Origin of the sequence: Mycolicibacter senuensis (assembly GCF_002101885.1) — a bacterium.
Lineage (GTDB): Bacteria > Actinomycetota > Actinomycetes > Mycobacteriales > Mycobacteriaceae > Mycobacterium > Mycobacterium senuense.
In genome coordinates this window covers 115344-171560 of the sequence record NZ_LQPS01000025.1, presented here as the reverse complement: position 1 = coordinate 171560, position 56217 = coordinate 115344, and the positions used below count along the sequence as shown (strand labels likewise).

The window sequence follows — 56217 nt, the reverse complement described above, 5'->3', positions numbered from 1 at the left end:
GTCCGGTGGAGAACCCGCCCAATGCGGCGCTGAACCCACTGATCACACCCCCGCCGGTGGCCCGTCCCGCGCCCATGCCCCAGCCTGCCGCCCCGGAGCCGGCGGAGATCGGCGACCGGGGCGCGGTGCCGTGGTACCGCCGACCGGCTCCGGTGGTCATCCTGGCCGCGCTGGTCGCGATGCTGCTGGGCACCGTGGCCGTGCTGGTATTGCGGCAGGCCGCCGACGAGGAGCCGGATTCCAGGGTGCTGACGCCGGTGTCGACGACCCGGCCCACGACCACCGTCGAGCTGCCGCCGGCGTTCGCGCCCCACCCCCAACCGGCCCCGCCGGCCTTCCCACACCTTCCCGAGGCACCGGCAATCCCGCCGGGCCCGGAACCCGCCGAGGCCCCGGCCGTCCCGTAGCGTTACGCCGCCCTTTTGGACAGCACCACCAGCGCCAGCGGAAGCTGCACCTGCTGCGGGTTGCTTGCCAGCGCGGCGGCGACACCGGCTTGTAAGCGCTGCACGAAGTCGCCCGCCCGCGGGTCACCGGCACCGCCGGCCAGCGCGGCGGCCAGCGTCGGAAAGACGGCGGCGCTGGTGAACTCGGCCCACTGGGTGCCCAGCGCACTCGCGTCGGCGTCGAGCAGGTAGCGGTCCCAGAACCGGTCCTCGGCGTCGAACACCTCGAGTCGGTCGATCGTCAGTGCTTCGAACCGCCCGGCCGGGGCGAACGGCGCGCGAAGTTCCTTCTCGCTGCGGCCGAGCACCGGAATCGTCATCCGAGCCACCTCATCGCGGCTCAGAAAGCCGTCGCGCACCAGTTCATCGAGCACCGCGACGATGGCGTCCAAAACGGGCTGGTAGCCGGACCGGCCCTGCGCGTCCACGCCCGCGGTCAACACCAGCAGTTTGCCGCCCGGCGCCAGTTCCCGCCCGCGGAAGGCCAGGAAGTCGTGCCAGTCCTGGGCGGCCCGGCGGGTGTACACCTGCCGGGCGTCGGCGTCGTCGCTGTGGTCGACATGGACGTGGTCATCGAATTCGGGCAGTTCTTCGGCGGGTCGGCGCAGCCACATCGTCGCCCACGAAGTCCAGCCCAGGTTGACGCTCTGCGACGGCAGGATCTGGGCGTAGAACGACCGGCCTATCGCCGAGGGGAAGCTGGCCGCGTCCTTGCGGGTGTAGCTGTCCGGATCGTGGGCAAGCGTGCTGAACAGCGCGGTGAAGTCGTTGTCGGGTAGGTCGGTGTGCGCCACCAGCACGGCATGATCCGGCCGGGTGCGCCGGCGGAAGGCCGCGATGGCGGCGCCGATCGGCAGCAGCGAGTTGTAGCCGGTCGCCGCGCCGTAGTCGGCGACCACGATCGGCCGTGGAGCGGGCGGTAGCGGGACCGCCGCCGCCAGTTGTTCGAACACGGCGGTGGCATGGGCCAGCCCAGCAGCCTGTAATCGCCGTGAGGGGGTCCCGGCAGGCTCCGGACGGACGACGATGCTCGACTCCCGCATGTGCACCTCCCACCGTTGCGGGCTTCTGCGGACACCACCCCGACGGTAGCGGGTGCGCCACTGTCGGTGATCACCGTGGCACACTGCCCAGGTGAGCGGCGCGCGGGCGATCCGACGGGTTCCGGTCGTGGTCTCGGCGGTCCTGATGATCGTCGGCGTCATCGGGTTCATCGTTGCGCTCATCGTCAACGTTTTCGTGCTGGACCGCTACAACGCCTACGGCGAGGTGCCGATCCCGGGGACGGGCACCGTCCACCTTCCGGCGGGCGAGGTGACGGTGAGTCTGCACATCCGGGTCATCTCCAGCCCCAGCGGCGGTGGTATGCCCGTGCCGCCGTTGAGCCTGGGGGTGGTGGCACCGGCCGGGGCGGCCGATCCGGAGTTCACCGAGAGTGTCGGGATCACCACGACGGTCAACAACGACTCCCGGCGGCGATTGTGGCGGATGCGCGTGGCGGCCGCCGGGGACTACCAGATCACCACCGAGGGCGACGTCGGCGGATTCATCGCCCCGCGGCTGGCCTTCGGCAGGTCCGGTGGCCACGGCTCGCTTCACTGGGTGTTCGCGGCGGTGTTCGGGCTCGGCACGCTGGGTTTGATCGGGGCGCGATTCTGGGCGATCCGCGGCGGCCGCCGGCGGCCCACGGCGGGCGCGGCGTACGCCCCCGACGGCGAGGGCATCCGTATCGAACAGCTCAAAACGATTACGGCATTGCGTGATTGCGGGGCGTTGACGCCGGCGGAGTTCGAGGCCGAGAAGCGGCGAATCCTCGACGAACGCTGACGCTCAGTGGCCGTGCTGGATGGGCCGCTTCCTCCGCACGGCTCGTTCCTCGCCGTGCGTCGTCAGTGGCCGCGCGCCACCCAGTCGTCGTAGTTGACCAGTTCGTCGCCGATGCGGGTGTTGTCGCCGTGGCCGGTGTAGACGACGGTGTCGGCCGGCAGTTTGCCGAGCTGTTCGGAGATCGACGCCAGGATCGTCGGGAAGTCCGAGAACGAGCGTCCCGTTGCCCCCGGCCCGCCGGAGAACAGCGTGTCGCCGCTGAACACCGCGCCCAGTTCCGGTGCGTACCAGCACACCGATCCCGGCGAGTGGCCCGGGGTGTGCAGGGCCCGCAGCTCGGTGCCGGCCACCCGCAGCGTCTGGTCGTCCGACAGCGGCCGAAACTGCTTGTCCGGATGCGTCATCTGCCACAGCATCTCGTCGGAGGGGTGCAGCAATACCGGGGCGTCGAAGGTTTCGCCGAGTTCCGGCGCCACGGTGATGTGGTCGTTGTGGCCGTGCGTGCACACCACCGCGACCACCTTGCGCCCGCGGACGCCTTCGATGATCGGCGCGGCGGTGTGGGCGGCGTCGAAGACCACCACCTCTGAGTCGTCGCCGACGATCCAGATGTTGTTGTCGACTTCCCAACTGCCGCCATCGAGTTCGAAGGTGCCGCTGGTGACGACCCGCTGAATCGCGCTCACAACATCACCACCGAGCGCAGCACCTTACCGTCGTGCATCTTCCCGAAGGCCTCCTCGATATCGCCGAGGCCGATGCGTTCGGTGACGAACTTCTCCAGTGGCAGCCGGCCCTGTAGGTACAGGCTGATCAGGGTGGGAAAGTCGCGTTCGGGCAGGCAGTCGCCGTACCAGGATGACTTCAGCGACCCGCCGTGGGAGAAGAAGTCGATCAGCGGCATGTCCAGCCGCATGTCCGGGGTCGGAACTCCCACCAGCACAACGGTGCCGGCCAGATCGCGGGCGTAGAACGCCTGCTTCCAGGTCTCCGGGCGCCCGACGGCGTCGATCACCACGTCCGCGCCGAAACCGTCGGTGAGCTCCTGGATGATCTCGACCGGGTCCTGGGTGCGGGCGTTGATGGTGTCGGTCGCGCCGAAGTCGCGGGCCCAGTCCAGTTTGGTGTCGTCGGTGTCGACGGCGATGATCCGGCGGGCGCCGACCAGCGCCGCACCGGCGATCGCGGCGTCGCCCACGCCGCCGCAGCCGATCACCGCGACGGTGTCGTCGCGGCTGACGCCGCCGGTGTTGATCGCCGCACCCACACCGGCCATCACCCCGCAGCCCAACAGTCCGGCCACCGCCGGGTCGGCGTCCGAATCGACCTTGGTGCACTGGCCCTCGTGGACCAGGGTCTTGTCGGCGAACGCCCCGATGCCCAGCGCCGGGGTCAGCTCGGTGCCGTCGGCCAACGTCATCGGCTTCGAGGCGTTGAAGGTGTCGAAGCACAAGTGTGGGCGACCGCGCTTGCAGGCCCGGCACTGCCCGCACACCGCGCGCCAGTTCAGCACCACGAAGTCGCCCGGCTCGACCGCGGTCACCGCCGAGCCCACCGCCTCGACGGTGCCGGCGGCCTCGTGGCCCAGCAGGAACGGATAGCTGTCGTTGATACCGCCGTCCCGGTAGGTCAGGTCGGTGTGGCACACCCCGCAGGCGGTGACGGCGACGACGACGTCGTTGGCGCCGGGGTCGGGGATGACGATGTCGGTCATTTCGACCGGTTTGCCCTTTTCGCGGGAGATCACGCCGCGCACTGTCTGACTCATGGTGCCAACCCTATGTTGCGGCTGGGGATGTTGCGGCTGGGGCGCCCGGCGCCGGCACCGTGGCTTGCCCGGTCACGGCCGGGGTGGGGGTGTCGGCACGCAGGAAACTTCCGGTGCGTTGCGTCCCGAGCATGGCGGTCGGTCGCCCGTCGAGGACCACCGCGCGGCCCGAGATGAACACCGCGGTGACGGCCTCGTCGTTACGGTTGACCATGCGCGACATGCCGCCGTAGGCCGCGAAGGTCTCCTCGACGTAGGCGTCCAACTTGTCGTCGAGGTGGGCGGGGTCGATCACCACGACGTCGGCGCGATCACCCACCCGCAGGTGGCCGGCGTCGATGCGGTACCAGTCGGCCAGTTCACCGGTCAGCCGGTGCACCGCCTGCTCGATCGACAGGAACGGCTGCCCGGCCTGCTGGGCGTCGAGGACGTGGCGCAGCAGCCGCAGGCCCATGTTGTAGAACGCCATGTTGCGCAGGTGTGCGCCGGCGTCGGAGAAGCCCATCTGAACGCCCGGCTCGCGGGCGATCTTGCGGAGCATGTCGGGCCGGTGGTTGGAGATGGTGGTGTGCCAGCGCAGCGCGGTTCCGTGTTCCAGCACCAGGTCGAGGAAGGCGTCGACGGGATGCACCCCGCCGCGGTCCACCCCGACCTGTCCGAAGGACTTGCCGACCACCGACGCGTCGGGGCATTCCACGATCTCGGCGTCGAAGAAGTCGCGGTGCCAGACCCGGGGGCCGTACTTGTTCTGGTAGTCCTTGCGGAAGCGCCGACGGTAGGCCTCGTCGCGCATCAGCTCGTCGCGCTCGACCGATTCCCGCAGGTGCAGCGCCTCGGCGCCGGAGCCGAACTCCTCGAAGATCACCAGGTCGATGCCGTCGGCGTAGACCTCGAACGGCACCGGCAGGTGCTGCCAGCGGAAGTCGGCGCCCAGCTTGTTCAGCATCCGCGAGGCTTTGACCATCGCCGGCACCGCAAGCGGGTTGCTCTTGACGTCGGCGGCGGCCAGCAGGCTGGTTTTGAGTGGCCGGCGGAAGATCCCCAGCGCCTGGGCCAGCTGCGAGACCACATCGAACGGGTTCTTGACGTCCGGGCCGGCCTGCAGGATCCGTCCGCTGCGGCGCAGCATCGACTTGAGCCGGCGTAGTTCTCTGGGCTTGGCGTACGTCGACGGCAGGGTGCGCGACCGGCAGACGTCGCCGTCCATCTTGTCGAAAAGCAGCTGCTGGGAAGACATCCCGACAAATCCGGCCTGCAATGCCTCGTCGAGCATCTGCTCCATCCGGGCCTGCTCGGCCGCGGTGGGCCGGGCGTCGGCGCGGGTGGCGCGGTCCAGGCCCATGGTTGCGGCGCGCATATCGGAATGTCCGATGAATGCGGTCACGTTCGGCCCGAGCGGCAGCCGCTCCAGGCCGGCGATGTAGTCCGCACAACTCGACCAGTCTTTGTGCTTGTCGATGGTGTCGACCACGTACTGGCGCGGGATCGCCTCCACCCGGCCGAACAGGTCGCCGGCGTCCTGGCCGTCGACGTGGATGGTCGACAGCGAACACGATCCGACCAGCACCGTGGTGACACCGTGGCGGACCGACTCCGACAGCGACGGGGCGACCAGCACCTCGACGTCGTAGTGGGTGTGGATGTCGAGCAGTCCCGGCAGCACCCATTTGCCGGCGGCGTCGATCACCTGGGCACAGCCCGTTTCATCGAGCGGTTCGGCGGAGATCGCGGCGACGTGGCCGTCGCGGATACCGATGTTGCGGATCGCCGACGGCGCGCCGGTGCCGTCGAACCACCGGCCGCCACGAATCACGGTGTCAAAGCTCACGGGATGTTCCTTCCGCTCGATGCCTGTTCAGCATGGCCTGCCCCGCCGGCGAAGTCTTGACATCTGCGGACATTTCTTTGATATTTGCGGACATGTCGGTGGTCCGCGGCACCGCGCTGTCCGGTTACCCGGAGCTGGTCGCCGAACTCGGCGGGGATCCGGCGGCGCTACTGGCGGCGGCCGGGGTGCCGTCCGGGGCGGCCGGGACCCACGAGGTCTTCGTGCCGTACCGCGCGGTGATCCTCGCCGTAGAGGACGCCGCGAACGCGACGGCAACGCCGGATTTCGGGCGACGGCTGGCGCTGCGCCAGGACATCGGCATCTTCGGCCCGCTCGGCGTGGCCGCGCGCACCGCCGCGACGGTCGGCGGCGGGTTCTCGATCGTGGAGCGGTTCATGTCCGCCTACAGCCCGGCGATCTCGGCGCGCATCATTCCGGGAGGGAAGAACAGCGAATCGTTCTACGCCTTCGACGTCCTGCTTGAGCGCTCGCCGCCGCACCCGCAGACCACCGAGCTGTCGCTCGGGGTGTCGCTGGGGATCATGCGGATGATGTTCGACGCCCCGTATGCGCCGCTGTCGGTGCATCTCCCGCACCGGGCGCTCACCCCGGTGCGTGACTATGTGGCCTACTTCGGCTGCCGCCCCTACTTCGCGCGACCGGTCGCGGGTTTCACCTTCCGCACCGCCGACCTGGACCGTCCGCTGCACCGTGACGACCAGGCGCACCAGGCCATGGTGCATTACCTGCGCGCGGTGACCGACGAGACGCCGGGCGTCGCCGCGTCGGTGCGCGTCATGGCCCGCCAGCTGTTGCCCACCGGGACGGTGAGCCTGGAACTGATCGCCGATGAGCTCGGCCTGCACCCCAAGGCGCTGCACCGGCGGCTGGCCGCCGAGCAAACCACGTTCGCCGCCCTGGTCGACGGGGTGCGCCGGGATGCCGCGGACCGCTATCTGCGCGAGACCGACATCAGCCTGTCGCATCTGGCCCGCGAGCTCGGGTACGCCGAGCAGAGCGTGCTCAGCCGCTCCTGCCGGCGCTGGTTCGGGTGCAGCGCGAGTAGCTACCGCAAGGCGGTCCGAGGCTAGGCTGGCGGCCGATGTCTGAAGCCCTCGCCGCCCTCGATGACTGGCCCGTGGACAACGCGGCTGCCGCGGTGATCGGCCCGCAGGGCGTGCTGGCCGGTCACGGCGATGCCACGCGGTCGTTCTATCTGGCGTCGGTGACCAAGCCGTTGGTGGCGCGCGCGGTGCAGGTCGCGGTCGAGGAGGGCGCCGTCGAACTGGACACCCCGGCCGGGCCGCCCGGCGCCACGGTGCGACATCTGCTCGCGCATGCCTCCGGGCTCGCTGCGGACTCCGACCGGGTGCTGGCCAAGCCCGGCACCCGCCGGGTGTACTCCAACCACGGCTTCGCGGTGCTGGCCGAGGCGGTCGAGCGGGCGTCCGGGATCGAGTTCGGCCGCTACCTGACCGAGGCGGTGTTCGAACCGCTGGGCATGTCGGCCAGCCGGCTGGACGGCGGTGCCGCGGCGGCCGGATTCGGGGTCACCTCGACGGTGGCCGACCTGGCTGCCTTCGCCGGCGACCTGCTGGCGCCAGTCACCGTGTCGCCGCAGTTGCACGCCGAGGCCATCACCGTGCAGTTCCCCGGGCTGGACGGCGTGCTGCCCGGCTACGGGCGGCAGCGGCCGAACGACTGGGGGCTCGGATTCGAGATCCGCGACGGCAAATCGCCGCACTGGACCGGCGGGACCAACTCGGCGCGGACATACGGTCATTTCGGCCAGTCAGGCACGCTGATCTGGGCTGATCCGGTGATCGAGCGGGTATTGGTGGTGCTCACCGACCGCGACTTCGGCGACTGGGTGACGCCGCTGTGGCCGGCCTTGGCCGAGGCGGTCGTGTCGGAGTACGGCGGGGACTAGCCAACAGGCGTCTCACAAGGCACAATAGACACATACGACTCTAAATAAACAGCAGCATCAGCACTGTTTCGCACGGTCCGCCAGGTCGTTGGGGAAGACGTCCCTCGTGGATCCGAAGGAGCAACTGATGCGCGCGACGAATCAATTCGCCGACGTGACCAGCGGCGTGGTGTACATCCACGCGTCGCCCGCGGCGGTGTGCCCGCACGTCGAGTGGACGCTGACCTCGACGTTGAGTGCCCAGGCCAAGCTCAACTGGACGCCACAGCCGGCCATGCCCGGGCAACTGCGCGCGGTGGTCAACTGGGTCGGGCCGGTCGGGACCGGTGCTCGGCTGGCCGGCGCGCTGCGCTCCTGGTCGGTGTTGCGGTTCGAGGTCACCGAGGACCCGAGCGCGGGCGTCGACGGCCACCGATTCAGCCACACCCCGCAACTGGGGCTGTGGAGCGGATCGATGAGCGCCAACGGTGACGTGATGGTCGGGGAGAACCGCCTGCGGACCATGATGGCGGCCGGCGCCGACGCGCTGGCCGCCGAGTTGGAGACGGTACTGGGCACCGCCTGGGACGAGGCCCTGGAAGCCTTCCGCGACGGCGGCGACGGCGCGGAGGTGTCCTGGCTCAGCCGCGGGGTCGGCTGAGCACCGGCGCGAGCGTGCGCAGACGCGGCGAGTTTCCCGCCGTGTCGATCGCGGACACGCCCGCTCGTGGTCAGCCGGCGGGGCGCAGGATCTGCAGCGCGCCCGGCACCGCCGTCACCGTGACCGGCAGTGGCGCGACGAAGTCCCCGTCGGCGTAGGCGTTGATACCCGGGCATTCCACCCGGACCGAGGCCGCCCGCCGGGTGCTCACCTCGTCGAGATCCACGTGAGTGCCCTTGAACACGGTGGGGAACAGCCGGATCAGCTTGGTCCGCGACCCCGAATGCACCATCGTGACGTCGAGCAGGCCGTCGGCGTGATCGGCGCCGGGACAGATCAGCATCCCGCCGCCGTAACTGCGGGTGTTGCCGAACGCCGCGAGCGTCAGCGCGATGTCCTGCGGCTCGTCGTCGTCGAAGGTCAGCCGGAACGGCAGCAGCCGCAGCTTGGACATCTCGGCGACCATGGCCAGGTTGTAGCGCATCCGGCCGTGCGGCCAGCGCATCCGGTTGACCCGATCGCTGACCAGTGAGTCGAATCCGGCCGCCATCACGGTGCCGAACCAGAAAGGGCTGCCGCCGTCCGGGGCGATCTGGCCCAGGTCGACGGTCTCGGTGACGCCGTCGACGACGACGTCGGCGGCCGCCTCGGGATCGCCGGTGGGCAAACCGTATTCGCGGGCGTGATCGTTGCCGGTGCCGGCCGGGATGATTCCCAGCGGCACCGCGCCGAGGGCCAAATCCTGCAGCGCCAGCGAGATGACCCCGTCGCCGCCGGCCACCACCACGGCGTCGGTGCCGGCCGCCAGCGCCTCGTCGAGCAGCTGCCGGGCATGCCGGGGATCGGAGCCGACGATGTGGTTGACGTCCACGCCGCGCTGCTGGAAGCGGGCGAGTGCCCGCTCGGCCGCGTGCCGGGCGTTGCCGTGCCCGGCCGCCGGATTGGTCAGCAGCGTGACCCGCCCGATCCGGCGTGTCATGGGATCAGCTTGCCGGGGTTGAGGATTCCGGCCGGATCCAGCGTGGCCTTGACCGCGCGGAGCACCTGCACACCGAGCTCGCCCACCTCGTCGGCCATCCAGGGCCGGTGGTCGGCGCCGACGGCATGGTGGTGGGTGATGGTGCCACCGTTGCGCATGATCGCTTCGCTGGCAGCAGTTTTCGCCGCCATCCACTGGTCGATCGGGTTGCCGCGCTGCCCGGCGACGACGGTGAAGTACAGCGACGCGCCGGTGGGATAGACGTGGGAGATGTGGCACAGCACCAAGGCGGGCGTGCCACTGTCGGCCAGTGCCGTGGTCAGTGCGTCGGTGACGGCGGCCTTGAGGGTGCTGAGGTTGGACCAGTCGGTGGCGGTCTCCAGCGTTTCGCACAACGCCCCCGCCGCCAGCAGCGAATCCCGCAGGTATGGCGCGGAGAAGCGGCCGTGTTCCCAGGCCCGGGCGGGCTGCTCGCCCAGCGAGGTGCCGCCACGGGCGGTCAGCAGTGCCCGGGTTTCGGCATGCCGGCTCTCGGTGTGCTCGGCGGTTCCCTCGAACAGGGTGATCGCCAGGCAGCCGCCGGTGATCTGCTGCTCGCCGATCTGTTCGGTGGTCGCCAGGTTCACCCCGGTCTCGGCCTCGTCGGAGAGCCGGACGACGGTGGGGCCGGTGCCGGTCTGGGTGATCGCCCGCAGCGCGGCGGCGCCGGTGGCGAAGTCGGGGAACGACCACGCCTCATAACGGGTGGTCGCCGGCACCGGATGCACCCGGACCCGGACCCGGGTGATGACGCCGAACACGCCCTCGGAGCCGATCAGCAACTGGCGCAGGTCCGGTCCGGCGGCCGACGCCGGGGCGCGCCCCAAGTCCAGTAACCCGGCCGGGGAGATGATCCGCAGCCCGCGGACCATGTCGTCGAACCGGCCGTAGCCGGCCGAATCCTGACCCGAGGAACGGGTGGCTGCAAAACCGCCGAGGGTGGCGAACTGGAAACTCTGCGGAAAATGGCCGAGCGAGAAACCGCGCTCACCCAGCAATCGTTCGGCCTCCGGTCCGGTGACCCCGGCGCCGAGCTCCGCCTCACCGGAGATCTCGTCGAGGCCGAGTAGCTCGTCGAAGCGCCGCAGGTCCAGCGAGACCACCGCCGCGAAGCCGCCACGGATCGGGTCGAGCCCACCGACGACGCTGGTGCCGCCGCCGAACGGGACCACCGCGATGCCCTGCCGGCTGCAGTACTCCAGGATCGCGGCGACCTCATCATCGGTGCCGGGCAGCAGCACCGCGTCCGGCGCATCCTGAACGCCGGAGCCGTTGCGCCGCAGCAGGTCCAGCGTCGACTTGCCCCCGGCGCGCAACAGTCGCCCGGCCTGATCGACGCGGCAGAACTCCTCGCCGACGATGGCCGCCAGTGCCCGGCGGTCGGTGTCGGCAAGCGCCGATGGCCGCAGTTCCACCTGATCGGGATCGGCCGCGACGTCGTCGGTCCCGTCGATGTCGAGTGCGGCCTTCAACAACTGGCGGATGCCGTCGGACAGTGGTTTGGCGGCGTCCGGGTCGCCCCAGGCGTTCCACTTCATCGGGGGAGTGAGGACATCCTGGGCATCGGACGGAGTCATGCGTTACAGTATTACATATGCTGTCAACTAGTAATGACGAGCAGCTCGACGTCGGGGACCGGATCCTCGACGCCGCCGCGAGCTGTCTGCTCGCGCTGGGGGTCGACCGGGTGACCTTGGCGGCGATCGCGCGCCGAGCCGGAGTCAGCCGCCCCACGGTGTACCGGCGGTGGCCCGACAGCCGCTCGGTGATCGCCGCGCTGCTGACCGCCCGGGTCACCGACGCCTGGACCGAAGCGACCGGGCCGGGAGCCGGACGGGAGGCGCTGGTGAGGCGGATCGTGGCGGTGGCCGCACGGCTACGGCGGGACGAGGTGGTGATGCAGGTGCTGCATCACGCACCGGACCTGGCGATGGTCTACATCACCGAACGGATGGGGACCAGCCAACAGCGGCTGATCGACCTGGTGGCCGCCGAACTCGGCGCCGCCCAACTCGGCGGCGGCGTACGGTCGGGGGATCCGCGCGGGCTCGCCGCGATGTGCCTGCTGATCACCCAGTCGGCGATCCAGTCGGCGCAGATCGTCGCGCCGATCCTGGACGAGGACGCTCTGGGCGCCGAACTGACCTACACCCTGAACAGGTACCTGTCGTGATACTCGAGACCGCCGCCCTCAACGCCGCCCGCCGCACCCGGGACCTGACCGCGCTGGCCGACGGGGCCGGCGTCGACGTCGTCGTGATCGGTGGCGGTATCACCGGTGCCGGCATCGCACTGGATGCCGCCACCCGCGGTTTGCGGGTGGTGCTGGCCGAGAAGCACGACCTGGCGTTCGGCACCAGCCGGTGGAGCTCCAAACTGGTGCACGGCGGGTTGCGGTACCTGGCGACGGGCAACGTGGGCATCGCGCGGCGAAGCGCGATCGAACGCGGAATCCTGATGACGCGCAACGCTCCTCACCTGGTTCGGGCGATGCCGCAGCTGGTGCCGCTGCTGGGCGCGATGCGCCGCCGCGATCGTGCCCTGGTGCGCGCCGGGTTCCTCGCCGGCGATGCGCTGCGCCGGCTCGCCGGCACCCCGGCGACGGTGCTGCCCCGTTCGCAACGGATCTCGCCCGAAGCCACGGTCGGCCTGGCGCCGACCGTGCGCCGCGACGGACTGGACGGCGGGCTGCTGGCCTACGACGGGCAGTTGATCGATGATGCGCGCCTCGTCACCGCGGTGGCCCGCACCGCCGCCCAGCACGGCGCAACGATCCTCAACTATGTGGCCGCCTCCCGGGCCACCGGGGATTCGGTCCGGCTGACCGACCAGCTCACCGGGGAGTCGGTCGACGTCGCCGCGCGGGCCGTCATCAACGCGACCGGGGTATGGGCCGCCGACATCGACCCGGCATTGCGGCTGCGGCCGAGCCGGGGCACCCACCTGGTGTTCGACGCGGCGGCGTTCGGCAACCCGACGGCCGCGCTGACCGTACCGATCCCGGGTGAGCTGAACCGGTTCGTCTTCGCCATGCCCGAACAGCTCGGCCGGGTCTACCTGGGACTCACCGATGAAGAGGCGCCCGGCCCGATTCCCGATGTGCCGCAACCGTCCTCGGCGGAGGTGTCGTTCCTGCTGGACACCGTCAACACCGCGCTGGGGACCGCGCTCGGCGCTGGCGACGTGATCGGCTGCTATGCGGGCCTGCGGCCGCTGATCGACGCCGGGGCGGGCCACACCGCCGACGTCTCGCGCAACCATGCCGTCGTCGAATCGGGGACGGGGGTGCTCAGCGTGATCGGCGGCAAGCTGACCGAGTACCGGCACATGGCCCAAGACGTGCTGGATCGCGCGGTACGGCTGCGGGCGCTGTCGGCCGCGCCCTGCCGCACCCGTGACCTGCCACTGGTGGGCGCGCCGGACAACCCGGGGGCACAGGCCCCGCTGTCGGTCGAACTCCCCGAATCGCTGGTGCTGCGGTATGGCGCGGAGGCCGCCAATGTGCTGGCCGCTGCCACCTGCCGGCGGCCCGCGGACCCGGTGGCCGACGGGATCGACGTGATCCGCGCGGAGTTCGAGTACGCGGTCAGCCACGAAGGGGCGCTGACCGTCGAGGACATCGTGGATCGCCGGACCCGGATCGGGCTGGTGGCCGCCGACCGGGAGCGGGTCGTGGCGGTGGCGCAGGAGTTCGTCGCGGCCGCCGATTGACGACGACGCTCGCCGAAGCGCAGTGCGGCGCCGGTGAAGGTGACGTAGAACGAGACCAGCGCGAAGGGCGGAATCGGCCGCGACCAGCTATCCGGGCATCGGGACCCTTCGGTTGCTGCTCCCTGACCGGCCGGGAGATTCTTCGCACCATGAGCCGGTTGCTCGCTTGCGGGCTTCACGGTTGTGACCGCGCAATACCACCACGTTGGCGGACCGCCGCATCACGTGCCTCCGGGAGCGGCCAGCGTGTTGAGTCGGTTCATCGGTCGCTCAATCCCATTAATCGAAGATATATTTGCCGCCTTTGCCGAAGGCGATGAGCGGTCGAGTACACATGCCGTGATAACAGCGCTGTGAGATGAAAAATGCTGGCGCACAGCTGATTAGTGCCGAATCACCGTCCGCCCAGGGATCGTCGGCGCAACGGCTTTCGCGTAAGCCTTGCGGACTGATGCGGAATACTGTTTAATCTCGATTCAACACATGAACTACGTCACACTGCGGCAGCGGCAGGACCGACCGACGGCTGGGGGGACTGGCTTGTACTCTCCGAATCTCGCGACACACGCACCTTCGAGGTGGGCGGAGACCGCCGGCGCCGCGTACCTCGGCCACTGGCAGAGCGTGGGAGCGACCGCACCCCGATCAGATTCGGCTGAGGCGCGGTGTTGTGATGCGTAGCATTGAGGTTCCCGTGGCCGTAGGTCAGCCGGTGCGTGCACTCGGCGAGTTTTTCGCGATGGCGCTCGACACGGTGACCCAGCTGTTCCGGCCGCCGTTCGCGTGGCGTGAGTTCTTGCTGCAGTCGTGGTTCGTCGCGCGAGTCTCACTGGTTCCCACCATGGTGTTGTCGATCCCGTTCACCGTCCTGGCGGTGTTCATGTTCAACATCTTGTTGAGCGAGATCGGGGCCGCAGACTTCTCCGGTACCGGCGCCGCTCTGAGTGCTGTACTCCAGATCGGCCCTGTCGTCACGGTTTTGGTGGTTGCCGGCGCAGGCGCCACCGCGATGTGCGCGGATCTGGGGGCGCGCACCATCCGAGAGGAACTCGACGCGCTACGGGTCATGGGCATCGACCCGATTCGGGCGCTAGTGGTGCCGCGGGTGTTGGCCGCTACCCTGGTCGCCCTGTTGTTGTCGCCACTCGTGGTGTTGGTGGGGCTGTCCGGAGGCTTCGTCTTCTCGGTCTACTTTCAGCACGTCACGCCCGGTGCCTTCGTAGCAGGCCTGACATTGATCACCGGGCTCAGCGATGTCGTCGTCTGCTTGGTCAAGGCCACGTTGTTCGGCCTGACGGCCGGTCTGATCGCTTGTTACAAGGGCACGTCGGTCGGAGGTGGTCCTGCCGGTGTGGGCAACGCGGTGAATGAGACGGTGGTGTTCTCGTTCATGGCGCTGTTCGTCATCAATACCGTGGTGACCGCCATCGGGTTCCGGGTGACGCCATGAACCGCTCGGCAGGCCTCGGGACTTCGGACTTCGGCCGTACCCTGGGTCGATGGGCATCGGGCTGGGACCGACTCGGCGCTCAGATCCAATTCCACGTCAAGACACTGACTTCGATCCGAGAGGTCTTCCTGTACTACCGCGTCGAGTTGGTGCGGCAGGTGGCACAGATGAGCCTGGGGGTGGGCGCCCTGGCGATGATCGGGGGCACCGTCGCGGTGGTCGGCATCCTGACACTCTCCACCGGCGCACTCATCGCGGCGCAGGGCTTCAGCCAGCTGGGACAGATCGGGGTGGAAGCCCTGACCGGATTCGCGTCGGCCTACTTCAACGTGCGGATCCTCGCACCGCTGACCGCTGAATTCGCCTTGGCAGCAACCATCGGTGCCGGCGCAACGGCTCAACTCGGGGCGATGCGGATCAATGAAGAAATCGATGCCCTCGAGGTCATCGGAGTCCGCGCCATCTCATACCTGGCCTCCACACGAGTCCTGGCCGGACTGATCGTGGTCATCCCCTTCTACTGCGTGGCCGTGCTGATGACCTTCTTCTCCGCACGTTTCGGCACCACCGTGATCTACGGTCAGTCCTCGGGCGTCTACGACCACTACTTTCATACGTTCTTGAATCGAACGGACTTGATCTGGTCGTTCATCCAGGTCGCGGTCGCAAGCATCACGATCATGATCATTCACACCTACTACGGATTCACCGCCTCGGGTGGTCCGGCCGGAGTCGGTGAGGCCGTGGGCCGGGCCACGCGCGCCTCGGTGTTGGCGGCGGTTCTGGTGACGGTGGCGATCACATTGGCTGTCTACGGCCAATCCGGCAACTTCCACCTGGCGGGATAGCAATGAAAGCCAGGAGAACCGACTCGTGGATCCACCCCCGGTTGTGGGCGGTGATCTTCATCATCTTCGTGGTCCTGGCGGCGTGGCTGGTCGGGCAGTGCTTCAACCGATCGTTCCAAAGCTATGTCCCGGTGACGATGATCTCCGACCGCGCGGGTCTGGTCATGGAGACCGGCGCTCAGGTGAAAATGCGTGGAGTTCAGGTCGGACGTGTCGGCCGGATCGTCGGTGGCTCACAGCCGGTCAGCCTGAAGCTCGAATTCGACCCGCAGCTTGTCCGTCGCATCCCGAGCAACGTCGGGGTTCGGATCTCGGCCACCACCGCCTTCGGTGCGAAGTTCGTCGAACTGGTCGATCCGGACCGCCCCAGCCCGGTGCCGCTGACGGCCGGCTCGGTACTGACGTCGGAGAACGTCACGACCGAGGTCAACACCGTCTTCCAGAATCTGGTCGGCGTGATCAAGCAGGTCGACCCGGTCGAACTGAACGCGGTGCTGTCCGCCGTTGCCGACGGCGTGGGCGGACAGGGGGAGCGAATCGGCCAAGCCACCACCGGGGCGTACCAGACATTGGTCGCACTCAATGCGCGCCGCCACACCGTCCAGGCAGATTGGCGAGCATTGAAGGGCTTCTCCGACACGTACAACGCTGCGGCAGAAGACATCTTGAGAACGCTGTCAGCGGCCAGCACAACCGGTGCGACGATCGCCGACAATGCGGCGGACCTGGATGACCTGCTGCTCAACCTGGTCGGTTTCGCACACAGCGGTATCGACCTGATCGGGCCGAACCGGGACAACCTGGTCCGGTCGGTCAACGCCCTCGAGCCCACCACCAGCCTGTTGCTCAAGTACGACCCGCAACTCACCTGCACACTGCTCGGGGCCAAGACGACGCTGGATGACTACGGGTTGGCCGACTACATGGGCGGCGCGAACGGTTCGTCGCTGATTGTGGATGTCGCGTTGCTGCTCGGCGACGAGATCTACCGGTACCCCGACAACCTGCCGATCACCGCGGCCAAGGGCGGCCCGGGAGGCAAGCCGGGATGCGGCTCGCTGCCTGATGTCGCCAAGAACTTCCCGGTCCGCCATCTGGTCACCAACACCGGCTGGGGAACCGGCCTTGACCTGCGCCCCAACCCGGGCATCGGGCAGCACTGTTTCGCGGACTGGTTCCGTGTCACCCGCGCAGTGCCACTGCCTCCGGCAGTCCGGCAGTGCCTGCCGGGGCCGGCGGTGGGGCCTCAGCCCGAGCTGGGCTTCGGCACGCCTCCGTACGGGGCGCCGCAGTACGGGCCCGGTGGGGTGCCGCTGTTCCCCGGCGTGCCCCCGGCGCCGCCACCGGAGCCCTGACCCGCGAACCCGTCGTCATGGACCAACAAGACAGCTGGAGAGGGCACGATCACCGTGAAAGCCAACTTGAGGCACACCGTGTGGCGCCTCGGCGCCTTCGTGGTTGTCACCATGCTGGGGATGTTCGCGCTGCTGACCATATTCGGGCAGTTCCGGTTCGACTCCGCGCGCAACTACACGGCGGAATTCGTCGACGTGACCGGATTGGCCAACGGAAACTTCGTGCGGATCGCAGGGGTCGAGGTCGGCAAGGTCAAACGTATTGCGCTGAAGGACAACGGGAACGTCGAGGTGGCGTTCAGCGCGGACGACTCGGTGGTCTTGACCGAGGGCAGCAGGGCGGTGATCCGGTGGGGGGACGTGATCGGTGGCCGCTATCTGTCCATCGAGCAGGGGGTGGGCGGCACGCGGACCCTGGGCCCGGGCGGCAACATCCCGGTCGACCGGACCGAACCGGCGCTGGACCTGGACGTGCTGATCGGCGGCTTTCGCCCGTTGTTTCGCGCGCTGGACCCTGAACAGGTCAACGCATTGGCCGGCCAGTTGATTGCGGCCTTCCAGGGCCAGGGCGTCACCATCGGATCCTTTCTGAGCCAGACCGCGGCGCTGACGAACACCCTGGCCGACCGCGACCTGCTGATCGGCCAGGTCATCGGCAACCTGAACACCGTGCTCGGATCGCTGGGCGATCGCAGCGATAAATTCGCGACGACGGTCGAGTCACTGTCTGGGCTGATGAAGGGGTTGGCCGACCGCAAGCAAGACATCAGCAATGGTGTTGCCTACGTCAATGCGGCGACGGCGTCGCTCGCCGATCTGTTTCAGCAGGCCCGACCGCCCTTACAGAAAGCGGTGCAGGAGACCGATCGCACCGCGTCGACCGTGCTCGCCGACCAAGGTTACGTCGACCATGTGCTCGAGAATCTGCCCACCGCACTGCGCATCCTGAATCGTCAAGCGCTCTACGGTGATTACTTCACCTTCTACTTCTGCGAAGTGGCGCTCAAGCTCAACGGCAAGGGCGGTCAGCCGATGTATGTCAAGGTCGCCGAGCAGACCTCGGGAAGGTGCACGCCGAAGTGAGAACCTTCCGGGAACGCAACCTCGCGGCGATCGGAATCGTCGGATCGGTGCTCACCGCTGTCGTAACCCTCGGTGCCTGGTACTACGACGAGCTTCCGGTCATCTCCTCGGGGACGTCCTACTCGGCGTATTTCGCCGAGGCCGGCGGCCTGACCCCGGGCGCCGAGGTCCAGGTTGCCGGGATGCGGGTCGGCAGCGTCAACAGCGTCACCCTCGACGGCGATCGAGTACTGGTGAAGTTCAAAGTCGCCGACGACGTGCGGCTCGGTGACCGGACCGAGGCGGCGGTCAAGACGAAGAGCCTGCTGGGCACCAAGATGCTGGGCGTCACCCCGCGCGGCGACGGGCGGTTGTCCCAGACCATCCCACTGGAACGCACCACGCCGGCCTATCAGCTGCCCGATGCGCTCGGAGATCTGACGGCGACCATCAGCGGGCTCGACACCGAGCAGCTGTCGGATTCACTGCGGGTGCTGGCTCAGACGTTCCATGACACCCCACCGGACCTCAAGATCGCCACCGCCGGGGTGGCGCGGCTGTCCAGCGTCCTGAACAAACGGGACGCCCAGCTGCGGGAACTTCTGTCCAACGCGCGCAATGTGACGGGCGTGTTGGCTGAGCGCAGTGATCAGATCGTCCGCCTGGTCCATGACACCAATGATCTGCTGGGCCAGCTCAACAGCGAAAGTGCTGCGCTGGACCAGATCTCCGGCAACATCTCTCGAGTCAGCAAACAGCTCAGCGGGTTTGTGGAGGACAACACGCAGACCCTCAGACCGGCACTGGAGAAGCTGAACGGGGTGCTGGCCACCGTCGAGAATCGGAAGGCGGAGGTGCAGGAGTACCTGAAGCGGCTCAGCTGGTACGTCATCGGGCTGGGGGAGTCCCTATCGTCGGGACCGTTCTTCAAGGCCTATGTCGCTAATCTGGTCCCCGGACAGTTCATCCAGCCCTACATCGACTCGGCGTTCTCCGACCTGGGCCTGGATCCGAACGTACTGCTGCCGTCCGAGCTGACCGACCCGCCGACCGGCCAGCCCGGCACGCCGCCGTTGCCGGTGCCCTATCCGCGCACCGGGCAGGGCGGGCCGCCCCGGGTGTACCTCCCGGATGCCATCACCGGAAACCCCGGCGATCAACCGTGCGCGCTGCCCGGCACGGGCTGTTACCCCTATCGGGAGCCGCCCCCGGCGCCGGCGCCGGGAGGGCCTCCGCCCGGGCCGCCGGCACAGTCGCCGCCCGGTCAACAGTCCACGGCCGAACCCGCCCCGAGACCGGTGTTCGTTCCGGCTCCGGGTGAAGTACCCGCCTCCGCACCGGGTGAGGGCCGATGATGACGTCCCGAAAACTTCGCATGGGATTGGCCGCCGTCCTGGTGGCCGTGCTCGCAGCCGGTGTGTACACCGTGGGCGCGTTGGGCAGTCGACTCGGTCGGACACACGTAACCGCCTACTTCGAGAACAGCAACGGAATCTTCGTCGGCGACGAGGTCCGCATCCTCGGTGTCCGGGTCGGGCGCATCGACAGCATCGAGGCGCAACCCGAGCGGGTGAAGGTTCGCTTCTGGTTCGACGACAAGTACCGGGTGCCGGCCGACGCCAAGGCGGCGGTCCTGTCACCGTCACTGGTCACCGCGCGTGCGATTCAGCTGACCCCGGTCTATGCGGGCGGTCCGGTGCTGGCGGACAACGCGGTGATCCCTCGTGAGCGCACCGCCGTCCCGGTCGAGTGGGACGACTTCCGCGACCAGCTGCAGAACCTCACTGAGATGTTGCAGCCGACCGAGGCCGGGGGAGTGAGCACCTTGGGGCAGGTCGTCCAGACCGCAGCCGACAACCTCCGCGGTGAGGGCGCCAACATCCGCACCGCCATCATCGAGTTATCCCAGGCGATTTCGGCGCTGGGCGATCACAGCGGCGACATCTTCAGCACCGTGAAGAATCTGTCGATCCTGGTTACGGCGCTTCGGGACAGCGACACGGTACTGCGCAAGCTGAACCAGAATCTGGCATCCGCCACCGCGGCGTTGGCCAACAACCCGAACGAGGTGGCCAACGCGGTCAGCGACCTCAACAGCGCGGTGACGCAGGTCAGGACGTTTGTCGCGGACAACCGCGAAACACTGGGCACCACCTCGGCCAAGTTGGCATCGGTGTCGCAGACGCTGGTGGACAGCCTCGACGATCTCAAACAGACCCTGCACGTGCTGCCGACTGCGGCACAGAATTTCGTCAACATCTATCAACCTGCCCAAGGAACGCTGACCGGAGCGCTGTCGACCAACAACCTCAGCGATCCGCTCTCCTTCGTATGTGGCGCGATACAGGCCGCATCGCGCCAGAACGCGGAGCAATCGGCGAAACTGTGTGTGCAGTACCTGGCGCCGATCGTCAAGAACCGCCAGTACAACTTCTTCCCGTTGGGTGAGAACCTGTTCGTCGGGGCCAGCGCCCGCCCCAACGAGGTCACCTACAGCGAGGACTGGCTGCGGCCGGATCACGTTCCCGAACAAGCGGATCCGGCGCCGCAGGGCGAGGCCTCGCCGCAGGATGCCGCCATGCTGCCGCCGGAACTGACCGAAGTGACCATTGCGCAGCCGACGGATCCGCAGGCCGGTCTGGCCGGCCTGATGATGCCGAGCGGAGCGGGATCATGAGCCGGTGGTGGCGAGGGGTGGCTTCGACGGTGTTCGCGCTCATCGCCGTGGTCGCACTGTCGGGGTGCGGATGGCGGGGGCTCAACTCACTGCCGATGCCGGGGACTGAGGGAAGAGCCCCCGGCTCCTTCACGATTCGGGCGCAACTGCCCGAGGTCAACAGGCTCGAACCCAACTCGCGGGTGCGTGTCGGTGACGTCACCGTGGGCAGCGTGACCAAGGTCGAGCGGCAGGGCTGGCATGCGTTGTTGACCATGCGGCTCAACCCCGATGTCGACCTGCCGGCAAACGCCACGGTCGCACTGGGCCAGACCAGCCTGCTGGGTTCGCTGCATATCGAGTTGGCGGCTCCCACCGATGTCACACCGGAGGGAAAGCTGCGTGAGGGTTCGCTGATCCCGCTTTCCGCCGCGGTCAGTTACCCGACAACGGACCAAACGCTGGCCGCGGTCTCGATGTTGCTCAACGGGGGCGGCATCGGGCGGATCCAGGAGATCACCCGGGCGTTCAGCACCGCCTTCGCCGGGCGCGAAAAAGAGCTGCGCGGTCTGATCGATCAGCTGGACGAGTTCATCGTCCATGCCAACGAGCAAAGCGATGACATCATCGCGGCGACGGACAGCCTGAACAATCTGGCCGGCAAGTTCGCCGAGCAGAAGCCGGTGGTCGACGAGGCGCTCGAGACCTTTCCCAAGGCGTTGTCCGTGCTCAGAGACGAACGCCGACAACTGGCGGATGCCGCCGACCGGCTAGGGAAGTTCGGCGCGCTGGCCGCGGACGTGACGAACCAGACCAAGCGGGCGTTGGTGCAAGAACTCAACGATATCGGTCCGGTACTGGAATCACTGGCCAACGCCGGTCCGGCGCTGACCCGGGCGCTGGGCTTGTACCCGACGTATCCGTTTGCCACCGAAACCATCCCCAACTGGTTCCGCGGTGACGCCGCCAACCTCACCGCCGTGATCGATTTGACGCTGAGCCGGTTGGACGCGTCCTTCTTCACCGGGACCAAATGGGAGTGCGACCTCACCGAGCTGGAAATGCAGTGGGGCCGCACTATCGGGCAGTTTCCGAGCCCCTGCACCGCCGGTGGCCCTTTCAATCCGGGCAATCCGCTGGTGATTCCCTACCACGTCGATCAGGGGCCCTGACATGTTGAACAAACGCATCATGGCCCAGTTGGCCGTCTTCATCGCGATCAGTCTGATCGGTGGCTCGATCATGGCCTTCCGATACATGGAGCTGCCCAACCTGCTGCTGGGGGTCGGGCGCTACGAGGTGACCGTGCAGCTGCCCAAGACCGGTGGGTTGTACAAGAACAGCAATGTCACCTACCGCGGTGTCGAAGTCGGTCGCGTCGAGAACGTCGCCATGACCGACACCGGAGTCTCCGCGGTGCTGGCCCTGAAATCCGGTGTCCGGATTCCGGCAGACCTCGACGCAGAGGTGCACAGCCAAAGCGCGATCGGCGAACAGTACGTGACGCTGGTGCCCCGCAGTGGCGCCGGCCCGTTGCTCACCGACGGCGATGTCATCCCGGTGGAGCGCACGGTGCTTCCCCCGGATATCAACGAGCTGTTGGACGCCACGAACCGGGGATTGCGGGCGATCCCTCGCGACGATCTGCGCACCGCCGTCGGTGAGGCCAAGACCGCGGTCGGCGGGCTGGGTCCGGAACTCTCCCGGTTCGTGAAGGGGTCGACCAGACTGGCCATCGACGCCCACGAGAATCTCGAATCGCTGACCAGCCTGATCGACCAGTCCACACCGCTGCTCAACACACAGATCGACACCTCCGACTCCATCCAGCGATGGGCCGCGAACCTGGCCGGCGTCACCGAGCAACTGCGTGCGCAGGACGCCGCGGCCACAGACCTGATCAAGAACGGCGCGTCGGGAGTCGACCAGGCACGCCAACTGTTCGACAGCCTGCAACCCACCCTGCCGATCGTGCTGGCCAACCTTGTCAGCGTCGGCGACGTCGCGGTGGCCTACCAGCCGAATCTTGAACAGGTTCTGGTGTTGCTCCCGCCGTTGACGGAGATCCTGCAGGGGGCTGGGCTGGCCAACCGCAACACCAAGCAGGGCTACCGCGGTGCGTATCTGAGCTTCAACTTGAACGTCAACCTGCCGCCCCCGTGCCTGACCGGCTACCTGCCGGCACGGCAGGCGCGAGCGGCCAGCCTGGAGGATTTCCCGGATCGGCCGGAGGGCGAACTGTACTGCCGGATTCCGCAGGATGCCATGTTCAATGTCCGCGGAGCGCGCAACCTGCCCTGCGCGACGCGGCCGGGCAAGCGGGCGCCGACGGTGAAAATGTGCGAGAGCGACGAAGACTACCTACCGCTCAACGACGGCTGGAACTGGAAGGGCGATCCCAACGCCACCATCACCGGCCAAGACATTCCGCAATTGCCGCCCGGGACGCTCAGCAGCCCGAGCCCGTCGCCCGCCCCGCCGGCGGCGATCGCGGCTGCCGAATACAACCCCGCCACCGGCAGCTACATCGGCCCGGACGGGCAGGTGTACACCCAGACCGATCTGTCTCGAACCGCGAACAAGGAGCAGACATGGCAGTCGATGATGATGCCCCCGAACGCCCAGTAAGCGAGCCGGAGACGTCGCCGGACGACCCGGCCGTCCCGCCCGCCGAGGCCGGTGCGTCGGCACGACTGCGAGACGCGGCGCTGTTCGTCTCGGTGGCGGTGCTGGCGTTCGGCGGGCTGGCCGGCTGGCTCGGTTTCCGGACGTACGAGTCGCACCGGACCGAGGTGCAGCGTGAGCAGTTCCTCCGCGCCGCGCAGCAGAGTGCGCGCAACCTCACCACCATCGACCACGAGCATGCAGAGGCCGATGTACAGCGCGTGCTGGATTCCGCGACCGGAACGTTCTACGAGGATTTCAGCAACCGTTCGCAGCCCTTCATCGAGATAGTCAAGACAGCGCAGGCGAAATCGATCGGAACCGTCACCGAGGCCGGCATCGAGGAGCAGACCGCCGACCAAGCGCAAGTGCTCGTCGCGGTCAGCGTCAACACCACCAACGCGGGTGCGGCAGAGCAACTCCCGCGGGCTTGGCGGATGCGGATCTCGGTGACCCGAGTCGACGGACAGGAAAAGATCTCCAACGTCGCATTCGTCCCGTGACCGGACCCGGACGAACGAAATCGACCACAGTGCAAGGAAGTGATCACACGTGACCGTTCTGGCCGATCCCAGACCCGCAGAAGACGAGGTGGAATCCGTGGACGCGGTACCCGCACCGGATGACGATGATCTCGCCGAACCCGGGGATGCGGCGGCGGATCCCGGTAGCAGTGGCGATGGGGGTGCCGGCGCCCGACGGCGATTGCTGCGGCGTCCGGCGTTCGTCTACGGGCTGTCGGCGCTACTGGTGCTGGCCCCGGCCCTGGGCGCGTCGGTGCTGAAGTTCTGGGATTCGTCCGCCCGCAGCTCCCAGATCGCGCGCACCGAATCTGTCGAAGCCGCAAAAGAGTCCGTCGTGGCGATGCTGTCCTATCAACCCGAGAACGTAGAGAGCCGGTTGGCGGCCGCACAAGAACGGCTGACCGGCGAATTCCGGGACTCCTACGCAGGCTTGACGCGTGACGTCGTCATCCCGGGAGCAAAACAGAAACGCATCTCGACGGTGGCCGACGTCCCCGCGGCAGCATCGGTGTCGGCCACGCCCGACCACGCCGTGGTGCTGGTCTTCGTCAATCAGTCCGCGATCGTCGGCAGCGACGCCCCCACCGACACCGCCTCCAGCATCCGCGTGACGCTGGACAAGATCGACGGCCGGTGGCTCATCTCCGGCTTCGACCCCATCTGAGCCGGCGGTGACCATGGGCTGCTTGGCGAAATCCGGACAACCGGGGAGGTCTCTCGCGGTTACCGCGTCGGCCTGCGGCCTGCTGTTCGGGATCGCACTGACGAGCGTCGCGCCGTCCTCGCGTGCCGACGTCGAACCCGACAAGAAGCTGGCCTATCTGATCGGAGTGACGATGCGGCCGGGTTATGACTTCGCCAACGCCGAAGAAGCCCTCGACTACGGGTACGGCATCTGCGGAAAGGTCTCCCACAACATCGGTTACGCACAGCTCATCACCGACGTGCAGGGCGACTTCGCAACCTCCGACGACTACCACGCCTCATACCTGATCTCGCAGGCCGTCAACGAATTGTGCCCCGAGCTGATCTGGCAGCTGCGGAACTCGGCGGCGCACTACCGGCCGCCGGGCCCGAGGTCCCCCAAGCCGGAGACGGGCACCGAGGAGAAGAAAGGAGCAGTATGAAGTTTCAGCTGCTGACGCTGCCGGCTCTGGGAGCCGTACTTACCGGGATGCTGACGGCACCGGCCGGGTACGCCGATAACGACAACAACACCCTGATCCCGAACAACAAGCGGCTCAACGACGGAGTGGTCGCCAACGTCTACACCATGCAGCATCAGGCGGGCTGCACCAACGACATCAGAATCGACCCGCAATTGCAGCGGGCCGCCCAATGGCACACCGACGACCTGCTGGGCCATCGGGAGCTGACCGGGGACATCGGATCAGACGGCTCCACCCCGCAGGGGCGCGCCAGTGCCGCCGGGTTCCGCGGTGAGGTGGCTCAGACCGTGGCGATCCACCCCGCGCTGGCGATCAGTGGCATCGAACTGATCAACATGTGGTACCACGATCCCGTCTCCTTCGGCATCATGTCGAACTGCGCTAACAACCAGATCGGTGTCTGGTCGGCGAACAGCGCCGATCGCACCGTGGTGGTGGCCGTCTACGGGCAGCCGCAGGACCCGATCGATATGAGTCAGCGGGGAACCCACCCGGTGCCGATCGGGCCGAGCCCGGACTACGACGCCAGTGACGAGATCGAGTTCGGCAACAACTGGTGGGCCAGAATTCTGCGGGGAATCTTCCCGCCGCCCGCCTACCCGGCGACTTAGCGGAGCGGCAGACCTAGTCGACTGCGTCGAACCAGGCTGTCCAACAGCGGAATCGATACTGATCAGGAACCGGCTTGAACCAGCTATTGAATTCAGATTAAAAAATTAGTACGGTCGAACCGGGCGCCACGCAGCTGCCCCGAACAGGGAAAAACATGACGTACCAGACCTTCTCCGCTACCGGCCCGAGCCCCAGGCGATTCTCGACAGGAAGACCCATGAACCTTCTGCGCGGCATCCTCGTGGTGATTCTCGGTCTCTGCTTGTGGAACGCGGTACCGGCACGTGCGGATGCGGTTGAGTATCTGATGGTTCCCTCCGCGGCGATGGGCCGTGATATCCCGGTCGCCTTCGCGTCCGGCGGGCCGCATGCCGCGGTGCTGCTCGACGCCTTCAACGCAGCGCCCGAGACCAGCAACTGGGTGACACTCGGTGATGCCATGAACGCTCTCGCGGGCCGGGGCATAGCGGTAGTGGCGCCGGCCGGCGGGGCTTGGAGCCTCTACACCGACTGGGAGCGGGACGGTAGCCGTCGGTGGGAAAGTTTCCTGTCCCAAGAACTTCCGGACTGGCTGGCCGCGAACAAGGGGCTGGCGCCGGGTGGGCACGGAATCGTCGGGGCCGCGCAGGGCGGAACCGGCGCCTTGACCCTGGCCACCTTCCATCCCGACCGCTACCGCTATGCGGGGTCACTGTCCGGGTTCTTGACGCCGTCGAAGACCAGCCTCGTCGGCGCCCTCGGGGAAGGACTGACGCGCTACGGCGGCGTGGACACCCAGAACATGTGGGGGCCGGCGCAATTCGGTCGGTGGAAGTGGCATGACCCCGACGTCCACGTGGCGACCCTGGTGGCCAACAAGACCAGGGTGTGGGTGTACAGCCCCTCGAATCCGGTGTGCACCGATCCCGCGGCGATGATCGGCTACTGCGATCAAGCGCATGGCAGCAATCTCGCCTTCTATCGCCACTTCCGGGCCGTCGGGGGCGACAACGGGCATTTCGATTTCCAGGAGGGCGGCAATCACGATTGGCCGACCTGGGCCCGGCAGCTGAAGGCCATGTCGGGTGATTTGGCCGCCAACATCCGATAGCTCTGTGCGATACCCGAGCACAAGCCACCCGAACAGATGAGGAGCCGCAGATGAGACCGTCCGCATTGGTCGCCGGGGTCGGGATGATCCCGTTCACCACCCCGCGAAATACCGACACCTACGACGTGATGGGGGAGCAGGCCACCCGCGCGGCCCTGGCCGACGCCGGGGTGTCCTACGAGTCGGTGCAGCAAGCCTATGTCGGCTACGTGTACGGGGACTCGACCTCCGGCCAAGCCGCGCTCTACCGAATCGGGGCCAGCGGGATACCGGTGGTCAACGTCAACAACAATTGCGCTACCGGCTCCTCGGCACTGTTCCTGGCACGCCAGGCGATCGAACACGGTATCGCCGACGTGGTACTGGCCCTGGGATTTGAACAGATGCAACGGGGCGCGCTGGGGATGTCCTACACCGACCGGCCGACGCCGTTCGACAGCTTCGGAACGGTGGTCCATGCGATCCAGGGCGACAGCGACGCCCCGTTCGCCGCGCAGTATTTCGGCGGCGCCGGCCGCGAATACTGCGAGCGAAGCGGGATGGATCCGGCGGTATTCGCCCAGATCGCCGTCAAAGCCCGGGTACATGCCGCGAACAATCCCTACGCGGTGTTCCGGGATCCGGTCACGGCCGAAGAAGTGCTCGCCTCACCGGTGATCTACGGACCCCTGACGCGGCTGCAGTGCTGCCCACCCACCTGCGGTGCGGCCGCAGCCGTTCTGGTCAGCGAAAGCTATGCACGTAAACACGGGCTGAATCCCGTTGTCGCCGTGCGGGCGCAGGCGATGACCACCGATTCACCGTCCACGTTCGAGGATCGCTCGATGATGAAGATCGTCGGCTTCGACATGTCCAAGGCTGCCGCGCAGCAGGTGTACGAGGCAGCCGGCGTCGGTCCCGATGACATTGCGGTCGTGGAACTGCATGACTGTTTCACCACCAATGAGTTGCTCACCTACGAGGCACTGGGGCTGACCCCCGAGGGCGCCGCCGAGAAGTTCATCGCCGACGGTGACAACACCTACGGCGGCCGTGTCGTCACCAACCCGTCCGGCGGACTGTTGTCCAAGGGGCACCCGCTGGGCGCCACCGGACTTGCGCAATGCGCCGAGCTGGTCTGGCAGCTTCGAGAAACTGCCGGTGCACGGCAGGTCGAGGGCGTGCGGCTGGCACTGCAGCACAACATCGGACTCGGCGGCGCGGCGGTCGTCACGCTCTACGAGAAGGTGGGCTGACCGTGGCCATCGATCCTGCTGTGGTCGGCACCGAACTGCCCGCCACCCACCTGGTCATCGACGCCGGACGGCTGAGGTTCTTCGCCAAGGCCATCGGCGAGGCCGATCCGGTCTACACCGATGAGCAGGCCGCGAAAGACGCCGGTTACCCGGCGCTTCCGGCACCGCCCACGTTCCTGTTCTCCATCGAGCTGGAGCGCCCCGATCCCTTCGACTGGGTCAGCGGACTCGGTATCGACCTGCGCCATGTACTGCATGGCGAGCAGCGATTCACCTACCACGGCCAGTTGTACGCCGGCGACGAAGTGGTCGCTGCGCCGAAGATCGTCGACACCTACACCAAAAAGGGCGGCGCGCTGGGCTTCGTCGTCAAAGAGACCACCGTGACACGCGGCGATGAACTCGTCGCCGAGCTCAGATCAGTGCTGGTAGTCCGGAATCCGGAGGCGGCGAGATGACGAATACTGTTGCGGCACGAGTGGGCGACGAACTTCCACCGCTTTGCCTCGGAGCCGTCAGCCGCACCACACTGGCATTGTTCGCCGGCGCCTCCGGAGACCACAACCCGATTCATATCGACATCGACGTGGCCAGGTCAGCCGGGCTGGCGGACGTCTTCGCCCACGGCATGCTGTCGATGGCCTACCTGGGGCGGCTGCTGACGGCCTGGGTCCGCCCCGAGGCGATTCGGTCCTACGGCGTGCGGTTCGCCGCCATTACACCGGTCAACGCCGAGCCGACGGCCCGGGGCCGGATCGTGTCCATCGAGACCGTGGACGGCGAGCAGCGGGCCACGCTCGAGCTCTCGGTCGCCTTGGCCGACGGCACCGTCACGCTGGCCGGCGACGCCGTCGTGGCGCTTTGACTCACCCCCACACGAGAGGACATCATGGGAAATCTGCAAGGCAAAGTGGCCATCGTGACCGGCGCCGGTCGAGGAATCGGCAGCCACATCGCGCTGAAATTGGCGGCCGAGGGCGCCGCCGTAGTAGTCAACGACCTCGATGAGGGGCCGGCCGGGGAAACCGCGAACGCTATCGTCAGTGCCGGAGGCAGGGCCGTGCCGGTGGCCGGCAACGTCACCGAGGATGACTTCGCCCAACGATTCGTCGATGCCGCGGTGGACAACTTCGGCGGGCTGGACATCATCGTCAACAACGCCGGCTACACCTGGGACTCGGTCATCCAGAAGATGAGCGACGAGCAGTGGGACGCCATCTTGGATGTGCACCTGAAGGCGCCCTTCCGCATCCTGCGGGCGGCGCAGCCGGTCATCTCGGGGCTGGCCAAGTCCGCGAAGGCCGCCGGCGAGGCGGTCCCGTGCCGCAAGGTCGTCAACATCTCCTCGGTCGCGGGGCTGGGTGGGAACCCCGGGCAGGCCAACTACGCGGCCGCCAAGGCCGGCGTGACGGGCCTGACCAAGACCCTGGCCAAGGAGTGGGGCCGCTACAACGTCACGGTCAACACGGTTGCGTTCGGTCTCATCCAGACCCGGCTCACCAGCACCGCGGGCGATGCGGACGGCAGCATCGAAATCGAGGGCCGCGAGATCAAGGTCGGTGTCAACCCGGACCTGCTGGCGCAGATGGAGATGTCGATCCCCTTGGGGCGCAGTGGCAGTCCCGAAGATGCGGCCGGCGCGGTGTACCTGATGTGTACGCCGGAGTCCGACTACATCAGCGGGCAGACGGTGGTCTGCGCCGGTGGATTCAACATCTGAGCAGGTCGCCACCTCGATTCACCGGGGGATCGGCACCATCACACTGCAGCGTCCGGAACGGCTGAACGCGCTGACCTGGGGCGTCATGGACCAGACGCGTGCTGCAATCGAGGATCTCTGTACCCGTGGCGATGTCCGGGCGCTGGTGATCACCGGTGCCGGCCGCGGATTCTGCGCCGGCTACGATCTGGTCGAGCTCGACGCCGGTGGCGGTGATCTTCAGGTGTCGGTACCCGCCGGCATCGCCGCCAGCCTCAATCCGTTGTGTGAAGCGATAGTCGACGCGTCCGTCCCGGTGGTGGCTGCGGTCAACGGGCCCTGTGCCGGTGGCGGGCTGGGACTGGCGCTGCTCGCCGATATCGCGATCGCGGCCGAGTCGGCGTACTTCCTCGTGCCGCAAGTGAGTTCGCTGGGCGTGGTGCCGGACGCGGGCGCCACGTGGACGCTGCCGCGCATCCTGGGTCGAGCCAGGGCGCTCGGTATGTCGATCACGGGCGCTCGGATCAGCGCGCAACGCGCCGAACAGTGGGGGTTGATCTGGCAATCGGTCCCCAACGAGGAGCTGATGTCCAGGGCCTACACGCTCGCCGAAGAACTGGCCCGGCGGACAACTCTGGTGGTGGCGACCCGAAAGCTGATCGATGGGGCTGACCGGTGCGGTCTCGGGGAACAACTGGCGGCTGAGAACCGCGAACAGGAGCTTGCGTTGCGCACCGAGACCGTGGCCATCAACATCCGGGGATTCGCCTCGAAGCGCAACCGCGAGCCCCGCCCGGCCGCACCGCCCGGTGGGGGCTGAGGGCGGAGTTTGTGCTGTGGGACAAAGTATCGTCCGCCTGTCCACAGCTGGCACAGATCTCGAAAAATAGCCGGCCAGATGGCCATTCCATGATCTAGCTTTCGCGGTAAAGGCAGTGTCAGCCGGGAGGACGGAAAGTGTATGTGACGCAGGGACTGCACCGTGCGCTGCAGCAGAGACCCGATGCGACCATGATCGCCGGCGATGGCAGGGAACTGACATTTCAGGACGTGGCCCGGCGGGTGGGGCGACTGGCCGGCGGCCTGCGTGAGCTCGGGGTGCGCGCGGGCGACCGGGTCGCCATGCTGTCGCTGAACTCGCAGAGCTATCACGAGTATCTACTGGCCGTGCCGTGGGCAGACGCGGTGCTCAACCCGCTGAACATTCGCTGGAGCCCGGCCGAGATCAGCTATGCGCTCACAGATTCCGCTACCAACGTGCTGTTCATCGACCGGGCCCACCGGCAGATGCTCGCCGAGATCCGGGCGGCCTGCCCGCACCTGTCGACGGTGATCTACTGCGGCGATGACGCCGCCCCCGTGGAAACGGTGCCCTATGAGCAGCTGATCAACGACGCTGCCGGCGTGCCGGATGCCCGGCGCGGTGGTGATCAGCTGGCCGGGGTCTTCTACACCGGTGGTACCACCGGAGAACCCAAAGGGGTGATGCTGTCCCATGCGGCGATCATGACGTCGTGGCTCGGTGCCGCTGCGTCCGGCTACATGTTCAGATCACGACAGCTGAGCCGCTGCCTGCACGCGGCGCCGATGTTCCACCTGGCCGGCTTGACCGCATGGGGGGTCACCACACTGCTCGGTGCCACACATGTGATCGTGCCGCGGTTCGAGGTGAAGGCCGTGTTGGCGGCTGTCGAATCCCATCGCGTGACCGACACCGGGTTGGTGCCGACCATGGTCCAGGCGATCGTCGATGGCCCGGACTTGTCCTCCTACGACCTGTCCAGCTTGCGAGGAATCTTCTATGGGGGGTCAGCAATTCCGAAAGCGTTGCTGGAACGGGCCTCGGCCGCACTGCCAGAGGTGGCGTTCACACAGGCGTACGGGATGACCGAACTCGCACCGATAGCGACCCTGCTCGGGCCGGAGGACCACGCGTCGGAGAAGCTGCTGCCCTCAGCCGGCCGGGCTGCGCTCAACTGTGAGGTCCGCATCGTGGATGAGGCGGGCGCGGAAGTGCCGCGGGGAAGTGTCGGCGAGATCATCGTTCGCGGTGGCAACGTCATGCTCGGCTATTGGAACAAGCCCGCGGCGACCGCGGCCGCGATTCGACACGGCTGGTTGCACACCGGTGATGGCGGCCGGATGGATGAAGACGGCTACCTTTTCGTCGTCGATCGGATAAAGGACATGATCGTCACGGGCGGCGAGAACGTGTACTCGGTCGAAGTGGAGAACGCGGTCGCCCGCAATCCTGCGGTGGCCCAGTGCGCCGTGATCGGTGTCCCCGACACACGATGGGGCGAACGAGTACACGCTGTCGTCGTCCTGCAACCCGGTGCCTCGGCCACCGGTGAGGACATCCGGGCGGACTCCAAGCGCTACATCGCCGGCTACAAGGCCCCACGGAGCGTGGAATTCGTCGAAGCGCTGCCGACGTCTGCAGCGGGCAAGGTGCTCAAACGAGAACTGCGCAGGCAATACCGTGGCGGGGCCGCCTGCCCGGTCCGGTGATCAGGACGATCCGGTCGATGATTCACCTTCTGCCGAAGCGGGTTTCGTCGGCAGCTGGTGCTCGAGGGGTAATACCTCGTCGCCGAACGTGTCGATGAACAGCAGTGCCACCTCCACGTCCAGCCGGCGCTTGTTCAGCGGGTGGCCGATCAGCTCCTCGATGCGCCGCAGCCGGTAGAGCACGGTGTTTCGATGCATGAACAACCGTTCGCTTGCCCGGCGGGTGTTGCCGCCCTCCTGGAGGAAGACCCGCAGGGTTTCCCGCAGCTGTGCTGCGGCCGCGGTCTTGGCGGCGAGCTCGCCCAGAGTTCGGATGACGAACCGCCGCGCCTCCTGGTAATCACCGGCGAGCAACGCGACGGTGGCGACATCCGCATGCAGGGTGATGCGCGGCGGGGACGGCATGTGGGAGGCGACGTGGCGGGCTCGCAGCGCCTGCTCGTGACTGATCCGGAACGCGTCCTCACCCTGCACGGTCTGGCCCGCCGCGACCAGGACATCGTTGTCCCGTGGCACGCCGGAGCACTCGGCGAGGCGGTCGGTGTCCAGGTCGCCGGCGATCCAAGCCCACACCGTGCAGGTACCGGCCGGCAGCATCAGCATGCGCGTTACTCCCGTCGCCGACGCGATAGCCGTCAGAGATGTCTCGAGGGTCATGAGCTGTTGGTCCACCTCGCCCTGCGTCGGCATCCATGCCACCAGCGCGGTCTGGGGCTGGCGCAGATCATGGCCCAACTGCCGGCTGGCATGGTCGATCGGAATCCGATCGCCTCGCAGCAGCCGGCCGACCAGTGCGGTGCGGCGCGCCGCCTCTCCGCGTAACCACCGCTCCCGCTCCCGCTCATAGTCGGCGACCAGCTGAGCCACCACGCGATCGAGGTAGACGTTGAGTTCGTCGAAGCTGCGGTGCAGCGCGCCGACGAAAACCTCTTGCTCGCTGATCTGTTCTGCCAGCGCATCCATCCAGAGGCGCGAGAACAGGGTCTGCCCCACCCGGTAGGCCTGAATCAGGGATTCCAGCGGCAGCTGGCGACGGACGACGGCGGCGGCGAACGCGGTGACCTCAGGCCGGATCGGCACGTCCTCGGCGGCGGTCTCACCGCGAAACACCGACAGCATCGCGGCGACGTTGCCCTGGGCGCTGGCTTCGACCTCCCGCACCAGGTCGTCGTCCTCGAAGAACTCGGGGACCGATCCGGCGAGTTGTTTGGACAGCTTCACGGTCACGTCGTCGATACGGGCGAGCAGGCCGGACGCGCACGCGGTGATCGCCGCGTTCGCGGTGAGCCGGTTGACCATCGGAGTCACCTTACCGGCCGCTGGTGGCCCGATGGTCAGGTTGAACGGGCGATCGCCGGCGCAACCTGCGGGGTCGGTCGGTTGCTGCGAGCCCACCCCGGTTGGCGGGCCCTCCGCCGGCCCGCGCGAATCTCGCGCCGCAACGCCTTGAGGTAGTGATTGTGATCGACCTGGACGGTGTGCCGGGTCGAGGCGATGAACCGCTTACGCAGCGCGCGTTGGTCGGCCTCGATCGACCGCCGCATCTGATCGGCATCGGGCAGCGCGCAACCCCCCGACAACAGTTCGCCTATCCATTTGCCCTGCAACTCGGCCAACGGCTGGATGGCGCCGAGCGGTTGGCACAGGCCGACGAAGAACAATCCGGGCCGATCCGGGTGCACCACCCGGTGGTAGAGCGCGATCTGATTATCGGGCGCTGAAACGTACGATTCGTCGAAGAACGGGAAGGTGATGTTGTAGCCGGTGGCACAGACGATCAGATCGACTTGCTCGACGGATCCGTCGACGAAGCGAACCTGGTCACCGAGCAGTTCGGCGATCTGCGGTTTGGGTGAAATCCTGCCCAGCCGAAGCTCATCCATGAGGCCCGCCGACATGGTGGGATGCGCGTCGCCGAATGCGTGATCCGGGACGGGCAGCCCGTAGTCCTGGGCTCGGCCGTTCACCAGCCGCATGAGCGCGCCCAGCGCAACTCGACCGGGCTTGTGCGACGCGGAGTTGAGCAACCAGTTCGGCGGTGCCATCCCGAACGCGTACTTGGGCATGATGTGAGCACCCCGGCGGACCGAGAGGTAGGTCGCCTCGGCGACGTGCGCCGCCTCGCAGGCGATGTCGACCGCGCTGTTGCCGATGCCGACCACCACGACTCGCTTGCCGGCCATGAACGACGGTTCGCGGTAGTCGCGGGAATGCATCATGATTCCGTCGAAGGCCCCGGGAAACATCGGATCAGGCATCCGCCGGTCCCAGTGGTGACCGTTGGCGACCAGCACGAAGTCATACGTCTCGGTAGTGTCATCGGCCAGGCTCACCTCGAAGCCCCCGCCGGCCACCGGCGATACCCGGGCGACCTCGGTCTCAAACCGGATGTGCTCGTGCAGCCCGAAATGCCGGGCGTAGTCGTCGAAATAGCGGGCGAAGTCCCAGTGGCTGGGGTACGCGGGCAGATCGTCTGGCATGGGGTAGTCGTGATAACCCATGTAGGCCTTCGGCGCGTTGGAGCTCAGGGTGCGGTATGCGGCCGCGGTACCGCTGGGGTTGTCGAAGACCCAGAGGCCGCCGACGCGGTCACTCTTCTCATAGCAGTCGAACGCGACGCCGGCCCTTTTCAGGCCCGCGCACGCGGCCAGGCCTGCGGAGCCGGCCCCGATCACACAGGCGCGGCGGCGGTCATTGGCGGAGACGAGCATCATCTGTTCCTTTCCGAGAGAGACGCCAAGAACGAGATCTGGTCGGCGACTACCGCGCCGAAGGCAGAACCCCGGTCGTAGACGTCGAAGTGTCCGGCGCGCGGGTATTCGCGAACGACGGCGTTGGCGAGTTGGGCCGCCTTCCAGGACAGGTCCGGTGGCGCGTTGCGATCGGCCCCGGCGATCTGGACCAGCATCGGGCAACCGACGCGGTCGGCGAACAGACCCGGCCGATAACTCGGCACGGCGAGCAGCATCCGGGCCGCGAAGGCGTTGCGCCACAGTGGTGCCCGGCTCGCGACCGCCAGATAACCCGGTAGGGCGTCGGGCGTGGTCAGCATCGCAGCACTTCCGGGTGATCCGACAGCGGGCAACAGCACCGGACGGCGGCCGATACGAGCGCCGATGGCGTCACGAATCGCTGCCGCGCCCAGCCGGATCGCGGCCCGCGGCGGAATCGATCGCCGCATCCTCAACACGGTCTTCTGCCCGTCGACGATCGGGGTCAGGGCGATCGCGCCGATGAGGTCCTCGCGTTCGGCGGCCACCGCGAAGACATGCCCGCCGGACAGCGATGTTCCCCAGATCGCGACGCCGTCGACATGCGGCAGTTCACGCGCGGCATTGATTGCCGCGTGATAATCCAGTTGCTGCTCAACGAAATGGACGATCTGCCGCCCACGGCCCCCCGAGGCCCCGAAGCCGCGATAGTCGAAACACAGCGCGTCGATCCCGGCGTCGGCGAAGCGCTCGCCGAAACCCACCAATCCGGCGTCGCGGGTACCGCAGAACCCGTGGGCCATCACCACACACGGCCGTGGCTGCGTGCCATCGGCGGCATAGTGCCATGCCGCAATCGTGGTGCCACCGGCCGGAATCGCGACCTCGGAAGGCTTCATCGGCGCGCCGTAGGGGTGTTGGCTCCGGGTGCGGCCAGAAACCGGCGATAGGCCTCGATGAATTCCGGTGTCTGAATGCACTGCAACTGCGCGTCGAGTTCCGCGTCCAGGGTGTCATTCCAGGTGGGTCGGGCGGCACGGTCGATAATGCGCTTGGCCAAACCGTTGGCGGTAGCCGAACAGGCCAGCAGTTCATCGGCCAACGCTGCGGTAGCCGCAGTCAATTTGGCGCTGGGTGCGACGCGATTGGCGATGCCGAGCCGGCCTGCCTGCGTTCCGTCGATCATCCTCGAGGTGAGGATCAGTTCCTTGGCCCGGCCCGGCCCTACGAGCGACGTCAGTCGGCCCGTCCCCCCGACGTCCGGCACCACGCCCATCCGGGTCTCCGGCAGGCCCAGGGTCGCGTCGGCGGCGACCACCCGCAGGTCACATGCCAACGCCAGCTCGAAACCTGCTCCGATGGCCCAACCGTGCACACTGGCGATCGTCGGAATCGGGAGTCTTTCGAGGCCGTCATAGGCGGCCACGAAGGCGCCGCGAATGCGTCGCAGTTCATCCGGCGCGGCGAGCTTGGCCAGCGTGGACGCGTCGATCCCGGCGCTGAACCCCGGACCGTCGCCCCGGACCACCACGCAGCCGATCCCGTCGGCGGCCTCGAGTTCGGCGATCGCCGTGACGAGGTCCTCGACGAGCTCCTCATCGAGGGCGTTGCGCCGCTCCGGGCGGTCCAGCACCAGATGCGCGACACGATCGATCCGATCGATCCGATCGATCCGGACATGAGCCATGAGGGAAGCTAAGCGTGGAACTCGGCCGCGAACCATGTCATGCGGCACAGAGAACCCGATCCGCCTTGTGCAGTCACACCGAAGGCGGCGGATGCCCTTCCCATACCGGTGCGCGACGCCACAATAAGCCAGGTGCGCAACACGTTTGATGCGACCGCCGGGTGCGCTTCGTCCGACGAGGGATAACACCATGACATTGCGATTCGAAGGCAAGGTGGCACTGGTAACCGGTGCCGCCCGAGGCCAGGGCCGAGCCCACGCGGTGCGATTCGCCGAGGAAGGCGCCGACATCATCGCCGTCGATCTGTGCCGGCAGTTGGACAGCGTCGCCTACGCGATGACCACACCCGAAGACCTGGACGAGACGGTCAACCTGGTCGAGAAAACCGGCCGGCGCATCATCGCGGAGCAGGCCGACGTGCGCGACCTCGAACAACTGACAGCGGTGGTGAACAACGCGGTCGGGGAGTTGGGCAGGATCGACTATGTGCTGGCCAACGCCGGTATCGGACCGGTCTTCGGCGACCAGTCGCGACGGCTCGCCGCCTACGTGGACGCGATCGACGTGATGCTCAACGGTGTGTACTTCACCGTCGAGGCGGCCCTGCCGTCCCTGCTGGCGCACGGTGACGGAGGCGCCATCGTCATCACCAGTTCGGCAGCCGGACTCAAATCGGTCGGACGCGGATTCGCGACCAAGAGCCATGGCGGCGCCGGGTATACCGCCGCCAAGCACGGTGTTGTCGGCCTTATGCGCTACTACGCAACGACACTGGCCGAACACGGCATCCGGGTCAACTCGGTGCACCCGACCGGTGTCGCGACGCCGATGATTCAGAATCCCCAGGTGGAGCAGTACATCGGTGAGCATCCCGAATTCGGTGCGGCACTGGAGAATCTGCTGCCCGTTCCAATGGTCGAGTGTCGTGACGTGACCGAGGCGATGGTGTACCTCTGTTCGGATTCGGGTCGTTACCTGACCGGCGTCACGTTGCCGGTGGATGCCGGTCTGACCCTCAAATAGCAGCTGGAGAAGAGATGACTGTTTTTGCACGTCCGGGTTCGGTGGATGCGGTGATGAGTTTTGAGTCGCGTTATGGGAATTTCATCGGGGGTCAGTGGGTGGCGCCGGTGGGTGGGCAGTATTTCGAGGACATCACGCCGGTGACGGGTCAGCCGTTTTGTGAGGTGGCGCGCTCTACGGGGGCGGATGTCGAGTTGGCGTTGGATGCCGCGCATGCGGCGGCGCCGGGGTGGGGCAAGACGGCGCCGGCTGATCGTGCGGAGATTCTGAACAAGATCGCTGATCGCATCGATATTCACCGTGAGGAGTTGGCGGTGGCCGAGGTGTGGGACAACGGCAAACCGATCCGGGAGGCCTTGGCTGCTGATATTCCGCTGGCGGCGGATCATTTCCGGTATTTCGCGGCGGCGATCCGCACCCAGGAGGGGGCGCTTTCGCAGCTGGATGAGGACACGGTGGCCTACCATTTCCACGAGCCGTTGGGTGTGGTGGGCCAGATCATCCCGTGGAATTTCCCGTTGTTGATGGCGGCCTGGAAGCTGGCGCCGGCGCTGGCCGCGGGCAATGCGGTGGTGCTCAAGCCTGCCGAGCAGACCCCGGCCTCGATCCTGTACTTGATGAGTCTGATCGGGGATCTGCTGCCGGCCGGTGTGGTCAATGTGGTCAACGGGTTCGGGGTGGAGGCCGGCAAGCCGTTGGCGTGCAGTGACCGGATCGCCAAGATCGGTTTCACCGGTGAGACGACCACGGGTCGGTTGATCATGCAGTACGCCAGCCAGAACATCATCCCGGTCACCTTGGAGCTGGGGGGCAAGAGTCCCAATATCTTCTTCGCTGATGTGTTGGCGGCCGGTGATGATTTCCAGGACAAGGCGCTGGAGGGGTTTGCCGGGTTCGCGCTGAATCAGGGGGAGGTGTGTACGTGTCCGTCGCGGGCGCTGGTCCAGGCCGATATCTATGAGCAGTTTGTGGAGTTGGCGGCGATTCGCACCAAGGCGATCCGTCAGGGTGATCCGCTGGATACCGCCACCATGATCGGGGCGCAGGCCTCCAATGATCAGTTGGAGAAGATCTTGTCCTATATCGAGATCGGCAAGGGTGAGGGTGCCACGGTGATCACCGGGGGGCAGCGCGCCGAGCTCGGTGGGGAGCTAGCAGGTGGTTTCTATGTGCAGCCGACGATCTTCGCCGGCCACAACAAGATGCGGATCTTCCAGGAGGAGATCTTCGGCCCGGTGGTCTCGGTGGGTTCGTTCGGCGACTACGACGACGCCATCGCCCAGGCCAACGACACCCTCTACGGGCTGGCTGCCGGGGTGTGGAGCCGTAACGGCAACACCGCTTACCGGGCCGGGCGTGACATCGCCGCCGGCCGGGTCTGGGTGAACAACTACCACGCCTACCCCGCACACGCGGCCTTCGGCGGCTACAAGCAGTCCGGTATCGGCCGGGAGAACCACAAGATGGTCCTCGACCACTACCAGCAGACCAAAAACCTACTGGTCTCCTACTCCCAAACCCCCACCGGACTGTTCTGAACACAACCGGAATCCCGCAGAGCACAACCCTTTCCACGAACGGAGTGAGATGATGACGGACACCTTGGACACCACCGGTATCGCCGCGGACAACGTCGGTGACACCATGCGCGCCGCCGTAGTCACCGAATTCGGCGCCGCACTGCAGATCGCCGAACTCGGATTACCGCTTCCAGGGCATGGACAGGCCTTGGTGAAACTGGAGACCACCGGCGTGTGCCATACCGACCTGCATGCCGCGCAAGGCGATTGGCCCGTCAAGCCGCAACCACCTTTTATTCCGGGGCACGAGGGGTACGGCACCGTTGTCGCGCTCGGCGAGGGCGTCGAGGGTCTGCGGGTCGGCGACAAGGTCGGCAATGCCTGGCTCTGGTCGGCCTGCGGGGACTGCGAGTACTGCCGCACCGGTTGGGAGACGTTGTGCGAGAGCCAGCGAAACGGCGGATACAGCGTCAACGGGAGTTTCGGCAGCTACATGCTGGTCGACGCCGCCTATGCCGCGCGCATTCCCGACGGGGCCGATCCACTCGAGGTGGCGCCGATCCTGTGCGCCGGCGTCACGGTGTACAAGGGTCTGAAAGAGACCGAGGCCCGTCCCGGCCAATGGGTGGCGATCTCGGGTATCGGCGGGCTGGGCCACATCGCGGTGCAGTACGCCCGCGCGATGGGCCTGCGGGTGGTGGCCGTCGACATCGACGACTCCAAGCTGGCGTTGGCCACCGAGCTGGGAGCTGAGGTCGCGCTCAACGCACGCACCGCCGACCTGGCGGCCGAGGCTCACCGGGCCACCGGAGGGGTGCACGGCGTGCTGGTCACCGCGGTGCATCCGCAGGCATTCGGCCAGGCCATCGGGCTGGTGCGCCGCGGCGGGACGATTGTGTTCAACGGCCTGCCGCCCGGCGACTTCCCGGCGCCGATCTTCGACATCGTGCTGAAGCGACTGACCATCCGGGGGTCGATTGTGGGCACCCGCCAGGACCTGGCCGAAGCCTTGGACTTCTACGCTCGCGGACTGATAAAGCCCAGGGTGACCGCCGCCCGGCTGGAGGACGTCAACGACATCTTCGACCGGATGGGACGCGGTCAGATCGACGGACGCATGGTCATCGACTATCGAGACGAGTCGTAGCTCGACCGCGGGGGGAGGCGCCGCTTTTCCGGGGAGCCCGCTTCTTCGGCTTGGCGGCCGCGCCCAGGCTGTGGCCCACGAAGGCCTGTGCGTTGGCAACCAGAATGTCCACCGAGTGCCGGCGCGGGTCCCACCACTCCGCACTCCAGTTGAGGGCGCCGATGATGAGCCGCTGCGCGATTCGGGGATCGAGGTCCTCGCGCACTTGGCCCTCGGCGACCGCCGCGGCCAGCAATCGCTGCCAGACCCGGTGATAGGCGGTCAATTCCTTCTTCTGCCGGGCGCGGAGCCGCTCGGGGATCTGACCGGAATTGCGGATGGAGGCCCGCGCGTAGTCGGAGAGTTCGAGTCCGTGGCGCAGATGGACTTCCACTGCCGTCAGGATGCGGTCCATCGGCGTCGTGTCCGGCGGCAAGGCATCCAACGCCTGTTGCAGGTGGACCCCCAGGTCGCTCATCCCACGGAAGATCACCGCTTCGATGAGATCTTCGCGTGAGGGGTAGTAGTAGTAGATGGCCGGCGCCTGAAGTTCGGCGACTTCTGCGACATCGGTCAGCCGGGTTCCGGCAAAGCCCTTGGTCGAGAGCACATGGGCTGCCGCATCCAGGATGCGTGAACGGGTGCGTTCCGATTTCGACTGATCGTCGGCAGGCACCGTCCGCTTTCTGGCCACTGTCCGATCATATTCGAGATCGACCTCGCGTCGAGGGTCATGTTTTTTATGTTAGATTAAATAACATGCGATACGCCGCTGATAGAGGCTTTCACGCCGGTGATCCCGGCTGCCTCACCGAAAGCGGCACCGGTGGCCCGGGCGGGGGTATTGGGATGACCGGACCGCATTTATCATCGCTTCGTGGTCAAGAAGCAGCGGCGCCCGGTGGCCGGCAGCACCTCCGCGGCCGAGGGCGACGCGTCTTCTGAATCGATGTCGACACGTACCCGAATACTCGATGCGGCGGCCCAGGTGCTGTCTGAGAACGGCTATGCGGGACTTCGCCTGAGCGATGTCGCCGCCGCGGCCGACTTGCAGGCCCCGGCCATCTACCACTACTACGCCTCACGTGACGAGCTGGTCGAGGAAGTGATGTTCGCGGGCATCTCGGGGATGCGCGAATACGTTGCGACGGTTCTCGACGAACTGCCCGACGACACGCCGCCACTGATGCGGCTGCTGGCCAGCGTCGAGGCGCATCTGTGTCACGTACTGCAGACCTCCGACTACGCCACCGCGTGGATCCGTAACGCCGGCCAGGTGCCGATGGCGATTCGCAAGCGGCAGATCGTCGAGGAGGAACGCTACGGCGAGATCTGGCGCCGGCTGATCAACGATGTCGCCCGAGAGGGCCAACTGCGCCCGGAATTGGACCTCTATATCGCGCAGATGCTGGTGCTGGGCTCGCTGAACTGGGCGGTGGAGTGGTGGACCCCCAGTCTGGGGTCCATCGACGCGGTGGTGGACAACGCCAAGTCGCTGATCCGCCAGGGCCTTACCGACGGCGCCTGATCGCCGTTGTAACCCGGGTCAGAGCAGGATCAGGTCCCGCACCGCCGAATTGGTGTGCGGTTGCCACACCCCCTGCAGCGGCACCAGCAGGGGTTCGTCGAGATCGATCACCGTGACGGCGCCGCCTACGGCGGGGCCCGGCGGCGCGGTGACGAACGCCGCGGCGTTCTCGGTCAGGGGAGCCACCTCCGGCGGGCAGCCCTGCACCCGGCTCACCCGATACTGCGGTTCGAATCCGGCGCGCCGGCAGGCGTTTACCAGAAAATCGCTGTAATAGGACGCCCCGGGCGGTGCCCACAGCGCGATCAGCTCGTGCTCCAGGTCCGACATGGTGATGCTGGAACGGCCGGCCAGCGCGTGGCCGCTGCGGACCGCGACCCGCAGCGCGTCGTAGCCGATCACCGCACCGGCAAGTCTTTCCTGCGGCACCACCGCCCGGCGCAGGCCCAACTGCACTGCGCCGTCGCGCACTCCGGCGGTCAGCCGGTCGGGAAACAGCTGCACCACCGTGAACGAGGTGTCCGGCGTTGCCGCGATCGCCGGTGCGATCAACGTGTAGACATCGTGGTTGCTGATCGCAGGGGAGTGCCCGATGACGAACTCCTGCGGCGGCGAGGTGGCCGCCGCCCGGGTGTGTGCGGTGATGGTCCGGGCCGCCGCCAGCAGCGGGCGGCCCTCATCGACCAACGTCTGGCCCGCCGGGGTCGGCGTGATGCGCCGCCCGGAGCGAACCAGCAGGGTGGCGCCGAGCTCCTTCTCGAGCTGTTGCACCGAGTGCGACAGCGCTTGTTGCGACAGGTGCAGCTGCCCCGCGGCACTGGTGAAGCTGCCGGCTTCGACGACCGCGATGAACTGCGTCAGGCGGCGCAGGTCCGGAACCGGGAGCATCGGCACATGCTATCCACAAACAACCCTTGTCGATACCTCGCAAAACACTGTTTTTGATTTGTGCCGATCCCGGTTAGGTTCGGGATCCCAGGACAGGAGGGACAACCATGAGCACCATGTCGGGCAAGTCTGCGGTGGTGGCGGCGGGGGCCAAGAACCTCGGCGGGCTGATCAGCACCACGCTGGCCACCCACGGCGTCAACATCGCGGTGCACTACAACAGCGACGGCTCCGAAGTCGACGCCGACAAGACCGTGGCCGCGGTGCGGGCGGCCGGCGCCGAGGCGATCAAGGTGCAGGGCGACCTGACCGTTCCGGCCAATGTCGCCGCACTGTTCGACGCCGCGGTGGACGCATTCGGCGGGGTTGATTACGCGGTCAACACCGTCGGCAAAGTGCTGCGCAAACCCATCTTGGAAACTCTTGAGGCCGAATATGATTCGATGTTCGACATCAACGCCAAGTCCGCCTACTTCTTTCTGCAGCAGGCCGGCAAGCGCCTCAACGACAACGGTTCGGTGGTGACGATTGTGACCGCACTACTGGGGGCGTTCACCGACGGCTACTCCACCTATGCGGGCTCCAAGAGCCCGGTGGAGCATTTCTCCCGGGCGGCGGCCAAGGAATTCGGGACGCGGGGCATCAACGTCAACAGTGTCGCACCCGGACCGATGGACACCCCGTTCTTCTACCCGCAGGAGACTCCCGAGCGCGTGGAATTCCACAAGTCGCAGGGGATGGGCAACCGGCTGACCCAGATCGAGGACATCGCCCCGCTGGTGGTCTTCCTGCTCGACGGCGGGCATTGGATCACCGGGCAGACGCTGTTCGCCAACGGTGGCTACACCACCCGCTGAGCCCGCTCAGTCGCGCGCGAGTGCGGCCGCGGCTTCCCGTTGCAGATCGATGAAGGCTTCCTGGCTGACGTCGATGACGACGGCTTGGATGCTCCCGCCGGTGAAGGTCCCGGGGTTCCGGTATTGATCCGAGACGTTGTCGCCGCTGTCGTACCCGACGCACAGGCCGTCGCCGGCGAGCGTGAACTTGCCTACCTGGGCGCGCATCGGACCCGTGTCGACGGCCTTGCCGTCAATGTAAAGCGTTGTAGTGCCCATTGATTCGCCATACTTTCCGGCTTCTTTTCGGACGAACTCCATGCCGAGCGTGTGCTTGCCGGGCGTCAGCTGCCGCGAGGCGAATTCCTGTTCGGGCTTGATCCCGAGGAAGTTGTACACGTAGTGCAGCTTGCGGTCCTTGATGAACAGCACATGCCCGCCGAACCGGGATCCGTGGGCGAAGAGCACTCCCCGGGCTTCGCGGCCGAGATCGACATTCGCGATGATCTTGTACGACCGACCGCGGATGTCGGCCGCCACGCCTTCCGGGACGGGCGCGGTGTCCGGATAGTAGGTGTAGCGTTCCCGCGGCGGTTCGAACTGGGGCCGGCTGATGGTGATCATGTCGGTTGCCGTGCGGTCATCCAGCGGCAGGACGAAATTGTCCTTGGCCTCCGCGAACCACGTATCGATGAGCGACCTGAGTCTGTCGGGATGCTTGTCGGCGACGTTCGTGGATTCCGAGCGATCCTCATCGACGTGGTAGAGCTCCCACCGGTCTTGATCGAAGTGGCCTTTACCGCTGATCGGTGCGTGCAGCGCTGACGCCTTCCAGCCGTCCTCCCAGATCCCGCGAGTGCCCAGCATGGCGTAGTACTGCCGTTTCTTGGTGGTGGGCGCATCGGAGGAGTCGAAACTGTAGCGCATCGACACCCCGTTGAGCGGATACTGCTTCACGCCGCGGTACTCCTGCGGCGTCGGGATTCCCGCCGCGTCGAGGATCGTCGGCACGATATCGGTGGCGTGATGGTATTGATGGCGCACTTGGCCTTTGGCCTTGATGCCTGCGGGCCAGTGGATCACCATGGGGTCGCAAGTGCCACCGGAGAACTGCGAGTAGCGTTTGAACATCTGAAACGGTGTGGAGAACGCGGCGGCCCAACCGGTCGGGTAGTGGTTGTAGGTGTCGGGCGTCCCCAGCACATCGAGGTAGCGCATATTCTCGGACAGCTCGTCGGGGTAGCCGTTGAAAAACTTGTTCTCGTTGACCGAGCCGTTGGGGGAGCCTTCGCCCGAGGCGCCGTTGTCGGCGCAGTAGAAGATGATCGTATTGTCCAACTGGCCGGTGTGCTCGAGGTAATCGACGATCCGGCCCACCTGGGCATCGGTGTATTCGGAGAACCCGGCGAAGACCTCAGCCATCCGGGAGAATAGCCGCTTCTCGTCGGCGTTGAGAGAATCCCACGGCCGCACGGCATCCACCGGTGCGGCGACGTCGTCGGGAAGGGGATTCAGCGGCGTCAGCTGGGTGCCTTCGGGCATGATCCCCTTGTCGATCATCCGGGCCAACACCCATTCCCGATAAGCCTCGTAACCGTCATCGAACCTGCCGCGGTACTTCTCGGCGTACTCGGTCGGGCTGTGGTGCGGCGCATGATTGGCTCCCGGGCAGAACCACATGTACCAGGGCTTGGACGGATTGCTGGACCGTTGATCGCGCAGCATCCGAATCGCGTTGTCGGCGAGGTCCTTGGACAGGTGGTAGCCGTCTTCGGGGCTATAGGGCTGTTCGATGAACCTGTTGTCCTCCACCAGATCCGGGTACCACTGGTTGGTCTCACCGCCGAGAAACCCGTAGAACCGGTCGAAGCCCTTCTGCAGCGGCCACTCTGATTTGCTGCCTCCGCTGGAGACATCCTCCTCGGGCACATTGTGGTTCTTGCCCACCCAGAACGTGCTGTACCCATTGTCCTGAAGCAGCTGCCCGACCGTCGCGCATTGAGCGGGCAGGCGGGCCGCCGCGCCGGGGAAGCCGTCGGATCCCTCGGTGATCGAGGCGAAGCGGTTCACGTGGTGGTTGCGACCGGTCAGAAAGCAGGACCGAGTCGGTGAACACAGCGCGGTGGTGTGCCACTGCGAGTAGGTCAGGCCGTTGTCGGCAAGGCGCTGCATGACGGGCATGTCGATGGCCCCGCCATAGGGTGACCACGCCGCCATCCCGGTGTCGTCGTAGAGCACCACCAGCACATTGGGTGCGTCCTGGGGAGCATGCTTGAGCTCGAATGGGCCCCAGTCGGGCTGCGAATCGCGCACGTCGAGTTCGATCTTGCCGTTGAACCCGTCGTTGATCCCGGTGCCATAGCCCGGTGCGCCGGCAGCCACACCGCCGCTGCCTTTGCCTTCGCAGCCGGCCAGCGCCGCGGCGCCGGCACCGCCCACCCCCAGAGCGGCTAGGCCGCCCAGTACCTGGCGTCGTCGCAGCATTGCGCGAGGTCGGCCGTCATCGGCGTCGGACTCGCCGGGGTTGACGTGCGTTGTCTCGTCGAATGACTCCATGGGAATGGAGTATTCGCCAGATATCGGCCGGCGGATGGCGATTCGTGCTCATTTGCTGCTGGCGCGATCGTGCGCAGTTGTACGCCGAAGGACGGCGTGTCGCGGTGCAAACACGCACGCTCGCGGGGATAACGGGCTACAGCGGGATGTTCTTGTGGCGGCCGCGGCGCGCCGGAGCCTCGGCCAGTGCCTGGGTGATCTTGCCGCGGGTGTGCGACGGGTCGATCTTCTCGTCGACCACACCGATGTCGATGGCGCTGTCCACGCCGCCGGCGATCCGCTCGTGCTCGGCCGCCAGCTCCTCGTGCAGCGCGTCGCGCTCGTGGTCGGCGGCGGCGGCCAGCTTCTTCTTGTGCAGGATGCCGACCGCGGCCTTGGCGCCCATCACCGCGACCTCGGCGTCCGGCCAGGCGAACACCTTGGTGGCGCCCAGCGAGCGTGAGTTCATCGCGATGTAGGCCCCGCCGTAGGTCTTGCGGGTCACCAGCGTGACCCGCGGGACGGTGGCCTCACCGAACGCGTGCAGCAGCTTGGCGCCGCGGCGCACCACGCCGCCCCACTCCTGGCCGACGCCGGGCAGGTAACCCGGCACGTCGACGATCACGATCAGCGGAATCCCGAACGCGTCGCACAGCCGCACGAAACGTGCCGCTTTCTCGGCGCTTTCGGAGTTCAGGCAGCCGCCGAGCCGCAGCGGGTTGTTGGCCAGCACACCGACGGTGCGGCCCGACAACCGGCCCAGCCCGACCACCATCGACGGCGCCCACTTGGCCTGGAATTCGTCGAAGGCCGTGTCCGCGTCGAGCAGCGCCTGCACCAGCGGGTGCACGTCGTAGGCGCGCCGTGCCGACTCCGGCAGCAGTGCGTGCAGGTCGATCTCCTCGGCTTCGGCCTTGTTGCGGTCGAAATGACCTTGCTGGCAGAACAATCCGACCAGGCGGCGACCCCGATCGTAGGCGTCGAGTTCGTCGTCGGCGACGATGTGGCACACGCCGGACTTCTTGTGGTGGGTGTCGGGGCCGCCGAGGGCGGCCATGTCGACGTCCTCACCGGTGACGCTGCGCACCACGTCGGGACCGGTGACGAACACCCGTCCTTCCGGCGCCATCACGATGACGTCGGTCAGCGCCGGACCGTACGCGGCACCGCCGGCCGCGAAGCCGACCACCACCGAGATCTGCGGGACGTAACCGGAAGCCCGGATCATGGCCTCGAAGACCCGGCCGACTGCGTGCAGTGCCCGCACGCCCTCGGCCAGTCGGGCGCCGCCGGAGTGCCACAGGCCCACGATCGGGCTCTGCTCGGCGATGGCGGTGTCGTAGGCGTTCACGATGTGATCGCAGCCCTCGATGCCCATCGCACCGCCCATCACGGTGCCGTCGGTGCAGAACGCGATGGTGCGGACCCCGTTGACGTTGCCGCCGGCTGCGAGCACACCGGAACGGTCCCGCTCATGCAGCAGTTCCACGGTGCCGTCATCGAAGAACGTCGACAGACGCAGCAGGGGATCGCGCGGGTCGAGTGATTCGCCCACCGTTTCGGGAGCCATGGTCGTCATCGCGCCTCTCCTTTATCGAATCTTGTCTCGCTGCGGTCCGCAGATGGCCGTCAATACCGGCCGAAGACGAGCGCTACGTTGTGCCCGCCGAATCCGAACGAGTTGTTGATCGCGTACTGGTAATTACCCGGGCGTGGCTTGTCGGCCACCACATCCAGGTCGATCTCGGGGTCGAGATTGGCCAGGTTGAGGGTCGGCGGAATGATCTGGTCCCGCAGTGCCAGCACGGTGAGGATGGACTCCACCGCGCCGACCGCGCCGACCGAGTGGCCGAGTGCGGCCTTCGGGGCGTACACCGCGGCGCTGCCGCCGCCCTTGCCCAGGGCGAGGTTGATGGCGTGACCCTCGGCGACGTCGCCCACCGAGGTTCCGGTGGCGTGCGCATTGACGTGGCTGATGTCGCCGGGTGAGAGGCCGGCGATCGCGATAGCCCGCGACATCGCCCGGCCGGCGCTCGCCCCGTCGGGGTCCGGCGCGACGATGTGGTAGCCGTCCGAGGTGATCGAGGCACCCATGATGCGTGCGACGATGTTGGCCCCGCGCGCCTTGGCGTGCTCCTCGGTCTCGATGACCATCAGCGCCGCGCCCTCGCCGAACACGAACCCGTTGCGGTCCCGGTCGAACGGGCGGCAGGCACCGGGCGGGTCGTCGTTGGTGGTGGACAGCACGATGCGCATCTGGGCGAATCCGGCGATCGGCACCGCCTCGATCCGGGTCTCCACCCCACCGCAGATCGCGATGTCGGCCTCGCCGAGCACGATCTGCTGCCAGGCGTGGGCGATGCCCTCCGAGCCGGACGCACACGCCGAGATCGGGGTGATCACCCCGGCCTTGGCGTGCTGATCCAGCCCGACGGCCGCAGCCGGACCATTCGGCATGTACTTCTGCACGGTCAGCGGAGAGACCGCTCTCAGACCGCGTTCTCGCATGCCGTCGTAGGCCCAGATGAGCTCCTCGGAAGAGCCCATCCCGGTGCCGATGGACACCAGCAGCCGACGGCTGTCGACTTCGGGTGAGCCGGCGTTCTTCCAGGCCCGCCGGCTGATCACGGTGGACAGCTTCTGCAGGTAGGACAGCCGACGCAGCTCGGTTCGGTTCAGCCCCTCATCGAATGCCTCGGGCGTCTCGATCAGTCGCCCGCCGATGCGGACCGGTAGGTCGTATTCCTCGACGAACGGGTCAGTGAGCGTACGAATGCCGCTCTGGCCGTCGAGCAGAGCCTTCCACGTGGCTTCTGCGTCGGCGGCCAGAGCGGTCGTCATGGCAAAACCGGTGACGACGACGTTGGGGAAACCATTCCCCGTAGTCAACTGGGTCTGCGTTGACATGGCTGTTGCGAACTCCCCTCCCGTGGTACTGGGTCAGTACCGCCCGAAGGCGAGCGCGACGTTGTGCCCACCGAAACCGAATGAGTTGTTGATGGCGTACTTGTAGTCGCCGTACCGAGGCTCGCCGGCGACGATGTCGAGGCCGATCTCGGGGTCCGGGGTCTCGTAGTTCAGCGTCGGGGGGATGACCCCGTCCCGCAGCGAGAGCACCGTCAGCACCGATTCCAGCGCGCCGACCGCTCCGATGGAGTGGCCGAGTGCCGACTTGGGTGCGTACACCGCGGCGTGCTCGCAGCCGGCTTCCCGGATCGCGTTCGCCTCCGCGGTGTCACCGATCGGAGTAGCCGTGCCATGCGCGTTGATGTGGTCGACGTCCTTGGCGGACAGGCCCGCCAACTCCAGCGACCGCGTCATCGCCCGCCCGGCCCGCTTGCCGTCCGGTCCGGGCGCCACCATGTGGTAGGCGTCCGAGGTGATGCCGGCGCCCATCAGCCGGGCCAGCGGCTTGGCGCCGCGAGCCTTGGCGTGCTCCTCGGTCTCGATGATCATCATCGCACCGGCCTCGCCGAACACGAACCCGTCGCGGTCCTTGTCGAACGGCCGCGACGCCTTCTCGGGCTCGTCGTTGCGGGTCGACATCGCGCGCATCATCGAGAACGTCGCGATCGGCAGCGCCTCGATGCCGCCCTCGACCCCGCCGCAGACGGCGAAGTCCGCGTCACCCATGACGATCTGGCGCCAAGCGTGGGCGATCGCCTCGGATCCCGACGAGCAGGCCGAGACCGGGGTCATGACCCCGGCCCGGGCGCCGAGCTGCAGCCCGACCACCGCGGCGGCACCGTTGGGCATGATCATCTGCACGGCCAACGGCGACACCTTGCGGGGGCCGCCCTCGTTCATCAGGTCGTAGGTCTCGACGATCTTCTCGCCGCCACCCAGGCCGGTGCCGACGACGACGGCGAACCGGTCCGGGTCGACGTCGGGAGAACCGGCGTTCTCCCACAACCGCCCGGAGAGCAGCTTGGCCATCCGCTGGACATAGGACATCCGTCGCAGGTCCAGCCGGCCCATGTGGTCGTCGACCGGGTCTTTCAGGTGCCCGCCGATCTTGACCGGCAGATCCCATTTGCTGACGAAGTCGTCCTCGAGGACGTGGATCCCGCTCTCGCCGGCCAGCAGGCCCTTCCACGTGCTCTCGACGTCCGCCCCGATTGAAGTGGTGGCCTCAACGGCGGTTACCACCACATTGGGGTAACCGCCGTTGGCCGTTGAAGGAGCAGCGGGCTTCGACACTTAGCTCTCCGAACCGAACTTCTCGCGCAGGGCCGCGGCGGCCTCGGGGTTCTCGGCCTCCAGCTTCTGGATGTAGCCGACCACGTCGCCGACGGTGCGCAGACCGGCGAGGTCTTCGTCGGGGATCTTCACGCCGTACTTGTCCTCGGTCTGCACGGCGATCTCCACCATCGACAGCGAGTCGATGTCCAGGTCGTCGACGAACGACTTCTCGACGGTGACCTCGCTCGGCTCGATACCGGTCACCTCTTCGATGATCTCGGCGAGACCGGCGATGATTTCTTCCTGGCTGGCAGGCACAGTGTGTTCCCTTCGGTTGGTTCCGCACGGGGTGTGCGGCTTGACTACTGCGTGTATCTGGTTGTGCAGGTTGGAGCGGGCTTGAAAAGGGTTAGAACTCGGGGAGCCCGTCCAGATCCGCGGGGGACTTGACGGCGTGCGTCGGGGTCCCCCGAAGTTCGCGTTTGGCGATCCCGGCCAGCGTTCCCGCGGGCGGGAACTCCACGATCGCCGTGACCTCCCGGGTGCGGAGCGTCTCGGTGCACAGGTCCCAGCGCACCGGCCGGGTCAGCTGGGCGACCAGCTGGTCCATCGCCGCGGCCGCCGTGGTCACCGGTTGCCCGTCGCGGTTGGACAACAGGGTGGCGGTCGGTTCGTTCGTGGTGACCCGGGCCGCCGCGGCGGAGTAGGCCTCCAGGGCCGGGGCCATGTACTGAGTGTGGAAGGCCCCCGCGGTCGCCAGCCTACGCACCCGCGCCTTGGCGGGTGGGTCCTCGGCGAGCTTGTCCAGTGCGGGCAGCGGGCCGGCGGCCACGATCTGCCCCGCGGCGTTGCGGTTGGCGGGGGTCAGGTCGAGCTGCTCGAGACGGGTCAGCACCTCGGCTTCGTCGCCGCCCAGCACGGCCGCCATGCCGGTCGGTTCGAGCGCACAGGCCTTGGCCATCTCGCGGCCGCGGGTGGCGGCCAGCATGACGGCGTCGTCGGGGGAGATCACGCCGGCGATGGCGTAGGCGGCGATCTCGCCGACGGAGTGGCCGGCCACCACGACGTCACCGCTGGTCAGGGAGCCGTTGTTGCGCTTGGCCAGTTCGCCGTGGGCCAGCAGGGTCGCCGCCACCACCAGTGGCTGGGTGACCGCCGTGTCGGTGATCTCCTCGGCGGTTGCGGTGGTGCCAAGCGCGACCAGGTCCAGGCCGCTGATCTCCGACCAGGCGGTCAACTGGGCCCGGACGTCGCCGGAATCGGCCAGTTCCAGCCACGGCGACAGCATGCCGGGGGTCTGGGATCCCTGTCCGGGAGCGAGCAACGCAATCACGTCTTTAAGAGAACATTGTGAAGCGCACTTTGCAGGATGTCCTAGATTATGAACATTGTCTTATGTTTTTGTGGAAGTCCTACAAAACAGCTATCCGATGCGACATGTTCGATACCGTCCTGCGACAACTGCCTGGTCGACGGCACGTCGACGGCGCCGTCCCGGCGCCGCCGGACCGTGCCGCGCTCACCCGACGTGATGCTCGTCGACCGCGGGGCCGGGCGTCGGTGACGTGGTCGGGGTGGCATAGGTCACCGGCGCGCTGCTGAAGCTGGCATGCTGCGCCTGATTGGCCAGCCGGCCCACCGTGGCGGCGACCCGCAACACGTAGGCGTCGCGCGGCTGGGTGGGATCACGTCCGGTGAAGTCGGCGATCCGCTTGAGTCGGTAGCGGACGGTATTTGGATGAACGAACAACTTGCGGGAGCACGCCTCGATCGCGCCGCCACAGTCCAGATAGGCGTCCAGCGTCTCGGTCAGTGCCGGTCCGGCCTCGGCCAACGGCCGCATCACGTCGGTGTGCAGGGCCGCGATCGCCGAGGCGTCCCCGATCAGGGCGCGCTCGGGCAGCAGTTCGCGGGCCAGCACAGGCCGTGGCGCCCCGGTCCAGCCGACCACGGCATTCATCCCCGAGATCGCCTCGCTGGCGCTGTGGTAGGCCGCGGTCAGGCTCGGCGCGGTCGGGCCGATCACCACCGGCCCGTCGGAGAACGCCGCGAGCAGATCCGCGAGGAACTTCTGCGTCGGCGACAGCGGGCCGGACACGATCGCCACCAACCAGGTGCCGTGCACGTCGGTCAGCGCGGCGCGGCCGTGGCGCTCGGCGACGTCGCGGACGTCCTGGCTGGCCTTCTGGCCGGAGATGGGGGCACCTCCCGCTTGCGGGGGAGCGTCCGGGCCGGGCGGCGCGGTGCCCACCACGACCGTGGCCGGGGCGTTGGTGTCCCAGTTCAGCGCCGCTGCGCGGCTCAGTAGCTCCGGCCCGGTGTCGCCGCGCACCACGGCGTCGACCACGCTGGCTTCCATCCGGGAGTCCCAGGTGCCGCGAGCCTCGGCGGCGTCCGCGTAGGCCGAGGCGGCGGTGAACGCCAGGTCGCGGCTGTACTTGAGGATGCCCACCGTCAGTGCGGTCACCTGCTCCTCGGAGCGGGCCAGCATCGGCACGACCTCTTCGAAGAACTCCATGGTCACCCGCACCATGTCCACGGTGTGGCGCAGCGCGATATGCCGCGTCAGGTCCTGGGGCACCAACTCGAACGCCTGCGCGGTGTGGCTGACATTGCTGTGCGGGTCGTGCATCCACTCGGCGAAGTTGACCACCGCCGCCTGCACCACCAGGGCGACGCTGGCGCGCTGGGAGGCCTCCAGGTCGCCGAAGAACGACAACCGGTCACCCATCGCCGAGACGGCCTCGGTGGCCAGGCGGCCCGAGTAGTGCTTCAACCTGCGCAGCAGGGTGTCCGGGACCGCGCTCAGCAGATCGAGCGTGGACCTCGGCAGCACCGGCCCCGGATTGTTGTCGACCATCCCTAAAAGCTACGCCAATTTTCTGGCTGGACCCGACAAGGCGGCTAGGCCACCCCCGAGTCGGACGTCTGCTCCGGGGCGGCCATCACATCGTCGATCTGGTAGCGGGTGGCGGCGGTGGCCGGGATCGACGCGTCGATGGCCCCGTCGCGGGCCAGGCCGGCCAGTACCGCCACGGCCACCGACTCCGCATCGGTGTTGAAGTAGCGCCGCGCGGCGGTCCGGGTGTCGGAGAAGCCGAACCCGTCGGTGCCCAGCGTGATGAAGGTGCCCGGCACCCAGGGCCGGATCTGCTCGGGTACCGCGCGCATCCAGTCCGACACCGCCACGACCGGGCCTGCGGCATCGGCTAGCGCCCGCGTCACGTACGGCTCGCCGGCCGAGCGCCCGGGGTGCCGCAGTCGCTCGCGTTCGATCGCCACGCCGTCACGGTTGAGCTCACCCCAGCTGGTCACCGACCACACGTCGGCGGCCACATCCCAGTCGGCGGCCAACAACTCGGCGGCACGCAGCGCCTCGGGCACCGCCACCCCCGAGGCGAGGATCTGGGCGGTGTGGGACTTGGGCTCCGCGGCCCGCTGGTAACGGTAGATCCCGCGCAGCAGGCCGGCGACGTCGTCAGCGCTGAAGCCGTCGGGCTCAGCCGGCTGAACATAGGGCTCGTTGTAGAGCGTGACGTAGAAGTACACGTTCTCCGGGTCTTTCCCGAACATGCGCGCCAAGCCGCTGTCGATGATGTGGGCGACCTCGAACGCGAACGCGGGATCGTAGGAGACCACCGCCGGGTTGGTGGAGGCCAGCAGCAGGGAGTGACCGTCGGCGTGCTGCAGGCCCTCACCGGTCAGCGTGGTGCGCCCGGCGGTGGCGCCGAGCACGAAACCGCGCGCCATCTGATCCGCGGCGGCCCACAGGCCGTCGCCGGTGCGCTGGAAACCGAACATCGAGTAGAAGATGTAGAGCGGGATCATCGGCTCGTCGTGGGTGGCGTATGACGTCCCGATCGCGGTGAAGGATGCCGTCGAGCCGGCCTCGTTGATGCCCTCGTGCAGGATCTGGCCGACTTCGCTTTCCTTGTAGGCCAGCATCAGCTCGGCGTCGACCGAGGTGTAGAGCTGCCCGTTGCGGTTGTAGATCTTCAGCGACGGGAACCAGGAATCCATCCCGAACGTGCGGGCCTCGTCGGGGATGATGGGTACGATCCGATGCCCGATTTCTTTGTCCCGCAACAACTCTTTGAACACCCGCACGGTCGCCATGGTGGTGGCGACCTCCTGGGTTCCCGACCCCTTCTTGACCGCCGCATAGGCATCGGGTCCCGGCAGGGTCAGCGAGCGGGTCTTGGTGCGGCGCTGCGGGACGAAACCGCCCAGGGCGCGACGGCGGTCGAGCAGGTAGCGGATCTCCGGTGCGTCCTCGCCGGGGTGGTAGTAGGGCGGCAGGTAGGGATTGTCCTCGATCTCGGCGTCGGAGATGGGAATTCGCATCTCGTCGCGGAAATCCTTGAGGTCTTGCGGGCGGAACTTCTTCATCTGGTGGGTGGCGTTGCGGCCGGCGAAGTAGCTGCCGAGGCTGTAGCCCTTGATGGTCTTGGCCAGGATCACCGTCGGCTGACCCTGGTGCTCGACGGCCGCGCGGTAGGCGGCGTAGACCTTGCGGTAGTCGTGCCCGCCGCGCTTGAGGTGCCAGATGTCCTGATCGGACAGATCCTGCACCAGGGCCTTGGTGCGCGGGTCGCGGCCGAAGAAGTGCTCCCGCACGTAGCCGCCATCGTTGGCCTTGTAGGTCTGGTAGTCACCGTCCGGGGTGACGTTCATCAGGTTGACCAGGGCGCCGTCCCGGTCGGCGTGCAGCAGCGCGTCCCACTCGCGGCCCCACACCACCTTGATCACGTTCCAGCCCGCCCCGCGGAAGAACGACTCCAACTCCTGGATGATCTTGCCGTTGCCGCGCACCGGGCCGTCGAGGCGCTGCAGGTTGCAGTTGATCACGAAGGTCAGGTTGTCCAGGCCCTCCAGCGCGCCGACGTGCAGCAGCCCGCGGCTCTCCGGCTCGTCCATCTCGCCGTCGCCCAGAAAGCACCAGACGTGCTGATCCGAGGTGTCCTTGATGCCCCGGTCGTGCAGGTAGTGGTTGAACCGCGCCTGGTAGATGGCATTCATCGGGCCCAGCCCCATCGAGACGGTGGGGAACTCCCAGAAGTCGGGCATCAGCCGCGGGTGCGGGTAGGACGGCAGGCCGCCGTCGGGATGGCTGTGCTCCTGCCGGAAGCCGTCGAGCTGATGCGTGCTCAGCCGGCCCTCCAGGAACGCCCGCGCGTAGATGCCGGGGGAGGCGTGACCCTGGATGAAGATGTGGTCCCCGCCGCCGGGGTGGTCCTTGCCGCGGAAGAAGTGGTTGAACCCGACCTCATACAGCGAGGCCGACGATGCGTAGGTCGAGATGTGCCCGCCGACGCCCACCCCGGGCCGCTGCGCGCGATGCACCATGACCGCGGCATTCCAGCGGATCCACGCCCGGTAGCGGCGTTCGATGTCCTCGTCGCCGGGAAACCACGGCTCCAGTTCGGTCGGGATGGTGTTGACGTAGTCGGTCGAGGTGAGTGCCGGGATGGCCACCCGCTGCTCGCCGGCGCGTTCGAGCAGGCGCAGCATCAGGTAGCGGGCGCGAGCCGGGCCGGAGCGGGCCAGCAGTCCGTCGAAGGACTCCAGCCACTCGGAGGTCTCTTCCGGGTCGATGTCGGGAAGGTAGGACGCCACGCCCTCCCGGATCACTCGGACCCGATCGGTTTCGCTTGTGCCGCTTGGTTTCTTGGCCAGATCCTGGTCCGCGGCCTCGGTAGTCAACGCATTGCTCCTTGGTTTGGAGGTGAAACGTGTCTGTCGGCTTGTGGCCGGCACGACACGGAAATCGATCGCTTCGTCGGTCCCTTCTTTTCTATCCTGCCCCACCGCGGCCGGGACCGGCGGTGGGTGAGTCGGCTGCGGTGGGCTGATCTCGGCTTGTTCGCGACAACGCGGTAACGTCTGAGGTTGTGCTGACCGGATGGCGGACCGTCCCGCGTGGGCGGGTGCGGGGACACGCCCGGGTGGGCGCCCTGGTGGCCGGGGGAACCGCGGCGGTGGCGATGGGCGTCGTCGGCTGCACCAGCATCATCGGCGGGGACCCGCAGGCGGACACCTCGGCGGCACCGGCCTACCGCTCCTCGGTGTCGGCATCGGTGTCGGCTTCGGAGGCGACGTCGAGCATCCGCGAGACCCAGCGTCAGCAATCCATGACG

51 protein-coding genes and 1 pseudogene (1 of these 52 cut by a window edge) are annotated in these 56217 nt (G+C 67.3%); 32 read left to right on the top strand and 20 right to left on the bottom strand.

Going from position 1 to position 56217, the window contains the following annotated elements:
- Positions 1-407, top strand: a pseudogene (locus AWC24_RS22385) (hypothetical protein); the annotation flags it as partial.
- A gap of 2 nt (positions 408-409) precedes the next feature.
- On the opposite strand, the gene AWC24_RS05620 reads toward AWC24_RS22385, so the two are convergent.
- Positions 410-1489, bottom strand: a complete 1080-nt coding sequence (locus tag AWC24_RS05620; protein WP_085082847.1) for a class I SAM-dependent methyltransferase — start codon at positions 1487-1489, stop codon at positions 410-412.
- Between the two features lie 145 nt (positions 1490-1634).
- Between AWC24_RS05620 and AWC24_RS05615 the strand changes: the two genes are divergently transcribed.
- Positions 1635-2273 (top strand): SHOCT domain-containing protein, encoded by a 639-nt coding sequence (locus AWC24_RS05615; RefSeq protein WP_109560338.1) that lies wholly within the window; start codon positions 1635-1637, stop codon positions 2271-2273.
- Positions 2274-2335: 62 nt separating this feature from the next.
- Here the strand turns inward: AWC24_RS05615 and AWC24_RS05610 are convergent, their stop codons facing one another.
- The 3 genes from AWC24_RS05610 to AWC24_RS05600 are packed head-to-tail and all read right to left on the bottom strand — an operon-like array spanning position 2336 to position 5869.
- Positions 2336-2959: an MBL fold metallo-hydrolase gene (locus AWC24_RS05610; RefSeq protein ID WP_085082843.1), complete on the bottom strand. Its 624-nt coding sequence runs from the start codon at positions 2957-2959 to the stop codon at positions 2336-2338.
- Entirely contained in the window at positions 2956-4041 is a 1086-nt protein-coding gene (locus tag AWC24_RS05605) for an S-(hydroxymethyl)mycothiol dehydrogenase (RefSeq protein ID WP_085082841.1), read from the bottom strand. Before AWC24_RS05605 ends, AWC24_RS05610 begins: the two co-directional genes overlap by 4 nt.
- Before the next feature lie 10 nt (positions 4042-4051).
- Positions 4052-5869, bottom strand: coding sequence for an N-acyl-D-amino-acid deacylase family protein (locus AWC24_RS05600; RefSeq protein WP_085082839.1), 1818 nt, complete (start codon positions 5867-5869; stop codon positions 4052-4054).
- Between the two features lie 92 nt (positions 5870-5961).
- Here AWC24_RS05600 and AWC24_RS05595 point away from each other — a divergent pair, with 92 nt between their 5' ends.
- From AWC24_RS05595 to AWC24_RS05585, 3 genes are all read left to right on the top strand, one after another.
- Positions 5962-6960: an AraC family transcriptional regulator gene (locus AWC24_RS05595; protein WP_085082837.1), complete on the top strand. Its 999-nt coding sequence runs from the start codon at positions 5962-5964 to the stop codon at positions 6958-6960.
- Positions 6961-6971: 11 nt separating this feature from the next.
- Positions 6972-7799, top strand: a complete 828-nt coding sequence (locus tag AWC24_RS05590) for a serine hydrolase domain-containing protein (RefSeq protein WP_085082835.1) — start codon at positions 6972-6974, stop codon at positions 7797-7799.
- 127 nt (positions 7800-7926) lie between these two features.
- Entirely contained in the window at positions 7927-8439 is a 513-nt protein-coding gene (locus AWC24_RS05585; protein ID WP_085082885.1) for a DUF3145 domain-containing protein, read from the top strand.
- A gap of 70 nt (positions 8440-8509) precedes the next feature.
- On the opposite strand, the gene AWC24_RS05580 is transcribed toward AWC24_RS05585, so the two are convergent.
- Together AWC24_RS05580 and AWC24_RS05575 are read right to left on the bottom strand one after the other, a co-directional pair.
- A complete protein-coding gene (locus AWC24_RS05580) occupies positions 8510-9418 on the bottom strand; it encodes a diacylglycerol kinase (protein WP_085082833.1) in 909 nt (302 codons plus the stop codon).
- Complete coding sequence (locus tag AWC24_RS05575) at positions 9415-10995, bottom strand: FAD-binding oxidoreductase (RefSeq protein WP_085082831.1); 1581 nt, start codon at positions 10993-10995, stop codon at positions 9415-9417. The genes AWC24_RS05580 and AWC24_RS05575 overlap by 4 nt, the downstream gene beginning before the upstream one ends.
- A 56-nt stretch (positions 10996-11051) precedes the next feature.
- On the opposite strand from AWC24_RS05575, the gene AWC24_RS05570 reads away from it, so the two are divergent.
- The 21 genes from AWC24_RS05570 (at position 11052) to AWC24_RS05470 (ending at position 32043) form a co-directional block, all read left to right on the top strand.
- Positions 11052-11630 carry a TetR/AcrR family transcriptional regulator gene (locus AWC24_RS05570; RefSeq protein WP_085082829.1) on the top strand — a complete coding sequence of 193 codons (579 nt, stop codon included), beginning with the start codon at positions 11052-11054 and terminating at the stop codon, positions 11628-11630.
- On the top strand, positions 11627-13168 hold the full coding sequence (locus AWC24_RS05565) for a glycerol-3-phosphate dehydrogenase/oxidase (RefSeq protein WP_085082827.1): 1542 nt from the start codon (positions 11627-11629) through the stop codon (positions 13166-13168). The genes AWC24_RS05570 and AWC24_RS05565 overlap by 4 nt, the downstream gene beginning before the upstream one ends.
- 673 nt (positions 13169-13841) lie before the next feature.
- Positions 13842-14618, top strand: a complete 777-nt coding sequence (locus AWC24_RS05560) for an MlaE family ABC transporter permease (protein ID WP_085082825.1) — start codon at positions 13842-13844, stop codon at positions 14616-14618.
- Positions 14615-15466, top strand: a complete 852-nt coding sequence (locus AWC24_RS05555) for an ABC transporter permease (protein ID WP_085082823.1) — start codon at positions 14615-14617, stop codon at positions 15464-15466. Before AWC24_RS05560 ends, AWC24_RS05555 begins: the two co-directional genes overlap by 4 nt.
- A gap of 2 nt (positions 15467-15468) precedes the next feature.
- On the top strand, positions 15469-16821 hold the full coding sequence (locus tag AWC24_RS05550) for an MCE family protein (protein ID WP_085082821.1): 1353 nt from the start codon (positions 15469-15471) through the stop codon (positions 16819-16821).
- Between the two features lie 54 nt (positions 16822-16875).
- Positions 16876-17904, top strand: a complete 1029-nt coding sequence (locus AWC24_RS05545) for an MCE family protein (protein WP_085082819.1) — start codon at positions 16876-16878, stop codon at positions 17902-17904.
- Positions 17901-19238 carry an MCE family protein gene (locus tag AWC24_RS05540; protein WP_085082883.1) on the top strand — a complete coding sequence of 446 codons (1338 nt, stop codon included), beginning with the start codon at positions 17901-17903 and terminating at the stop codon, positions 19236-19238. Before AWC24_RS05545 ends, AWC24_RS05540 begins: the two co-directional genes overlap by 4 nt.
- Complete coding sequence (locus AWC24_RS05535) at positions 19235-20560, top strand: virulence factor Mce family protein (protein ID WP_085082817.1); 1326 nt, start codon at positions 19235-19237, stop codon at positions 20558-20560. Before AWC24_RS05540 ends, AWC24_RS05535 begins: the two co-directional genes overlap by 4 nt.
- The gene (locus tag AWC24_RS05530; protein WP_085082815.1) at positions 20557-21711 is read left to right on the top strand and encodes a virulence factor Mce family protein; all 1155 of its coding nucleotides are present in this window, start codon (positions 20557-20559) and stop codon (positions 21709-21711) included. The genes AWC24_RS05535 and AWC24_RS05530 overlap by 4 nt, the downstream gene beginning before the upstream one ends.
- Before the next feature lies 1 nt (position 21712).
- Positions 21713-23167, top strand: a complete 1455-nt coding sequence (locus AWC24_RS05525) for an MCE family protein (RefSeq protein WP_085082813.1) — start codon at positions 21713-21715, stop codon at positions 23165-23167.
- The gene (locus tag AWC24_RS05520) at positions 23131-23706 is read left to right on the top strand and encodes an Rv1363c family protein (RefSeq protein WP_085082811.1); all 576 of its coding nucleotides are present in this window, start codon (positions 23131-23133) and stop codon (positions 23704-23706) included. The genes AWC24_RS05525 and AWC24_RS05520 overlap by 37 nt, the downstream gene beginning before the upstream one ends.
- Positions 23707-23755: 49 nt before the next feature.
- On the top strand, positions 23756-24391 hold the full coding sequence (locus AWC24_RS22665) for an Rv1363c family protein (protein WP_174813612.1): 636 nt from the start codon (positions 23756-23758) through the stop codon (positions 24389-24391).
- A 22-nt stretch (positions 24392-24413) separates the two neighbouring features.
- Positions 24414-24854 (top strand): DUF732 domain-containing protein, encoded by a 441-nt coding sequence (locus tag AWC24_RS05510; protein WP_234807264.1) that lies wholly within the window; start codon positions 24414-24416, stop codon positions 24852-24854.
- Complete coding sequence (locus AWC24_RS05505; RefSeq protein ID WP_085082808.1) at positions 24851-25507, top strand: CAP domain-containing protein; 657 nt, start codon at positions 24851-24853, stop codon at positions 25505-25507. Before AWC24_RS05510 ends, AWC24_RS05505 begins: the two co-directional genes overlap by 4 nt.
- Before the next feature lie 218 nt (positions 25508-25725).
- Complete coding sequence (locus tag AWC24_RS05500) at positions 25726-26598, top strand: alpha/beta hydrolase-fold protein (RefSeq protein ID WP_085082806.1); 873 nt, start codon at positions 25726-25728, stop codon at positions 26596-26598.
- Between the two features lie 50 nt (positions 26599-26648).
- A complete protein-coding gene (locus tag AWC24_RS05495) occupies positions 26649-27833 on the top strand; it encodes a lipid-transfer protein (protein ID WP_085082804.1) in 1185 nt (394 codons plus the stop codon).
- A 2-nt stretch (positions 27834-27835) separates the two neighbouring features.
- The gene (locus tag AWC24_RS05490; RefSeq protein WP_085082802.1) at positions 27836-28291 is read left to right on the top strand and encodes a MaoC family dehydratase N-terminal domain-containing protein; all 456 of its coding nucleotides are present in this window, start codon (positions 27836-27838) and stop codon (positions 28289-28291) included.
- Positions 28288-28698, top strand: a complete 411-nt coding sequence (locus AWC24_RS05485) for a MaoC/PaaZ C-terminal domain-containing protein (protein WP_085082801.1) — start codon at positions 28288-28290, stop codon at positions 28696-28698. The genes AWC24_RS05490 and AWC24_RS05485 overlap by 4 nt, the downstream gene beginning before the upstream one ends.
- Before the next feature lie 24 nt (positions 28699-28722).
- Positions 28723-29553 (top strand): SDR family NAD(P)-dependent oxidoreductase, encoded by an 831-nt coding sequence (locus AWC24_RS05480; protein ID WP_174813611.1) that lies wholly within the window; start codon positions 28723-28725, stop codon positions 29551-29553.
- The gene (locus AWC24_RS05475; RefSeq protein WP_085082797.1) at positions 29537-30352 is read left to right on the top strand and encodes an enoyl-CoA hydratase/isomerase family protein; all 816 of its coding nucleotides are present in this window, start codon (positions 29537-29539) and stop codon (positions 30350-30352) included. The genes AWC24_RS05480 and AWC24_RS05475 overlap by 17 nt, the downstream gene beginning before the upstream one ends.
- A 137-nt stretch (positions 30353-30489) precedes the next feature.
- Positions 30490-32043 carry a long-chain-fatty-acid--CoA ligase gene (locus AWC24_RS05470; RefSeq protein ID WP_085082795.1) on the top strand — a complete coding sequence of 518 codons (1554 nt, stop codon included), beginning with the start codon at positions 30490-30492 and terminating at the stop codon, positions 32041-32043.
- On the opposite strand, the gene AWC24_RS05465 is transcribed toward AWC24_RS05470, so the two are convergent.
- The 4 genes from AWC24_RS05465 to AWC24_RS05450 are packed head-to-tail and all read right to left on the bottom strand — an operon-like array spanning position 32044 to position 36441.
- Positions 32044-33342, bottom strand: coding sequence for a PucR family transcriptional regulator (locus AWC24_RS05465; RefSeq protein ID WP_133055699.1), 1299 nt, complete (start codon positions 33340-33342; stop codon positions 32044-32046).
- A 35-nt stretch (positions 33343-33377) separates the two neighbouring features.
- On the bottom strand, positions 33378-34757 hold the full coding sequence (locus AWC24_RS05460) for a flavin-containing monooxygenase (protein ID WP_218032850.1): 1380 nt from the start codon (positions 34755-34757) through the stop codon (positions 33378-33380).
- Positions 34754-35653: an alpha/beta hydrolase gene (locus AWC24_RS05455; protein ID WP_085082791.1), complete on the bottom strand. Its 900-nt coding sequence runs from the start codon at positions 35651-35653 to the stop codon at positions 34754-34756. The genes AWC24_RS05460 and AWC24_RS05455 overlap by 4 nt, the downstream gene beginning before the upstream one ends.
- Positions 35650-36441, bottom strand: coding sequence for an enoyl-CoA hydratase/isomerase family protein (locus AWC24_RS05450; protein ID WP_163705348.1), 792 nt, complete (start codon positions 36439-36441; stop codon positions 35650-35652). Before AWC24_RS05450 ends, AWC24_RS05455 begins: the two co-directional genes overlap by 4 nt.
- Before the next feature lie 190 nt (positions 36442-36631).
- Here AWC24_RS05450 and AWC24_RS05445 point away from each other — a divergent pair, with 190 nt between their 5' ends.
- The 3 genes from AWC24_RS05445 to adhP are packed head-to-tail and all read left to right on the top strand — an operon-like array spanning position 36632 to position 40132.
- Positions 36632-37465, top strand: a complete 834-nt coding sequence (locus tag AWC24_RS05445) for a mycofactocin-coupled SDR family oxidoreductase (protein ID WP_085082789.1) — start codon at positions 36632-36634, stop codon at positions 37463-37465.
- Positions 37466-37479: 14 nt separating this feature from the next.
- Positions 37480-39003: an acetaldehyde dehydrogenase ExaC gene (gene exaC / locus AWC24_RS05440; protein ID WP_085082787.1), complete on the top strand. Its 1524-nt coding sequence runs from the start codon at positions 37480-37482 to the stop codon at positions 39001-39003.
- 52 nt (positions 39004-39055) lie between these two features.
- A complete protein-coding gene (gene adhP / locus AWC24_RS05435) occupies positions 39056-40132 on the top strand; it encodes an alcohol dehydrogenase AdhP (protein WP_085082875.1) in 1077 nt (358 codons plus the stop codon).
- Here adhP and AWC24_RS05430 read toward each other — a convergent pair.
- Complete coding sequence (locus AWC24_RS05430) at positions 40107-40805, bottom strand: TetR/AcrR family transcriptional regulator (RefSeq protein ID WP_085082786.1); 699 nt, start codon at positions 40803-40805, stop codon at positions 40107-40109. The genes adhP and AWC24_RS05430 overlap by 26 nt on opposite strands.
- A gap of 255 nt (positions 40806-41060) precedes the next feature.
- Between AWC24_RS05430 and AWC24_RS05425 the strand changes: the two genes are divergently transcribed.
- A complete protein-coding gene (locus AWC24_RS05425; protein ID WP_085082871.1) occupies positions 41061-41639 on the top strand; it encodes a TetR/AcrR family transcriptional regulator in 579 nt (192 codons plus the stop codon).
- 18 nt (positions 41640-41657) lie between these two features.
- Here AWC24_RS05425 and AWC24_RS05420 read toward each other — a convergent pair whose 3' ends face one another.
- Complete coding sequence (locus AWC24_RS05420) at positions 41658-42527, bottom strand: LysR family transcriptional regulator (RefSeq protein ID WP_085082873.1); 870 nt, start codon at positions 42525-42527, stop codon at positions 41658-41660.
- Between the two features lie 107 nt (positions 42528-42634).
- On the opposite strand from AWC24_RS05420, the gene AWC24_RS05415 reads away from it, so the two are divergent.
- On the top strand, positions 42635-43384 hold the full coding sequence (locus AWC24_RS05415) for an SDR family oxidoreductase (RefSeq protein ID WP_085082785.1): 750 nt from the start codon (positions 42635-42637) through the stop codon (positions 43382-43384).
- 6 nt (positions 43385-43390) lie between these two features.
- Here AWC24_RS05415 and AWC24_RS05410 read toward each other — a convergent pair whose 3' ends face one another.
- The 8 genes from AWC24_RS05410 to aceE form a co-directional block, all read right to left on the bottom strand.
- Positions 43391-45847: an arylsulfatase gene (locus AWC24_RS05410; RefSeq protein ID WP_109560336.1), complete on the bottom strand. Its 2457-nt coding sequence runs from the start codon at positions 45845-45847 to the stop codon at positions 43391-43393.
- Positions 45848-46055: 208 nt separating this feature from the next.
- Positions 46056-47477 carry an acyl-CoA carboxylase subunit beta gene (locus AWC24_RS05405; RefSeq protein WP_085082782.1) on the bottom strand — a complete coding sequence of 474 codons (1422 nt, stop codon included), beginning with the start codon at positions 47475-47477 and terminating at the stop codon, positions 46056-46058.
- A 50-nt stretch (positions 47478-47527) separates the two neighbouring features.
- Positions 47528-48805: a 3-oxoacyl-ACP synthase KasB gene (kasB, locus tag AWC24_RS05400; protein ID WP_085082780.1), complete on the bottom strand. Its 1278-nt coding sequence runs from the start codon at positions 48803-48805 to the stop codon at positions 47528-47530.
- 33 nt (positions 48806-48838) lie between these two features.
- Positions 48839-50098 (bottom strand): 3-oxoacyl-ACP synthase KasA, encoded by a 1260-nt coding sequence (gene kasA / locus AWC24_RS05395; protein ID WP_085082778.1) that lies wholly within the window; start codon positions 50096-50098, stop codon positions 48839-48841.
- Complete coding sequence (gene acpM / locus AWC24_RS05390; protein WP_024440584.1) at positions 50099-50398, bottom strand: meromycolate extension acyl carrier protein AcpM; 300 nt, start codon at positions 50396-50398, stop codon at positions 50099-50101.
- A gap of 91 nt (positions 50399-50489) precedes the next feature.
- Positions 50490-51413, bottom strand: a complete 924-nt coding sequence (locus AWC24_RS05385; RefSeq protein ID WP_085082776.1) for an ACP S-malonyltransferase — start codon at positions 51411-51413, stop codon at positions 50490-50492.
- Between the two features lie 186 nt (positions 51414-51599).
- Entirely contained in the window at positions 51600-52940 is a 1341-nt protein-coding gene (locus tag AWC24_RS05380; protein ID WP_085082774.1) for a PucR family transcriptional regulator, read from the bottom strand.
- Between the two features lie 44 nt (positions 52941-52984).
- A complete protein-coding gene (aceE, locus tag AWC24_RS05375) occupies positions 52985-55783 on the bottom strand; it encodes a pyruvate dehydrogenase (acetyl-transferring), homodimeric type (protein ID WP_085082772.1) in 2799 nt (932 codons plus the stop codon).
- 188 nt (positions 55784-55971) lie between these two features.
- On the opposite strand from aceE, the gene AWC24_RS05370 reads away from it, so the two are divergent.
- Positions 55972-56217, top strand: partial view of an Rv2240c family protein gene (locus AWC24_RS05370; protein ID WP_371869094.1) — the 5' portion only. The gene runs 342 nt beyond the window's last position; 246 of the gene's 588 nt are visible here — the first part of the coding sequence; its start codon is at positions 55972-55974; the stop codon falls past the right edge of the window.

Coding starts and splice junctions, on each gene's coding strand:
- AWC24_RS05620 (WP_085082847.1), bottom strand. CDS start 1,489: ATGCGGGAGTCGAGCATCGTCGTCCGTCCGGAGCCTGCCGGGACCCCC.
- AWC24_RS05615 (WP_109560338.1), top strand. CDS start 1,635: ATGATCGTCGGCGTCATCGGGTTCATCGTTGCGCTCATCGTCAACGTT.
- AWC24_RS05605 (WP_085082841.1), bottom strand. CDS start 4,041: ATGAGTCAGACAGTGCGCGGCGTGATCTCCCGCGAAAAGGGCAAACCG.
- AWC24_RS05595 (WP_085082837.1), top strand. CDS start 5,962: ATGTCGGTGGTCCGCGGCACCGCGCTGTCCGGTTACCCGGAGCTGGTC.
- AWC24_RS05590 (WP_085082835.1), top strand. CDS start 6,972: ATGTCTGAAGCCCTCGCCGCCCTCGATGACTGGCCCGTGGACAACGCG.
- AWC24_RS05585 (WP_085082885.1), top strand. CDS start 7,927: ATGCGCGCGACGAATCAATTCGCCGACGTGACCAGCGGCGTGGTGTAC.
- AWC24_RS05580 (WP_085082833.1), bottom strand. CDS start 9,418: ATGACACGCCGGATCGGGCGGGTCACGCTGCTGACCAATCCGGCGGCC.
- AWC24_RS05575 (WP_085082831.1), bottom strand. CDS start 10,995: ATGAAGTGGAACGCCTGGGGCGACCCGGACGCCGCCAAACCACTGTCC.
- AWC24_RS05570 (WP_085082829.1), top strand. CDS start 11,052: ATGCTGTCAACTAGTAATGACGAGCAGCTCGACGTCGGGGACCGGATC.
- AWC24_RS05560 (WP_085082825.1), top strand. CDS start 13,842: ATGCGTAGCATTGAGGTTCCCGTGGCCGTAGGTCAGCCGGTGCGTGCA.
- AWC24_RS05555 (WP_085082823.1), top strand. CDS start 14,615: ATGAACCGCTCGGCAGGCCTCGGGACTTCGGACTTCGGCCGTACCCTG.
- AWC24_RS05550 (WP_085082821.1), top strand. CDS start 15,469: ATGAAAGCCAGGAGAACCGACTCGTGGATCCACCCCCGGTTGTGGGCG.
- AWC24_RS05535 (WP_085082817.1), top strand. CDS start 19,235: ATGATGACGTCCCGAAAACTTCGCATGGGATTGGCCGCCGTCCTGGTG.
- AWC24_RS05530 (WP_085082815.1), top strand. CDS start 20,557: ATGAGCCGGTGGTGGCGAGGGGTGGCTTCGACGGTGTTCGCGCTCATC.
- AWC24_RS05525 (WP_085082813.1), top strand. CDS start 21,713: ATGTTGAACAAACGCATCATGGCCCAGTTGGCCGTCTTCATCGCGATC.
- AWC24_RS05520 (WP_085082811.1), top strand. CDS start 23,131: ATGGCAGTCGATGATGATGCCCCCGAACGCCCAGTAAGCGAGCCGGAG.
- AWC24_RS05505 (WP_085082808.1), top strand. CDS start 24,851: ATGAAGTTTCAGCTGCTGACGCTGCCGGCTCTGGGAGCCGTACTTACC.
- AWC24_RS05500 (WP_085082806.1), top strand. CDS start 25,726: ATGAACCTTCTGCGCGGCATCCTCGTGGTGATTCTCGGTCTCTGCTTG.
- AWC24_RS05495 (WP_085082804.1), top strand. CDS start 26,649: ATGAGACCGTCCGCATTGGTCGCCGGGGTCGGGATGATCCCGTTCACC.
- AWC24_RS05485 (WP_085082801.1), top strand. CDS start 28,288: ATGACGAATACTGTTGCGGCACGAGTGGGCGACGAACTTCCACCGCTT.
- AWC24_RS05480 (WP_174813611.1), top strand. CDS start 28,723: ATGGGAAATCTGCAAGGCAAAGTGGCCATCGTGACCGGCGCCGGTCGA.
- AWC24_RS05465 (WP_133055699.1), bottom strand. CDS start 33,342: ATGGTCAACCGGCTCACCGCGAACGCGGCGATCACCGCGTGCGCGTCC.
- AWC24_RS05460 (WP_218032850.1), bottom strand. CDS start 34,757: ATGATGCTCGTCTCCGCCAATGACCGCCGCCGCGCCTGTGTGATCGGG.
- AWC24_RS05455 (WP_085082791.1), bottom strand. CDS start 35,653: ATGAAGCCTTCCGAGGTCGCGATTCCGGCCGGTGGCACCACGATTGCG.
- AWC24_RS05450 (WP_163705348.1), bottom strand. CDS start 36,441: ATGGCTCATGTCCGGATCGATCGGATCGATCGGATCGATCGTGTCGCG.
- AWC24_RS05445 (WP_085082789.1), top strand. CDS start 36,632: ATGACATTGCGATTCGAAGGCAAGGTGGCACTGGTAACCGGTGCCGCC.
- exaC (WP_085082787.1), top strand. CDS start 37,480: ATGACTGTTTTTGCACGTCCGGGTTCGGTGGATGCGGTGATGAGTTTT.
- adhP (WP_085082875.1), top strand. CDS start 39,056: ATGACGGACACCTTGGACACCACCGGTATCGCCGCGGACAACGTCGGT.
- AWC24_RS05425 (WP_085082871.1), top strand. CDS start 41,061: ATGTCGACACGTACCCGAATACTCGATGCGGCGGCCCAGGTGCTGTCT.
- AWC24_RS05420 (WP_085082873.1), bottom strand. CDS start 42,527: ATGCTCCCGGTTCCGGACCTGCGCCGCCTGACGCAGTTCATCGCGGTC.
- AWC24_RS05415 (WP_085082785.1), top strand. CDS start 42,635: ATGAGCACCATGTCGGGCAAGTCTGCGGTGGTGGCGGCGGGGGCCAAG.
- AWC24_RS05410 (WP_109560336.1), bottom strand. CDS start 45,847: ATGCTGCGACGACGCCAGGTACTGGGCGGCCTAGCCGCTCTGGGGGTG.
- AWC24_RS05405 (WP_085082782.1), bottom strand. CDS start 47,477: ATGACGACCATGGCTCCCGAAACGGTGGGCGAATCACTCGACCCGCGC.
- kasB (WP_085082780.1), bottom strand. CDS start 48,805: ATGTCAACGCAGACCCAGTTGACTACGGGGAATGGTTTCCCCAACGTC.
- AWC24_RS05380 (WP_085082774.1), bottom strand. CDS start 52,940: ATGGTCGACAACAATCCGGGGCCGGTGCTGCCGAGGTCCACGCTCGAT.